Below are 57202 nucleotides of genomic sequence, written 5' to 3' on the forward strand. Positions count from 1 at the left end.
GCTCATAACCTGAAGGTCGCAGGTTCAAATCCTGCTCCCGCAACCAACTATAGCGAACCAGCCGCCGCAAGGCGGCTTTTGTCGTTCTGGGATGCCCCCAACGCAAGCAGACCCGCCAGTTCCCCAACAAGTTCAATCGTATATTCCCCGTCTTCCGGGACCAATCGAATCTCAGCCAGCAGGCCGCGAATGACGGATGTTGCCTCAGCTTGCGACGAGGGATCGCGCAGCGCCATGGTCAAGTTGGTGACTTGTTCTCGGTAAACATCGGACAAACCGGGGTGCAGCATAACTGGGGGGTCATCCGATGCCGAATTGATGGTGTCTTGGAGTTCGGATTTGCGTGCCTCTAACGCTGTCAGCTTTTCCTTCATGCTAGAGTGGAACATCCCGTCAGTGATGGCGTCGATGAGATTGGCGATCTTACTCTCTACCTGCGCCAGTTCGCGTTCGGCTTTACCCCTCTCCTGTTGAATGGACCTAGCAAGGCGGTTGTATTCCTCTTGATAGGCTTTGGCGAATTCTGCAATCAGATCGGGGTGCAGCAACTGTTCCTTGAGGCCGGAGAGAACACGGTCCTCCAATTCCGAACGTTTGATCGTCAACCGGTTGTCGCAGGTGCCTTTGTTCCGTTGGGTGGAACACCCGTAGTAGTGTTTGCCGACTTGGATGACACCGCCGCCACAACACCCACAGGTCAGCATGCCGGAAAACAGATACCGAGCCCGCTTGGTGCGGCCCAGCTTCCGGATGCCATCGCTGATTGCGGTATTGCGTGTTTGTTCCTGCCGTTTCTTTACGGCGTGCCACAGGTCATCAGTTACGATCCGAAGATCGGGCACGTCTTCTATGACCCATTCTTCGGGCGGGTTTGGGCGAGCTTGCCGTCTACCGGAGTTTGGGTCTTTCAAAAAGCGTTGTCGGTTCCAGACCAACCGCCCGACGTAGAGTTCGTTGTTCAAGATGCCGGTGCCCCGTTGGTGGTTGCCATAGATGGTTGATGCACCCCAAGTGCCGCGCGGTCCGGGAATGCCCTCTTCGTTCAGGTTGGCAGCGATGGCACGTGGGCTAAGACCATGGCTGTAGTCACGGAAGATGCGTCGGACGACCTCAGACTGACCCTCATTGATCCGGCGGTCCCCTGTGGTGATAGACCCGTTTGCGCCGATGTCTCGCACAACGTCATAGCCGTAGGTGATACCACCTGCTGACTTACCTTTGCGCACACGCCCCTCAAGTCCTCGATGGGTCTTTTGAGCCAGGTCTTTCAGGAACAGGCTGCTCATGGTCCCCTTGAGGCCGATATGCAGTTCTGAAATCTCCCCCTCTGCCACGGTCACAATCGGGATGCCTTGGAACCGCATCTGTTTGAAGAAGGCGGCGATGTGTTCCTGATCGCGGCTGATCCGGTCGAGACCTTCAGCCACAACAGCATCGAACTGGTTGAGACGTGCGTCTTCCAACAGTTGCTGGTAGCCGGGGCGGAGATGCGACGCGCCGCTGAGCCCCCGGTCGGAATAGGTTTGCGTCTCCTGCCAGCCGTTACCATCGATGAGGCGTAGACACAGTCGATGCTGGTCTTCTATGGAGGCGTCACTTTGAAGGTCGGTGGAATAGCGGGCGTAGATAGCGGCGCGCATAGGTCAGGCCTTTCGAACTGAGAAACAATTTGGCCCAACCCATTATAGGCATGGATTGGGCCGTGTCTGCCACTTTCGATTGCAACCCGTTGCAATGAAAAATGGCTTCATCACGGGAGGTTACCTGTGTCCGCTAGCGACGTTTGGGCGGGATTGCTGCGCGTTTGCCACCCAAGGTCTTCAATTTTGCTTCCAACAGAGATTGGTAATCGTCACAGGCCGACAATCCGGTGGCACGGTTGTAGTGTTTCTGGGACATGTCCAACGTCGCGTGCCCAAGGATATCCCGGATGATGTTGACATGTTCCGGGTCTGTCTCGGCGATGGTGGTTGCCGCAATGTGCCGAAACTTGTGCGTGCGCAACTCAACACCGAGAAGCCGCTGTGCCACTTTCGGCAACTCACGAGAGAGGCCATCTGGTGTGATCGGGTCTCCATATTGGCTGATCCAGAGCGCATTGGATGTCTTTGAGCCAAGGAGGGCCGGACGATGGATGTCCAAATAGGACACCATCGGCTGTACCAGAACCTTGGGTAGAGGAAACCAGCGCTCTTTTTTATCTTTGGTGTCCTCAGCCGAAAGATAAACCTCGAACCCTTCGGAGATTTTGCGCAGATGCCGATCCGTTGTCAGCGCCAGCAACGTGCGACGACGCACAGGTCGAGAGATCAAAAAGGCAATCGTCAGGCCTGCGCGAAAGTGGATTGCGCGCTTCAGATCGCTAAGGGACGGATCACCTTCAATCTCTTGGAGCCATTGCAAGCTTTTGGTCATAACGTCCCTCGCGGACACCGAGACCGGCTTAGGCAGGCTTTTGCGGTCGGCCAAATGTACCAAGCGGTTAGACAGCTTGTTCAGCCAGTCCCAATCTCCTGACGGGTCCATGACCTTTGCAAGCACATACAGATCACAAATCATGTTCTTGAGCGTCACAGCGTTCACGCGGGCTTCTGCCTCTTCCAGAAATCCTCGTACTGCGTCTTTGGTAACGCGATCTGTCGGGGGCTGATCCAAAAGGAAAGGCTGATGGCGCTTTATCCATGACAGCCAGTATCCGTAGCTCTGGCGTCGTTTGGTGCGGCTGCCTTCGGACCAACTCGTACAGAGGCCTGTACCGTCAAAGATGTCACCTTCCGCGAACAGGGCTTCCCAGGCGGCTTTATCCGCCTGGGGCCAATCTTGATAAAGAAGAACAAGAGGAACGGGATTAGTCATCGGACGTCCCCCGGAACTTCGAGAGAACCACCTCATCATAGTGATTGTGCGCCCACTGGTTGTTGAACGGTGCGTAGAAATCCATCGTGGTCTGGAGGCGTTTGTGCTTGAGCAGACGGCGCACGGTCTCGAAATCACCGGGGCGTTCTTCGAGGTACAGTTTGGCTGCGATGTGACGGAACAGATGCGGGTGAACCTTCAAACCCGTCTCCCGATAGACCCGCTGGGTCAGTTCACTACCAAAGTTGCTAGACGCGCGAGACTTCCCGTCGCCGCTGCGCGGGAACAGGGCACGGCCATTCGCTTGCGACACCTGTGATCGGAATTGCATGATGTAACGGTGCACCAGCTTAGAACCGCGGGCGTTCAGTTTGACCTCAATCGGCTCGCCATTCTTGACCTCAATCCCTTCGATACGAATGGAATAATAGGTGTGCGTGCCCGAGCGGGCAGGGATCAAATGTTTGTCCAAGTCAAGGCTTGCGAGGTTTTTGACGCGCATGGGACAGCTCAAGAGGATGGCCAGCGCTGCCGCGTGCATCGCCGCTAGAGCGCTGTCACGCCGGGTCGGATTGTCATCCGCCCGTGCCATCAACGTATCCGGAAGGCCTAGCAACAGAGCGACATTCTCCCAGTCGTTGAACTGAGCGAGGCGCTCGGCGTTTTTGGGGCTCATACCGCGAGGGCTGGATGCAACGCGTTTGTGAATGTCTTTGAGCGCTTTGATGGTATCCTCCGGCGCGTTGAGGTAGTGACGTGCAATGGTGATACAGGTTGCCGCGACATTGCTCAGTCCGGACGGCAGACCATTGGTCCCAAGCCGGTCTATGATCGTCCGGAAGGCTGTTTTGAGATTGTGCGCCGTAACCAGCACAGAAAGGCTGGTGAACTTTTCGGGGCGTTGCCCTGCGGTTACCAGCGAGTCCAGCAATTGGCGTAGATGCGCTTCGGTGTTGCGCAGGCTGGTCTGGCGCAACGGTTTGTCAGGACCGTCATCGCTGAACAGGTCACGCTGAGCCAAGCGGTCGATATAGGCCTTGATCTCTGCTTGAAGGCTTTCCGGGTACTCCGTCAGCGGACGTGCCACGTAGCGATCAGACGGCAAGCGATCCAAACGAGTAAGATCGAGACCGTGTTTGCCAATCACGTGGTTCCAAGTGTCGATCATGGACTGAGTGTATTTTGTAGGTTCATTCTTCAGCAGCACAGCGTCGAGGGTTGCCTGAAACGCCTGAACCACTTCGTGATCCACGTCTGTGGGCTGAATCGACTGGGCGCTGCAATAGCGCGCGAACCGCTTCAGCCCCCAAACTTGATGGCTGGACTGGACAGTCTTCAGAAGCGTATCCCATTCCGATGTCAGGTCAGACTTGGCTTCAAAATCCTGCAAAACCCCGACTGCACGCAACGCACTGGCGAGATCGCTTTTGGTGGTGCTAAGGGTTTTAGGCTTTACGCCGCAGGCGGCTGGATGCAGCGATTCCAGCAGTTTGCGCAGTTGCGGGATGTCGGTCGGAATATCCGACGTAGGACGGTTCATGTAAGTACTGATGCGAGAGATCGCCGACAGTTTGGACTGTTGGCGTTTCTTGTCGGTGTCTGGATTGGACGTCAAAATGTCCAATACTTCGGCCAGCGTTGTCGGTGGTTGGATATCTTGGTGATGGGTCATGATAAACCTCTTCGATTTTGAGATTGGGTACAAAAGGGGACATTTGGGGACATGCAGACCCATGGCGGCCCTCTCGCGGACATTCGGGAAATCAAGGGTGTGAATTTATAGCCAAAATCCATGACCCCGTTTTCCCGACCACCGGAAAAGCCGATGAATATGAGGGATTTAGAGAACATGGGCCGCTGCCTGATTGCCGCGTTGTTTGGCAAGGGCGTACAGGTCGCTGCGCGCAACGCGCCAATCGCGACCCAATCGGGTGGCAGGCAGGTCACCGGATTTGATCCAACGGCGAACGGTCTTGGTGCTGATGCAGAACAGAGCAGCGACATCGCGCACGCTGAGATAGGCGGCATCCCCCGTGATCGGCAGATCAACCATGATCCACCTCCGGATCTTCACCGATGCAACGGGTTGCAAAGTCAGTCCGTGCCGCCTCGCGCGCCAAAAGGCGTACGAGCGCAATCAGAGGTTCGGGGATATCAAGTTTGGGCAGGTTGCCCGTGGAATCGGTAGACGAACACGTCATCGATGCGTTCCTTTTTAAGGAACCGCTCGAAGCAATGATCGCAATGTTTTGGCTTAGGAGTGCACTCCAGACGACAAAACACTGACCTCAAATGAGATCAGGATCACTGCCATCGAGTGCGTCGAGAACGAAGAGCCGTTCTGTCCAATCCCAATAGTGGCGGCCCAGCTATCACGGCTGGTGGTTACAAGTTCGCATAGGATATGTGATGGTTCCGGACTGTCAAGCCGTATGGTGGTGTCGCAGGTCATGCTTGTATGTATACGGGTCAGGCAGCGCTCTACACGTGTAACATAATGAAAGATAGTGCATTTTTGAAAATTCGGCTTGGATGGTTGGATTAAGCATAATAACTTCGATCGTAAGGGTGCCGGGTGAGTGCCTGGATACCTCCTCTCTCTGACAAGCGACGAGGCCACTCCAGTCGGTAAACGCCGATATGTGTCAACCCGGTACCCGATCTCATCAGCGCAGATAGCAACGGGATCAGTCCCAACCCCGCTTGACCGCACCGGATAGAGTGATGGTAATCTTTTCGGCCATCATGTGATCCGGGTAGTTCTTGAACATGAAAATCTTGCTGAATCCGCACCGTGTTCCAAGACCTCGACTGTGCTGGATACGGTAGCCTTGGCTCACGCGTTCACGCACTTCTTGAACCATGTCATGGTCGTTGATCTTCAAGTCCCGGATCGCGTCTTCTTTCAACCGACGGTCTCCTAACCGGCCATCCAAGCTGGTTGGGCGATGAAAATACTCTGAAATCTGAAGCAGGATTTGGTTCGCGCGTGCTCGCAAATGCGATGGTAGGTGACCAACACAGTGTAGGTACGCAGCCCGGTTCCGAATGTCATCGCGTAGCTTCTGGCAATTGGCCAAATCGCCGAAGAACCGCCCATAGAGTTGAGGCTTGTCCACCGGTGGGGTCCGTTTGCGGGGTACAAAGTCGAAGGGAGGTTTTGGGGCGCGTGGGTCAAAGGTCATGTCAGTCTCCGTTCGTGCGACATCGCAAAATAATTGCGAATAATCATGGGTGTAGTACACATTGTGCACTTTGAATGTTTCGACATTACACGGGGTAAGGTAGCTGTCCACAGAAAAATGAGACTTATAAGTCGTGGTCGTATAGGACTCATTAGACGATCCATCGAAGCCGATGGATGTACGCAAACGCATAGGCTGGAACTTGAGAAGAATGCGGAAGGAAAAACGCATTACTCAAGAAGACTTTGCAACGGACAGCGGGTTTGATCGAGGGTATATTAGTGGAGTTGAAAGAGGCGTTCGGAACCCCTCAGCTCAAGTTCTAGAAAGGCTTGCGAATGCCCTACAAGTGGATGTCGCGGAATTCTTTGATTTAAGCAAAGCAGAGGAGTTTAAACGGTCAGTCTAGCCTTGATAAAAGGGCTTGTTTATACCTAACCCTTTCCATGTAAGTGTCACGCTAGAGAACGCAAAGAAATCCAGTGGCGGTACCCGCAGGTCCGTTTTGACGTCACGCTACTTAGGCCGTTAAAAGGTTGGCTTTGCACAGAAAGGCGACATTGACATAACTCGCTAACGACGTTGGGTGCCGAGTTTGGAATTCAGTTGTCCTCCGTTCAACGAAGTCTACAAATTGCTCGATATCGGCATCGTTGTACTACGAACCTATTGAGTTTCGTGGTGAAGGGGTTATCAGAGGGTAAGATCCGCAAGCAGATCCTTCCATCATGCATTGTGATGGCTATACAGAACGTCAGCGGGATTTCCCCTTACGTATCCTTAGATTACGGTTAATTACCGTGTAAACGAAAGAGTGCTTGCGGATCGCTTCATATGACGAAAATTTACAAACATGGGCTTGCTGAATTGAAGCAGTGCTCAAGCCTTTCAGACGTCGCGTACTTGCTTGACGTCGAACCTAGGTTCTTGTCGAAATCGATTTACAAGACCGTCGACGAGCACAAGTATCAAGTCTTCAAAATCAAGAAGAAAAATGGCACGGACCGAGAGATTTTTGCTCCTAATTCCGATTTGAAATTTATGCAATCTCGGCTGAGCCGGCTATTGTATCAGTGCTATTTTGATATCTACGGCGCTCCAAACAATCCCATGAGGATACTATCCCACGGTTTTCAAAAGAAGCGCGGCTTGTCGATTTATACGAATGCGTCGCGACACACTTCACGAAGATTCGTGTTCAACACTGATTTGGAAGACTTCTTCCCAAGCTTCAACTTTGGCCGAGTTCGCGGGTTCTTCATAAAGCACAACAAATTCGGAATTGGTGAAAAGGCCGCCACCGCAATTTCGCAATTGGCCTGCTTCAAAAATATCTTGCCTCAAGGAGCGCCTTCATCACCGATAATTTCGGAATTTTTGGCTCAACCCTTGGATGTTGCTCTGCAGAGGTTGGCCAAAGACCATCGATGCACATACTCTAGATATGCCGATGACATTACGTTTTCTACCAATCTTCGGGACTTTCCCAGCAAGATAGCATTTCCTTCTCCCGTCCCTAATAAATGGGTTGTAGGGCCGACCTTGGAGCGTGAGATCACTCGCTGCGGTTTCAATATCAACACCACAAAATCACGAATGCAGCATCGTACGCATTGGCAATCTGTAACCAACCTTACCGTAAATGAAGGGGTTAATATTAAAAAGCACTACTATAAGGGTGCTAGGTTCTGCGCCCATGCGATGATGACCACGGGCAAAGCCCACGCAAGCGATAAGCTGAATTTGCAGCATGATGAGCTGACGTCAAATCAAATCTGGGGAAAATTACGGCACATCTGCGATATCAAGGATCGATCTCGAGCTGTTCACCCTATTCGCCAATACTCAAACGCGAACCCAGCGCCCCACTACTTGAGACTTTCCGGTGACTTTTTCCACTACCATCGTATCTATACGTCGCCAAAACCGTTGGTAGTTTGCGAAGGGAAAACAGACTATACGTACTTGAAGGAGGCGATACACTGGCACAAGGCCGAAGCAAGAGTAGCTGCAAATCTTATTGATATCTCGAAATTTCCGACCAAAGGGAAAAAGGCAAAAGGCGACCATTGGGGCGTTGATTTTGTAAAGCACTCCACATCTGCGGATCGATTTCTTGATTTAAGCGGAGGCGGTGCAAACTTAGTAAAGTTTTGTTCCCGCCACCTTGAGCGTACAAAAAGGTATCACGCTCACGCTGAGCAGAAACCTGTGATAGTCATCGTCGACAATGACAAGCAAAGCGAAGGAATGTGGACTTTCATCAAAAGAGAAACCAATTCCACTGCAACGATAGACGGATCGAGTCCCTATTACAAAGTTGCGGACAGCCTTTACGTAGTTCCGATTCCAAAGCCCGCAGGTTCTCCTAAGGATTTCTATATTGAGATGCTCTTTCCTGAGAACTGGAGGAAACACGAGTTGGGTGGAAGAAAACCCAAGCTGGTACAAAAGAAAAATGAAAAGCTTAAGCCTAACGAATATGGAAAAAGTGATTTCGCGAGCAAAGTAGTCAGAGCCAACAGGGGGAAGGTTGATTGTAGTGCTTTCGGCCCGTTGCTTCAAACCGTGTGCGACATCATCGAGGGGAAAGCAAATTGACCCAACCGCACAAGTTTTCTTAATCCCTTGATGTCAACGATCGATCTGAAGGTGAGAAGCTACGGCTGATGCGTATGGAAAGTCCGCTCGGCAGACACCTGCTATCTGATAGTCGGATTTTCTGCTCGTTAGTGAAATTCGACTTTCATTTTCTGCTGTACAGTTAAGCAGATTCTTACGAAAAAACCGGACGATTTCGAAAAGCTCAGGACGCTATTAGCCTTAGCCAATCAAAGCTTCCCAACCGTCATTTGCCGTGGTGAAGTGATTGCAGGAAGGGATGGACTAAAGAGGTTGCTAACAATCATCTCACTTGTGTCCATCCGTTGTACAACACCAGCTCCAGCAGCTGAATACCGCATATCCACAGCGGTTCGCCCGGGGTGCGCACTATACATCTGGCGTGCTTCTGGACACTGGTCATATGAAAGTAGCCATCGACCCTCTAGATTTTTTAGTGTTTCGGCCAAACGTTTATGGTCCTGGCTCTCAAACCAGAACCGGTAGAGCTTATCCGCTTTATGAAAAAAAGGAGGGTCCAAGTACCAAAAATCATCAAAATCAATCTTCGTCTTACGAGACCGACCCGATCGAAAATAACCCATAAACCTTCGAAAATCGACGTTTCGAACGCGAACCCGTCCACTAAACTTCTGCAACCTGAAGATTCGCTCTGCTAAGGCCTCTTGGTTGTAGCGGCAACCAATATCGTATTGTGAGGCTTGGGATTGCCCCCCGATTGGTCCTGCCGCATTGTGTAGCGCGCCAGAAAAGCTGGTTCTGTTCAAGAAGAGGCACTTGAAGGCGATGTCTATCTGGCTTTCGTATTCCGATCCTTTGACTTCGTGCCATTTTTCCAAGCTGGCTGGTGTGTCATAGATCCGATCCACAAGATCAAATGCTTTATCTGAGAATACCACGTGCCAGAACGTGGCGACCAACGGGTCGATATCGTTAAGAACGGCTTCTTCGGCTAGGCCTGCTTCAAGAAATGCGATTGACACTGCCCCGCCACCTACAAATGGCTCAAGAATACGACCTAGCCGCTTAACGCCAGCATTGTCGAGCATGCGACCTATCTGGGCAACGAGTTTTCTTTTGCCGCCAGGGTAACGCAGCGGTGACAGGTATGGCCTCTTCGCTACAGTAGACAGGCCCAGTTCAAATCTTCCATACTCGTTTGCCATATTGCCTGTACTTTTCTTTCAGTTTTTTTGGAGGGGGCTGCAAATGCTGCGAAGTTCTGCTCTCAGTTCTTTTCAGTAAGTACAACATAGATTCCATGCTTGGTAAACGGCACCCGAGACTTGCCGATGTTCTAGTATTCTCTCCCCTTTAGTGCTCTACCGGAGTGCGTAAACTAAACCCTTGCACCTGACGCTGCCACTATACTCCGAAGAAAATCATCAAGGTTTTTACCTGTTGGGCGATGCGCAATGGATGCGTAGGAATTCGCTAAATGCTGCGCAATATTAGCATTCTCGTAAAGTGGTGTCTCGAGCATGTTGAGGACTGAAATGGCGCGGTCGACAAGAGGGCCATAACTGTTGATATCTGACTTCAAGGTTTGGAAATTTGCAATGCGCTTTGAGGAGAAAGGGTAGGCTATGCAAAGATGAAACATACGTCCGGCAGGAGAACTATAGAGGAAGTCCTGCCCGTAGTGGGTGCGCTCTCCGAAGTTTCGAGAGAGGTTTTTGGGACCTTTGTCGATATGCGTGTAACGATAAATATCATCCAAAGGCACTAAAAGAGCACGTTGGTCGTCTGGACCGGACCTAATTATCGACTTGATCGCTTCGCCGTGTTCTACAACAGGACCTGACTTAGCTACTCCTATTACAAGTGGGCGTTTCCAAGGATCACCGAATCTCTCTCCAACCGAGTGTACCAATTCCATGATTGGACGATGAAAAACTGCAGGTTCGCCGTTGATGGACAATGGTCCGTCCATCATAACAACTAGATCTGAAAGAGCGGAGCGATACTGTGAGTCACTGTCCAAAGCACGTAGAACATGCGCCAGCAAAATGTGTTCAATTGCGTTCATAGCTCTTTGGTAACAGCCAGTGTTATCGCCTTCGTCCACAAAGACATCGTGAAGCCTCAGTACATCAGTGATGAACAGGCGTTCGCCATCGCTGCCAGGAATCTCGACGTAACCCGGATCGACGGGGATAAGAATTTCTTCTTTAAACTTTTCCCCAGTAAGCGGGTTGTTCAGTTCTTGAACAAGGACATACTCTTTACCGCCTTTACTGCTAACCCGACCCAGCCGACGGATCAATTCTACGAAGGTGTCAATGAGCCGCGACCCCCATCCCTCGAAAATCTCGTTATGAAATGCGTCGAAGAGAAACTGTCGGAAAGTGGAGAGAGGCGAGAGGCCCGACAAACTCATCCCGGCACCGGTTAAAGCAATACCATAGGCATTAGAATCTCGAGTCACTCGAGCTGCACCGATCTGGCTGACAAATCCATCACTTTTACGGAGTTTGTGGAAAGCCTGGATCTCTATCATGACTTGGCTGAATTTTAGGAATCCGCACCGGATGGAGGGGAAATCATCCCTGGCACTGGCCTCATAACGGGATCCATCACAGGCGATAATGCGCCCCTGCTTCGGTTTGTATATCCGTTCTGTAACATTAATGACCTTGTCGCGAATTATAGCCCGGCAGGGTTCTGGGTCGGGAAAAGAGGCTTCGCACTGAGAGATTGCCTGCCTTACCGTTTCGTTCGCCAAGAAGGTTTCTCCGCCCAGAAATGAGGCGGATTCGCGCTTGAAGGGCATCTGTTTCTCCTATTGTGCCTCAGGGGTGAGCGGCTTGAACCAACCAGTATTGCCAGCGCTCGTAGCGTTTGCCTTGGCTGTGTCATAGCGGGATGAGACCTGTATAGGATCGAATTTCTTAATTTGTGTTGGCGTCACAAACTGCGCGCTGAGGGTCTTTATACGGGCAAAACCGACATCCTGCACTCGTTTGAGAGATTGCGCGAAATCGCCAAAATCATAATACCCAGACAGAGCCTTGATTTCTTTGTCGTTGTTCAAATGAGTTACAAAGAAATTCTCTGTCGCTGCCAAGATTGCTTCATGAACTGAACTTGGTTCTTGAGTTGCATAGACCAGCGATAGGCCAAACTTGGCACCTTCTTTCGCCAATCGTGGCCAGTCGTCAGTCAACTCATGGCTCTTGCCTATTAGATTGTGGGCCTCTTCCACGTAGACTACGATTCTCGGTGGTCGTTCGTTTCTGTTGAAGATTGCGCTTGAACGGTGAAAAAGGCCTGCAGCTAGTTTCTCAGCTAAACTGTCGCGTACCTTGGGAGAGCCCACCGAGAGATCAAGGATTACTATTCTGCCCTGCTTGAGTAATTCATAGACATCCCTAGCAAGATTGCTAGAACCATTAGCTCCGTGAAACTCTTGGCCAGCATTACGAATTGAGTTACCAGTCGTGATCGCTTGGTCCGTCTTGTTTCTTCCTACAAGGACGTTTAGCAAGGAGCGATCCTCAGTCGAAAGAACTGCATTCCCGGTGCTGGTTCTCAGGCCACGGTCATCGTCCTGATGTCCACCTAGTTCTCGATCCGAGGCGCGTACTCGCCGCCAAAACCTTGCTACATCCTCTAGGTTCCCGACCAATACCTTATTTCTAGTCCCGCGCTCTGTCAGGCCAAATGACCTTAAGACCAGCGATGCACGATCTTTCTGGGTCATTCCATCTAGCATCGCCACATTGCGGTCAATCTGAGCCTGCCGGGCTGCTCTTTGTTCCCTAGTCGCAGTATCAGCTGGCAGTGGCACTTCATCCACACCTTCTAGCGGTAGACCGGCCTGTATAGATCCCTGAGCTATTTGTGCCAAAACCCCTTGGCCAAGTCTTAGGGCTTGCTCTCTGTTGTTTCTATCGTCTGCTTTGTAATCCGCGGAGTGAAGGATGGACCGAAAGATCGATAGCTTGTTTGTGCGCCTATTGTTGTGGCTAAAGTCGCCAGCTATTTCTTCTGGGATTTCCAAGCTCAGGAAAGTTTGCATGTCGTGCGCTGAAGTGCTGATACCTTTGCTTGCAAAACCTTCTTTAATGACTTGTAGCGCGACCGGAGGGTCTTCGTAGAAGTTTACCCTTAGGTCGCGAAAGCCACGCGTTTCCATGGCGCGATACCTGACGGTGTTGTCACCAAACACATCGTTGATAGCGCTTCCGGCGTCTTGACCATTCGCGTTAGAGTATTCCCCGTTGATATCGAAAATTAACTGCCCTATGGGCTGAGATGTGATATGCGCCGTGATTGCTACTTCGCTAATCATAGTTTTGGTTGTGTTCGACTTACCGGTGCGTGTCATCCCAAAAACCGCGGTTCTCCTAGCTAGAAAGTCGGACGGGGAGATTTGGACTGGAACAAGCGCACTGGTCTCAAGGTGGGACATATGCCGTGTCGATGCATAGCGTACGTGTCCGATTTCGAACGAGCGCGGTTCGCCTACGCCGGCACTCGCGGCTTCTTCGCGCATCGTTCTCAACCGGATAGGGTCAACATAGTTGACGATTTTGGACAGCGCTTCCGCATCGGGCTTGTAAACCCGCATCCCGCGGGATGCGAAAACATCTTCTACATCTGCACCAAAAGTCAGCTGGGCTCCATCGCTGTCGGGGTCGATGTAAAATGTACCCAGAATCTTGCACTTCACGCCAGAGAGCTGCATGCGGGAAGCCGTGATATTATCGAGCCTTTCAAGGTGACCGGAGGCGGAATCCGGGTTCTCAGTAAAATATTGCTCCATAGCGCGCCGATGCTCAGCATCCTGCTGGATGTCAGAACGCCCCATGACTCGCATTAGCACGACTCGTTGGTCTACCGGATCAGCCTCAACAAACTTGGTTGGATCAAAAGTTGCAGCCACAAGGTTACTGCCGTTTGGGATACCATTGACTAAATTGCGCCACTCGTCCGAAATCATCACTAACGCTTCGTCATAGTCCAGCCGCAGTGTAAAGCCTACTCGCCTCGTATTGAAGTCTGCGTCGCCTTCAGCGCCTGATTGTAAATCGGGTTTGACAAGAGCCAAAAGTGGATTCGACGTTCCGACAATAGATTCTAAGTCGAGCATTTAGCGGCCTTTGGGTTGGAGTAGTGTATTGATTGCTGTAATGTCTCACCATGCTACTATATTTGGTGTCCGCTGCAAATGTTAAGCCCTATACGCTCGCCATTTTTTTGAGGTGGGGCAACACGAGTACAACTTGAGAATGGCTCACTACGACGAACTCAAATCAGTACTACACTTGGTGGGTCATTCTGCCGGAAGTTGTAAAGCGAGCAAAGAAGGTTGCCGGTCGTTTTTCTGGGCTCCGAAGTGGCTGCAATTTTCATGGAGATATTTTTCAATTGAAAAGCACTAATTACAGATCGACTTCGCCGGTGTTTCTCAGCCAGTTAGTATCAAAAAAGAGAGGTAGTGTTGTTATTCCACCACAACTCAAAAGTTCGAGTCTAGAACACTAGACGAGACAACGTAAAGTAATCCGACAACGCTGGTTGCGCCCTCCCGCAACCAAGAAAATACCGAAATAAAACAGAATGTTACACGCCGCCTCAGGGCGGTATTTCAATTTGTGCTATCCCCACTGGAAGCACTGTGGAAACAAGCGAGGCGAATTCACCCTGTGGTGAATGCGCAACAGAGGCTATTCGCACAAATAGCCGCGACTTGCGCGAAGGGCTCTAACTACCCGTCCCTCGGTCCAAGGCGCTCGCTCCCTTTGCTAACGCAACGCCACCGATCGCTGCGAACAACAAGTTTCCCTTCTCGCAGACGCCAACTCGACTACTAAAGGAAGTGAATTTAGCTAAACACCATAAAGAAATATCGTAATTATCATTTACAATCCGGATCTTCACCAGCGTACTCATCTGGGTAAGCCTGGTCACCGACACCCCAAAATTCAGAATTTTCATAGACAGAACAGAAGTATCTTGTCCCCCGCCAACCGGGGCCGAAACCAGCAGCAAGATCAGTAGCAATTGTCTGCCCTGCTACTACGCCTCTACTACTGATCATTTGATCTTCGGTATTTGTTTTAAAATACTCAGAGACCACAGCAACATAGATACTTTGTTCGCTTTCTACTGTGAAACATGAAACATGAACGCGGAAATCTTCAATGCGAGCGTCAGGAGGCAACAGCTGCCACCATCTTTCCGAAGTAATATCGTCGAGAGGGACGGTGTTTGTAGGTATCGATCCTTTGTTAGAAGAAAACGAATCGAAGCTGGACGTAAAAAGACCCGCAAAGGGATCTGCGAACAGTGTGTCGGGTAGGCCAGTAACCATCTCCGATATCATATTGAAACAAGATTCAATATCTGTAGTTCCGGCGTGGTTGTAATATTCGAAAACAGTGAACTCAACTTGTTCATATCGCGATGCAGGCATCGCAGGGCTTGCTATAAAAAATACCTGCATTAAAATAGAGAAAAATCTCATTGCCATTCTAACCCCTTCCCAGAATACCAGCGTAGTCGACAGTCGGATTTGAATACGCTTTTCGTACATCAAATGAGCCGTCTTTGTTTAAGGCCGGGATGTGGAATTCAAAGTTTGAAGGGGAAATGATCTGCTTATAAACTTGGCGAAATCTACTATTGGAGCACTCCAGTGCGATTGGGATTATGAATTGATCCCCTTCGTTGATGTCGCCGATTTGAATGGAGTGGTTTGGATTAGATGACGGCCCAACCAGATATCCAAATCTGCTATTCCAATTCCGCCCGTCAAAGTTCTCTTTCAATTCAAAGTTAAAAACTGCGCCTTCAAGCCTGAACAATCCAACATACTGGAAGTAGAAAACATGATGAAAACAATTAAACCCACCTCCGCGAATTTCAAAGTCAGGAAAATGAATTTTAAGATCTGAAACCGGTTCGGAAAACGGGATATAGTAGTCTGTATTCTTAGTTGTTATCTTCCTAGCGCTAACCAGCGGGTGCGAACCTTCGTCAGTGTTTGGTGACTTTATTAACGACGCCAAAGGATTTCCAAGATCCACTGAGTTGTACCTCACAACAAATCTTGGTTCGGATTTTTCAATCTCGTCAAAAGCTTTGATCCGCTTTAGTTGAACTTCCGGAAACAAATAGAGAGAAACTAGAAAGGAAAACACTCCAGAGACAACGCCTATAATAGCCGCTGCGAGTTTCACCTTTCCACTCGCCTCTGTAATAAAGCTCATCGAAACCCCTCGCAGTTGAAATCACTTTTCATTCAAATTTCTAATAAGTATAGCACGTTGCTTTCAAATTGTATACAAACGACGGTTTCCTTGGAGTGGTCGCAACCACACGGTCAACACAATCTCATTTCTTCAAATGGCTGTAACTTATTTTGTGCTTTCAAAGCACCGTGCGCGGTCAACTACCAGAAAGTGCAGTAAAGCGCCGGAAAGAATGGTACACTTGATTGGCGGCTTTTGTGCGCAAAGTCGCTTTCATCGACAGCCAATGCCGTAAGCCCATCGAATAAAGACTGTGAGGCCCTCAATACAACCGATACTTCCGGTGCGCCTTTGAAATCCGTTCTGCGAGTGGAACGTTGCTTTCTTCAACGAGTCGAACCAACACATCAGAGTGGCTTTCCACGAAATCAGAAAAACTGTCCGCAGAAACGTTTGAAATCGCCGCGCGTGTGACAAACAGCCCTGCAAGTTGTGCATCCAGCTCCCGCATCTTTGCGGCGCGGTTGGCTTCCATCACATCGCAGGGCAGAACGCCCGCACAATTCTGCAAAAGGTCATTGCCAATGACAGCCTCAAATTGCCGCCAAAGCTCATGCGTGGACCATCGGGCGCGGTTTCCGTCTGCGGTAGGCACGCAGTAGCGAATGCGTCCCAGCGCATCTGTAAAGGCATCTCCAATGACGTCTTGCACGTCCTGCCAGTTGCGCATCTCGAAGCGGTTGCGGAGTTGTTTGGAGCCAAGCCGCATCTCAAAGCGCCAAACCTGACTTGAGGCCCGGTCGGTCAGGTCAAGCGGCGGTTTTCCTATGGCCTCCAGAGCCCCGTTCCAGATGGTCAACCAGCCCATTTTGTTCTGTTGGATGACTTCGGTGCGCTTGTCATAGATTGCCAATTGCCGGTTGGCGACGGCTCCGGCACGCAAGCCCACAACGCGCGCGCCACTTGCAATCGTCGCGGTTTCATCAACGCCTGTATATTCCGTGACCTTGGTTCCGGGTGGTACAACTAAGGCTTCGCGGTCGGGTTCAAACCACGGGGCCAGCAGGTCAACGGCAAAGTCCGCCCGTGCGACACGCAATTGCGTTTCTACATGCTTGATCCCAAACGCTTCCATACAATCCCGAAAGTGTTGCTCGGCCCCTTCAAGGCCGCCCGTGGCCAACCCAAATGCGCGGAAGTCCACGGTGATGCCGGGATTGTTGGGAATACGGTCCTGCGGGTCTTGGAACAGCCACATGGCCCCATTGTCGCCAGTATGGGCGGTGAAGCCACGTGCGCCTTTGTTGGTCACGTTTAGCGACACGGAGCCAAATTGGAGGACACAATCGCTATAGGTCTCTTTGGCATGTTGTTTGGCAGATGCCAGCTCTTGGCGAAAGTCGTCTGGAATATCGGCTTGGATAGTGAATTTCAGCCCATCAAACCCGGAATGCAGGATGGTTGCTTCCATTTGCGCTGACCTTCGCTTTCGTATTCGTGGAGGGGGGTGTTACAAGACCCCCCCTATTGCGGCATGCCCTGCCGCTGGGTTGTGTGGCGATATGAGGAAAAGAGTGCGGGGGCTTACGCCCCCTGAGTGCCTCCGGCGGGGCAGCATTTGTTTTGGGGCCGGAGCGGGGTCGCTCCGGCGCTGCAATCACCGGGCATTGGTTTGGCGGCCAATCCAGATTTCGGCGCGCTCCGCGCATTTGGAGATATTCAGCAGGTCCGAATGGTGGAAGCTGTTTGAATTGCGCCATTCACCGGTATCGGTCTTGTAGGCGCGGGACATATCGACCGAGTAGAAGCCGTCATTGTCCCAGATGGTTGCGGTGATCAGGCCGATCTTGAATTTCTGTGCAGGCTGGTTTGCCATGGTTCAGGGTCTTTCTATTGATGATTTCAGAAAGGGGCGCGGGACCGTTTCGCCCGCGCCCCTATAGAGCCATTCCGGCCCCAAAATCCCGCACGGCGCTCCCAACCCCGTACGGGCAAAACTCAGGCTGCAGCGTAGCTGCTGGTGTTGCCGTGGCGGCGCGCTTCGGCCCATTCCAGCAGGTCACGGCGGCGATAACGGACAGAGCGGCCCGACTTATAGAACTTCGGGCCAAACCCCGTCACGCGCCACTTTTGGATGGTGCGCACGCTTTGACACAGGAAGTCGGCGGCAGTGCTTTCGTCAATAAAGCCGTCCAGATAATCCGTAGCGGGGCGGTTGTTGTCGTTTGCAGGGTCGTTCGTGAGCATCTGTTTACTCCGGTTTGAGTTGCTGATGCTCTAGACTTGGATTACCTGCCAACCACAAAAAATACCAATAAACTCCGACAGGATTTATTGTTTTTTGGATTCTTTTAACTCTTTGAAAAGGGGGGGTATAATTCTCCGAATAGTTTCGGAGCTGATTTTGTCTGCCGGTACCGGAAGGTTAGCGCCGTTCTTTTCGAGCCACTTTCTGACCTTGGGGTAATGAGACATTTGTGAAGCTGACAGATCAATTTCCTCGATCTTGTTGAGCGCATGAAAAGCCGCTTCGATGGCGGGCGCTACCGTCGGACGTCCGGCTTTCGCGACAGGTGCTTCAAACGGTTGTTTTAGGATTGGATCGACTTCCTCGCGCATCATGCGCACACGGACATCGACAAATTTCAGTGATTGATAAGCTAGTCTGTTGTCATCAAGCTTATTAACTCTTGCCCACGCCTCTCGTGGGATTTGCACGGGGTTCAAATCCAAGGTTCTCGGGCGGTCGAACCCGAATGCCCGATACTTACCTGATTTTAGCTTTTGTATGAGTTCGTGCGTGCACTTTTCCAAGAGCTCATGTTTTGGTTTAGCGAGGTCACCAACCTTTGCGGCGCTGTAGGCGAATAATTCAAAACCTTCATAGCCCTGCGACTTTCCTTCTTCTGCGGCATCTTTTAGGTCTTCGAGCCAATGCTGGCTACCTTCGTGTGCCTTCGCGGCTTCCCAGTCTTTTTTGTAGAAGTAAGCAGCGTACGTTCTCGGGCAATCTGAAAGCCAAAAAGACTGTTCCCAAAGCTCCATGTAATCGGTCACTGCAAGCCTCGTCTTGTTCGCGTGGTCAAAAAAAACCCTACTCTGGGTATACCCCCGGGTAGGGGTTAGGTTGAGTGCGTTCAACCCACATATTGCAGTGACGTGATCGGTATTCTTGTTGCTGAGCGAAGCAAGTGACGTAGCCAAGTTCCGGCGCACACGAAATGGCCGCTATGCGGACTTTGCTGCCATTTGCTTCCATGGAACGAAGGTCGGCGTTCGCGTCACAATACCGAAATTCGACCAGTTCAGACACATACCTTAACCGAGGTTATTCGCTAGCAACAAACAAGGGGTAACCAATCGTAAGAGTTTCGAATTTGTCCACATTGTCGGGCTTCCCATAGTCTAGCCCACAAGCTCTAACCCTGAATAAACTGCTAATGCTCTGCTCTGGGCCAAACTGAACACCAATTTCAGATAGGATTCCGCGCGGATCAATCGAAAACGCCGCGTGCACCTCTTGTGCGAAAGTATCCCGTAGAACCGCCTTGTTGTCAGCTTTGAAGTCTTCACTGATTGTTTGCATAAGGAGGTTTAGCCAACCGCAGGCGCTAAAGAGGGAAGGCGCGTTCGCGTCCACCAAATTGGTTTGTAACAACACGAGAGGTCCAGGCCTGGTCCTATCTAACTGGCTAGAATTGCGCGTATGTTTTGGGGTTGGTGAACGAGAAAACCAAATAGTTAGCGCCTTTACGCCATCATCAAGTAGCTCTTTTCGCTTTAGAATCCCCTTCTGTGCAGTCATTCTCTCTTCGCAGAATTGCACTGTCTTAGGTTCAAACGGGTCTATTGGTCGTCCACTAAGAACGACCCCTTTTTTTTCAGAGCCGTTTCGACGCTTTCCAAACGCGAGATCATTGAGGTGTCAGGACTGGGCGAGCCTGCCTCGATTTCGCCAACCCCAAATCCGAGCTTCACCTTCCAAGACGACCTAGCAGCATATCTACTAATCTTCTTCGGAAATTGAGCCTCGTAGTCTGCAACCTGATCCTCATCAATGTACAAATACCTACGCATAATGATATCCGCCCTGATTAAGAGTCTAGCGATGGTACTACCTGCTCCACAACGGGGGGCCATTGTTTAAGACAACACGCATCGAACAAAGGTAAAGCGCTGCTAGCTCATCCGAGATAAAATGTTGGGGAAGACTGACGATCTGCTCGCCATATTGCAAGGGCTAGTCGAGAATTAGGCTACCGAAGCAGACACACAAACAACCCGCAGCACTTGGTCAAAAGGGCTCAAAGCCGTCATTCGAGATTTCGGCATGGATCGTGGTTTTCTCTACCCGGGGTATACGCGGGGCCGGGTATACCCCGGGTAGGGAGAAAACTCCTATGTAATGTAACGTATCGTATACGTAGACGCCCTACCTTAGGTAGCCCGCGTATGTATACGTTTAGGGGGTGGTCGCGCTGAGCGCCTTACCTAACCAGACGCAGCTCATGTTTAGGTTCCTGCGCGCCCACGATTGTATTGAGCCGTGCGGCGTTTTCTTCTGCCGCTTGACGTACCGGATCATCGGCCAGATGCGCATACCGCATCGTGGTCTGAATCTGGCTGTGGCCCAGCAACCGCCCAACCATCTGAATGGGCATACCAGACGATACGGCATTTGATGCGTAGGAGTGGCGCAGGTCATGAATTCGAACATCATTTAGACCGGCCAGCTTACGTATGCGACGCCATGGCTTTTGCAGGTCGGTCGCGTAATGGCCGGGAACAGCCCCGGCGATTACATAAGGGTTGTCAGGAAGTCGTGGCAGGGCGCTCAGAACCGCCCGGGCTGCTTGGGGCAGGGGAATGCGCCGCGCGCCCGTCTTGGTATCTGGAAGCTCCATTCCCGCGTCTGTGATGAAAGACCACTGCAGAGTTTGGATTTCACCAAGGCGGCACCCGGTCAGGATCAGCAATCGGAAAGCGGCGATAACAAACGGCGTCTCCAATCCATCCCGTTCCGAGACTGTCAAAGCCTGCCCAAGCCGCTGCAACTCGTCTTGGCTCAGATACCGCTCCCGTTTTTTTTCGCGGCATTTCGGGACGTGGCGACAGGGGTTTGATCCGTCAGGCCGCAAGCCCCAGATTTCCGCGAGATTGAACATTTTGGACAGCACGCCCAATGTCCGATTGGCCTGATAGGGTTTGCCCCGGAACTTGTGGTGCAGTTCGGCAATGTCTTTTCGTTCAACGTCCACCACTTTGAAGCTGCCAATGGCTGGAACGATGAACAGGTCGATAGCCCTGCGGTACTCCCCTTGGGTGGACGGTTTGCAGCGTTCCTTAACGTGGGTGTCAAAGAACCGCTCACACAAGGCCGCAACCGTTGGTGCGCGGCGATGCTGGGCAATCTCTTCGGCTGGGTTCTCGCCCTTAGCCACTTGCCCCATGAGTTCCTTTGCCAGCTTCCGCGCTTCATCGACGGTAATCTTGCCATGTCGACCAATGGAAACGCGCCGCGTCCGTCCGCCTTTGCGATACTGCGCCTGATAGGTCTTGGCCCCGGACGGCATGACACGCACCCGAACCCGGCAATCTGACTGTCCCAGACAAAATAGTCTTTGGCCTCTGGCGGTAGAGCGTCCACGGCGCGTTTGGTCAGTTTCGGCATCCCTCATTCCTTTCCCTGTATTCGCACCGTGGAAGCATTGTGGAAGCAACTGGAAGCGGTTCATGGCGTAAGAGGTAGGAGCGGAGCGTGCCGGTCGTCAATAATAAAACAACAATTACAACAAGATATGGTAAGTCAGCGTTTTCCGGCGTAGTTGGTGCAAGTGAGCGTAAGCTATCTCATAACCTGAAGGTCGCAGGTTCAAATTCTGCTCCCGCAACCAATATTATCAGTCAGTCGTCGGAAACAATGCCCGCCTCAATGGCGGGCTTTGCTTTTTGAACATGGCTGTCAAGTTGCCCTGCATGTCGAGAATAACCACCACGGTCGAACAAAGTGTCGAACAAGCCGCCTCAGAGCGGCTTGTTCATTTTGATAAAACACGATCAGCAGAATGTCTTTGTCTCGTTCAGCGCTTTCAGTAGTGCCGACGGCCCAGAAATCTTTGTTTGAAAGTGACGCGCATGGCAGGACTATTGTGCTCGTTGCTGCTGCACTTACGTCGGTTGATCATTTGAATGACATCCTTCGCAATACATCATGGCCTTCGATGCGATGCTTCGCGACGGCTGCAATATGGCCAAAAACAACGACCAGCATGGTATAGGCAAGCCATCTGTGAACGGCCGAGGTGGTCGCTTCGAGATTGTAGCCCCAGAGCGTTTCCTGCGTCGGGAAAATCTTTGGCATGGCAAGGCCGAACAATGATGTGCCGTGTCCACCAAAATCCGACTCAGCCCACCCAATGAAGATGATCATCAATGGCAGAGCGTAAAGCGCCGCATGGCCTAAATGCGAGAGCAGTTTTTCCCAATTGGCCAGCGCCGCCAAAGGCGCAGGGGGCGGTGTGATGAATCGAACAGCAATGCGCAGCATGATCAAAAGAAGCAGCACTATGCCCATAGAGATGTGAAGGGAAAACAGGGTTTCTTGTAACGGAGAATCATCCGTCACCAGTTTGGTCATCGTGTACCCACAGACCCACATGAAGACGAAATAAATCGCCATTAACCAGTGAAGAACCCGCGCGGAAAAACTGTAGCGATCCATGTTAGCCGCCCTTTCTTTGAAGCATTTCCGCGAGATGCTGCAGAGAGAGGTGCGCATTCAAGGATGGATGCTGGAACGGTAATCCACCTGCGTCAAAGGTAGGGGTTCTTTCGCGAACGGTCGCGTCTCGACCATTCGCGATGGGGCCGCTAGATACTCTTTATGAAGTTGGATCAAGTTGCTTTCTCTGCTGGGCTATTCAGAAAGGTCCTGCTCGCCGCATTGATCGGCGCGGGCTTCATCTTGGTTCTCGAACCAAGCCATACGCAAAACGTGCCTCTACTGGCGGCATTTGCGCTATGGTTTACCCATCTACTATTGGCCGGGGCGCTCTTTCTGGCGGGCGTTATGCTGTTGCAACGGTTAAGATGTCCCGACCCGATACCAGCAATTGTCTCTGCAGTTCTGTTGCCAATTCCATTTGCCTTGGGATCACTCGGTTTAGACTTTGGCTTTGACAACGTAGATGATGATCTGGAGGCGGCTGGAACGGCCGTTTCAATTTTCCTGAATGAGGTCGTTACAGTTGCCCCGCTCGCATTGGCCGTGGCGCTGGCAATGACATTTCTTCTTCGCCGAAACCCTTCTGAAGAGGACGCGCCTCAGATGGATGAGCACATAGAAGAAGTTTCCCCCACATTGAAGCAACTCATTAACAGTGTCCCGCATTCTCTAGGCGATGATCTCATCCGCCTGCACGCGCAGGATCATTATGTGGAAATCGTTACATCTAATGGAAGCGCACTGCTTTCAGAGCAGTTCGGCGATTGTTTGGAAAAACTCGAAAGCCTAGACGGAATTCAATGCCACAGGTCTCACTGGATCAACCTGGCACATGTCGACAGTGTTGCACGCAAAGGTAGCGCATATTCGTGCACGATGAGTAATGGCGATCAGGTTCCGGTCAGTCGGAGACGATATTCAGAATTGCGCGATAAAGTGGGCGCTGCCATCAAAAATGCCCGAAAGCCATGACTCGGATTTTCTCCAATCCGCTTGACCACTAAGGCGCCATTCCCACCGTTCGACCGTGATCACCGTCGCGGCTGTGCCGCCTGCACTGAACAGACATTCGCTGCGATCGCAAAGCTAGAAAGTAGATGAAGACCTGGAGCAGGCTAAGAGCAGAGATGTAAAAGTAACGGTCGATGTTGCGGCTCAGCCCAACAAACCATGCCGTCCATGGATTGTGGATTCGTTAAGACCCAAGAGCGTACGGTGATTTGGATTACCTCTCTGTACTTCGAAATTATCGGGTTCAAACCATCATCACGGCTCGAACCTCAATTCAGTCGGACTTGGTGATCTCCTGTGCTTGTTCCCTCAACCAATTGACCGCTGGATTGAAGCGACTACGCTCGTGGCGGACCAAGTAATAAGGGAAACCGCAACTCGGCTGAAACGGAGATGAACAAAGTGATGTCAATTTCTGGACTTGCTTTGCCAACCGCTTGGGGACAGCTGCGACCGCATCCGTCCGCCCTACTAGGAATGGCAGCGTGGTGAAGTAGGGCTGCTGGAATACGGCATTCGAACCATCTCCTTCTTGGCGCATGATCGTATCCGGTTTCAAACCTGTCGTGCCCGGAAAACTGAACTCGATTAACCGGTAAGGGGACACGTCCTGAGGATTAAGAGCCAGCTTCGATGCCGCAACTTCCTCAAGAGGATGGCCCTGCCGGAAAAGAACTTCGTAGGTCTCATCAAATAGCTTTTGAATAAGCAAATCGTCCCTGGCATCCAAATCCGCGTATAGCAGCAGATCAATCGCTCCTTTTTCCAGGTCGTCAAAACTTTGCGGCACCAATGGCGAGACGTCGAATCTTAGTGTTGGTGCGGTAGCGGCAAAGACTTCCATCATGGGCCCGAGGACAGCCGCCACGCCGTAATCTGTTGAGGCGATGCGATAGCAATGGTTGGACTGTGCCGGGTCAAAGGCGGATGGCCTGAAGACGTCAGCTATCGCCGACAGTGCTGCATCTACTGGGTCATTCAAGCCCAGAGCATGATCCGTTAACTGGTATCCAGACTGCGTTCGGATCAGCACTGGATCTTCTATCAAGTCGCGCACCCGGGCGAGAATTCGACTGGCGGCGGGTTGGCTGATCCCCAGATGAATTGCCGTGCGAGTGACGCTGCCTGTGCGAAGCAGGAGCTGCAGGAACCGTAAAGTCCGCACATCCAGAGAAGTTAGGCCATCATTCATTTTGTGCATGTCCATCATGCTATTTGCGTCATCCAAATTATGCCGATCGCAAGTTAACTGACAAGTACAGCCAATCCGGCCCCCCCCTGATCTTTTGGTTGCGGAGGCCATCAAACAGAATACGAAAGGGCAGCAGCAATGATTACACGTCGCAAATTCAACTCAATTGCGATTGCTTCATCCATAAGCGGAGTTTTCGCTGCCCGGCCCAGCGCCGCGGCGCCGTCCGGCGACGTAGATCAATCGGCACTTGGCTCCTACGATGTCCAGACGGTGTCCTTTGACAGCTCTGGGGAAACCCTTGTTGGAAAGTTGCTGATGCCTGCTGCGGACGGGCCTCAGCCGGCAGTTGTGATTGTCGGACCTGTCGCTTTCGTCAAGGAACAATCACCGGTGCAATATGCAACCCGCTTGGCATCGCGTGGGCTCGCTGTTCTGATTTTCGACCCCCGCTATCACGGAGAAAGCACAGGCGCGCCCCGGCGCTACGAGTCTGGTGAAGCCAAGGTTGAAGACTGCCAAGCGGCCCTTGAGTTTCTCGCCAACCAGGAAGCTATTGACGCAAATCGACTTCATCTTCTCGGGATCTGCCAGGGCGTCAACTGGGCGATTGAAACAGCGGTGATAGATGATCGAGTGGCGTCTCTCGGGGTTGTTGCGGGCCACTATCTGACTGCGGAAACCGCCAGAATGTATCTTGGCAGTGATGCAGCAGTTAAAGCACGCATGGAACGCGCAACCAAAGCAGCCGCCGATTTCGCAAATACAGGGGAAGCAAGCTACATTCCAATCGTCGGTTCTGAGGACGCTCTTCTGACCGCAACGGCCATCGCTGACTGGTACCTGCCTTGGGACAACAGGGCCCCTTGGCTGACTTTCAAAGGAGGTTGGGAAAACCGCATCACCGCAATGAGCGAAGCTGGCATTTGGGGCTGGCGGATCGATGAAACAGCCCCTCAGCTGAACCTGCCCGTATTGATGATCCATGGTGATAGGGCTGCAAGCGGTCAGGACATTCCGCGCCGCATTTTTGAAGATATCGCGTCAGAGCAGAAAACGCTGCACTGGATCGACGGCGCCAACCAGCTTCAGTTTTACGAAGACCCTCTGATCATTGACACTGCCGTCAGTGCGCTGGCCCCACATTTTCTGGCTTTCGAACGAAGTCTTTGATTCAGAACGCTTGGTTCGTCACGGCTGCTCCGGAGCAATCATAGCAGGGAAAACGGGCGACAACATGGAAGCGCAACTACACAGGAGAAATGTTTGAGATGAAAGTTCTTTCGCTACTGGTTGCTTGCACCGTTGCTTGCCCCGCTGTCGCCCACCAGAAGCTGCCGCCCTTTACAGAAGCAGTTTTGCCAATGGGGAACGATATCTATGCCGTATCGATTGGACCAGGTGGGCCAGATGAAGAGTTCGGCTCTGACGCAACCAATGGCGGACTCTACAAGCTTACTCCCGACGGTGGGACCGAAGAAATCAATCTCTCGGATGGGCAAGGCCTGCGCAACCCGACAGGTATGGTGCGTTCTGGCAACCAGATTGTCATTGTGGATGGCAATGAGGTCATCTCTGCCGCTTCCGATGGTACGGTAAACTGGCGGCAAGCTCTCGATGACGAAGGTGTCTTTCTCTATGATATCGAAACGCTCGACGAGAACACCCTACTCGTGAGTGACTTTGGGCGGGGCATATTCCTATCGGTCGCAACCCAAACCGGACAAATTCAACCTTACCTCGACGATTTGCGTATCAGTGGGCTTGCCCGATTTGCAATCGCAGAGACAGGAATTTACGCTGTGTCCTGGGGCAGCGACGAGGCATGGGACAGCGCTTTGTATTGGGTTCCGCAGTCCGGTAACGGGGATACTGCTGCAAGACTTGCGAACGGCTTCGGTAATTTGGAATCTGTTGAAATCGTCAACGGCACAGTTGTTGTCGGAGGTTATCGGGGTCACGAGACGTACCCGGATGCGAGGCTCATGCGCGTTGAAACTGACGGGAACATTTTTCCGCTGAGCGCCGGGTCTCATTCGCGTGGGATTTCTGATATTCTCTTCGATGGGTCGTCAATTTGGCTGACTTATTTCTATGACGCATCCTATGCGGAATTGCCGTCTCAGGCGGCACAAGATTTCAACCAATAGACGCACGTAATCTGGTTTCCATGGCGCCAAGCTTCCGCGTGTAGATGCCCACAGTTAGTCGAAAACGGGTTTTGGGCTGCATTCGACGTCGTCAACTATTGGCTCCGCTGAGTTTTCGGAAGGTTAGCGGTAGAAATCAATTCGTCTTCAGAAGATAGGTTCGGACCACTTCGGACTTGCCCTTTAACGAGATTTCACCAGCTTGGAAGTCGGGCGTTCGAGAGCTTAGTTTGTTGTATACAGTTTCTGAGAGAAGGATTTCATTTTCCGAAGCTTGGCTTTGGAGACGGGCGGCCGTGTTAACAACATCACCGACGGCAGTAAAACTTCTGGATGAGCCGGTAGCCATTTCCCCAACTTGCGCGACGCCCATGTTTATCCCAATCCCTACGCCTAGCATGCTGGGTTCAGATCTTATGCTGTCCAATAGGCGTTGCGCTGCCCGAAGCATTACATCTGCCGTTCGTTCCCTTAGCGACGCCATCTGAACTGGATAAATCGCCATGACCTGATCTCCGACAAATTCGATCAAAGCATCGTCACGGGCAATTTCTTTTTCCGCTATGCCATAGAACCGGGTTAGCATTTCGGCAGCTTCAGCTGGCGAATGCTGTTCGGACCAAGGCGTAAAGCCTCTCATGTCGGCAAATAGCATTCCCACCTCGGCATCGAGTGTTTTCGTTGGCAATCCTTCAAAACAACTTCTACAGAAGTTCGGGTTTTCTGATGCGGGCTTGATGCCCAAAATTCTGCCAAAACCTCGAAATGGCACAAGACATAGGCGACACCTGGGGGAAGCGGGAAGTAATCGAGTGAATCTCCGAACTCGACCCACGAAGCCGCTCTGACATAGGCTAAATGCAAGCGGCTGCTTTTCCGATGTCAGCTTTTTGATCAACCAAGCGTCATGATTGTAAATCAAAACTGTAAAACCAAGAACCAAACCGAAAAACAAAAGGACTCCTGCGAGGATCGAAAATTTAAGCGCCACGTATGTCGCCGCAGCTATAAACGCGATCTGAAAGGTTAAAACACCTGCTTCGATGAGCCGGGCATTTCTCATCGTCAATCCTATTTGTAGATGCCGCGCAGACTACCATTTTTTGCGATTCGCAAAAATATGAACAACCTCGTCTGCGCTCGATAGAAATTGACTTCGCTTTGGTTCTGGTTGTGCCCCAACGTCCGCTTTGTTGCTCATATTGGGTGTTTCGTTGAGGGAGACACCGATATGTGTGGTGGATAAGCTCCTAATAGGCTTCCGGCCAAGATGCTAAGAACAGCAATAACTCAGAGGCAAAACGCTTGTTTTACTTTAGTTCTGCGGTTGTTCGGCAAAGGTCAAATCCTGCTGACACAATCAGGTCGAATAATCTCTACACAGCCCGTTCGGACTACCATCGATCCAATGGATCAACCGCTTAACGTCTGCGCCTCGTCCCTTGCTTGGCAAAGTGTCGCAACATTCTGCAGTTAGTGAACCCACCTCAGGTTTTTGTGCAACATAGGGAAATTCCTATATATTTTTAGACTGCGCATTCAAGCAACAACAAAGGGCGGGCACGGTCCGGACTCTGTTTCAAGTCGCGCTGGAAAATAGCGATGGCGAGGAACTATCTGAGGAAGCGTTACAATTGATGCTGCCTGTATCACTGCTTTTGAACTGATTTGGACAGGTAAATTTCGAAATTGACACTGACTGTCGCGTAGTAGGTATCCAACATGAATAAAAGTACTGCAAAATTGCAAAAACTGGCAAGCTGCCTGATCATCCGTACACTCCGGTACTCGTATCCAAAAACTGCGGTTCCGCTGCTATTGGCTGTTGGGCTTCTCGGAGCATGTAAGCCGGATGAAATTTCGATCACCCACACAGGTTCAGTGCCGGTCAGTAAAGAAGTTATGGGTGTTATTCTTGCAGGGTGCGATATTTTTTTTGAGGTGGATAACGCAAACTCTGAAAAAATCGACCATCTCGGCTTCGAAATTACCATTGCAGACCCCGAGGCTTCGGAAGAGCGACTCTATGACATGCATACCGGCAAGTGGTCCGGTGGGCCGTTTGACACTGACAAGCTTCGTTATCGCAATCTGCCGAGTGGAATTAGTAAAGTGGCTGCGCGCATGTCCAAGGGCGCTTGCGACACTTCTTTCGTTGTCAAAATTTCCAACGTTAGTTGTCGTATGGGCGAGGATGACTGCGCTGAATCCGTCGCAATAAGCCAGTGAAGGTTACGTCTGAACTAAAGAGAAGGAAGAGTATGAAAAGAGTTTTGGCGAGTGCGTCCATCGCCCTGGCAGTGTCAGGGTGTTGGGGTGATCGGGACAAATCTGCATTTGTCGATCACTGTGTCGGTATGGGTGCGGGTTCAGAAGGGTTTTGTTCATGTCAGTACGAGTTGGCGAAAACCGAGCTGGACGAAGAGGTTTTTGCGATCGTAATGGCGGGTGCAAAAGGGGACCAGGCTGAAGCAGCCAGGCTTCGAAAGCAAGCCGGGTTTGACGGGATGCTGACTATGGCTGGTCTGGCTGTGATCTTGATGAATTTTGAGAGCGAAACAAAACAGCAATGTGGTGGCTAAGGTCGACGGACGAACCCGGTTGATCGAAACAGGGCTGCAAAGGCGGTGCCATTGCGGTGCTGCAATCAAGCCAGTGTAAGTCCGTTTTCTGACATCATGGACAGCTGTTTTGAGGCACCCCGCAAAATTGACCACCACATGATTGTTGTGGGTTGACTGCATGAACAGAGCAAAGCGAAGATGACGACGTATAGGGGTGACCAGTGTTAAGTTTATGAAATGAATAGAATTACTTTTATCGATAAGGAGAGGACAAACCGTCTTCTGGATTTCTCGGAAAAGCTGACTAACGCTGCGACAGTCGATTTGGCCTGGTCGCTTTACTCGGACGCATTGGCAAAACTTGGGGCCAAAAGCGCCGTTTATGGGTTTTTCCCAAAGACAGTAGGCCGTTCGATCGCATCCGAAGTCGTGGCAATGTCGTCCCATCGTGAGGAGTTCAATGAGCTGTATCTGGATGAGGGATACATCGATCACGATCCTTTTGCCCAATATGCGATGACTGAAGACCATCGCCCAATCTCTTGGCGGGACCCGCGGGCGAAACAATTCCAGACCGAAAAATCTGAGTTCTTTCAAAACGCGATGATTGATTTTGGAATGAACTACGGCATCACCATTCCAGTTCGGGACGCATCTAACTGGAAGCTGGGTGGAACTGGTGTCTGTTTTGAGGCGGGTAGCGACAAAGAGGGGGACGAAATTGTCGCGCGCGTAACTCCATTGGTAGAAAGCGCCGCAATGCTGTTTCATTCCCGCGTTCAAGAAGGCGACATGATGCGGCAATTCTTCCCGCTTTCAGTCCGTGAAAAAGAATGTCTGCATTGGGTGGCTGCCGGACTGACGAACAAGGAGATAGCTTTCAGGTTGTCCCTGTCCGACAAAACTGTTGAGTTGCACGTAAAGAATGCGGCCAAACGCCTGAATGCACGAAACAGGACCCACGCTGTTTCAAGAGCCCTGATATACGGTATCATTACGCCATAGATGTCACCGCAGCGGACCAAGAATAGTAAGAATATCTTGTCCCGGACCGTACGACGGGCTGTGGGCACGTTCACTTTGTTGCGCATCGCAGATGTCTGAGTGACAAATTGCGTACGTCCCGACAGTAGGGGAACAGACCGACCTTAAAATGCGGCCTTTTATTGTGCCCGGCAGGTTTCCGGATCGCCTTTGGCACCGCCAATCAGGCGTTAGCACCCATTTTGGTGTCCATATTGGACGCCGCAAGTTTGATTTCGACAGAGGGCTTCAATCAAGACCGTCTTTGCTCTGCAGTACTCAGGCAAAGGTACTTCAGCTCCAGATAGTCATCCATGCCGTATTTTGATCCCTCACGGCCCAGACCAGACTGCTTGACGCCGCCAAACGGGGCCAGTTCGGTGGAAATCAACCCGGTATTGGTGCCGACCATGCCGGTTTCCAGACCCTCGGCCACGCGCCAGACCCGTGCCGGATCGTTGGCATAGAAGTAACCGGCCAGACCGAATTCGCTGTCATTGGCAAGTGCAATCACCTCTTCTTCGGTTTCAAACCTGATCAGCGGCGCAATCGGACCAAAAGTTTCTTCATGCGAGACTTTGACGGTGACCGGGCGTCAGCAATCAGGGTCGGTTCAAAGAAGTTACCTTCCAGACGGTTGCCACCGGTCATCACACGGGCGCCTTTGGCTACCGCGTCGGACAAGTGTTCCTCGACCTTCGCGACGGCGGCTTCATCGATAAGCGGGCCTGTAGTTATCCCTTCTTCCATGCCGTTGCCGGGCTTAAGGGCGGAAACAGCGGCGGCAAGCTTGTTGGCAAATGCGTCATAGACGCCTGCCCGTACATAGATGCGGTTGGCGCAAACGCATGTCTGACCGTTGTTGCGAAACTTCGCAATCATTGCGCCTTCAACGGCGGCGTCCAGGTCGGCATCGTCAAAGACCAGAAACGGCGCGTTGCCCCCCAGTTCAAGCGACATCTTCTTGATAGTGTCCGCGCCCTGACGCATCAGAATCCGGCCGACGCGTGTTGATCCGGTAAACGTGATTTTGGCCACTCTCGGGTTAGCGCACATTTCCTGCCCGGTTTCCGCAGCTTTTGAGTTGGTCACGACGCTGAAGACACCGGCAGGCACCCCGGCGCGTTCGGCAAGCACCGCCATGGCAATTGCCGAGAGTGGCGTCAGCTCTGCCGGCCGTGCCACAAAGGAACAGCCTGCCGCCAATGCGGGGGCCACTTTGCGCGCAATCATCGCATTTGGGAAGTTCCATGGGGTGATGGCGCCGACCACACCCACCGGCTGCTTCAAAACGACAATGCGCTTGTCGGGCTGGTGACCGGGGATGGTGTCGCCATAGACACGCTTGGCCTCTTCACCGAACCATTCGATAAAGCTGGCGCCATAGGCGATCTCGCCCTTGGCTTCCGCCAGCGGCTTGCCCATTTCGACGCAGAGGATCGTGGCCAGATCGTCCTGCGCCTCGATCATCAGCTCATACCATCTGCGCAGGATTGCCGCGCGCTCTTTGCCGGTTTTGGCGGCCCACGCTTTCTGCGCCGTATAGGCCCCGTCGATCGCTTCCCGCACGTCGGCGACCGAACAGTCGGCCACGTTGGCGATCACCTCGCCCGTGGCCGGGTTGGTTACGGCAAAGGTCTCACTCCCTTCGCGCCAGTCCCCGTTGATATAGGCCCGGGTTTCCAGAAGGCTGCTGTCTTTCAGATCCATGGTTATGCTTCCTTCGCCGCTTTGATTGACGCTTCAAGGATGTTCATCGCCTCTGCCATGACGTCATCCTGAATGGTGATTGGCGCAAGAAAGCGCACCACATTTCCATAGGTACCGCAGGTAAGGAGGATCAGGTTCCGTTTCAGGGATTCGGCCCTTACAGCATTGGCAAATTCTGCGTTTGGAGTGCTGCCGTCCGCGGTATTGAACTCACAGGCCACCATGAAGTCGGGGCCGCGAATGTCTGCGATTTCAGGCACATCTGCGCGGATCACCGCGAGGCGCTGCTTGAGACGCGAGCCCAGTTCGTTTGCCCGCGCGCAGAGGTCTTCGTCCGCGATCACGTCCAGCACCGCATTTGCGGCCGCGATGCCCAGCGGGTTGCCGCCATAGGTGCCGCCCAGACCGCCGGGGTTTGAGGCATCCATGATCTCGGCGCGGCCAGTCACAGCTGCCAGCGGCAGGCCGCCTGCCAACCCCTTGGCCATGGTCGTGAGGTCCGCAGCAACGTCATATTGCTCCATAGCAAAAAGATGCCCGGTGCGGGCAAATCCCGTCTGTACTTCGTCAGCAATCAAGACGATCCCGTGTTTGTCACACAGCGATCGCAGCGCATTCATCAATCCGGCGGGTGCGGGATAGAAAATCGCCTTCGCCCTGAACGGGTTCAAGGATGATCGCAGCCACACGGCCGGGATCGAGGTCGGACTTGAATAGGCCGTTGATCGCCTCAAGTGACCCCTCGACCGACGCACCATGAAGGTCAATCGGAAATGGCACGTGGTAGACATCGGGCATCATCGTGCCAAAACCAGCCTTGTAGGGCTGCACTTTGCCGGTCAGAGCCATGCCCATGAACGTACGACCATGAAAGCCACCGCCAAAGGCGATCACTGCCTGACGCCCTGTTGCCGCGCGGGCGATTTTAACTGCATTTTCCACCGCTTCCGCGCCGGTTGTTACAAAGATCGTTACCGGTCTTAGATACCAATGACGGCACTCAGGTATTCGATGAAATTGAGCTCAAGGTGATCAGTCCAAGCCTGTCAGCATGTGAAGCACACTCGTCATTGCATTTTGCAAGTCAGGATGCGTTTCGCTGCATTTCGGCAATTCGTTTCTGCACCAGTTCCAGATGCAGTCGCGCATCATATTGCCCCTGCCGATATGCGGCAGGCAACCGCAGTCCGGCCAGCCGCTCATCCAGCTCAGCCAGATGTAGTCGCATTTCCTCAAGCTCAGCCGTGCTTGGATTGCTGCCCAGATCATCCTCGATCTGACGAATCTCGGGATAGTGCTGCCAGACCCGCCACCGCATCAGATAGGCATACGCCAGCGGCAGCAGCCGGAGCAGTGGCACCACGATGAAGAAAAACGGCAGGAACAGCAGGAGGACCCGGTTGATCTGCGCGGCGATCCAGTAGGGCAACCAGTTGTGCCAGGTCGATGGTCCTTCGAGCACAAGCTGTCGTGCCGTGTTGTTCATGTGAAGCCCCGTTCCTTCAATCGAAGGGAAGATGCCGGGATCGGTAATGATACCCCGAGACCGGTGCAATTCGATTGCGGCCATGGTCAGGCGGTTGACCAGCGCGGGGTGAAGGCCGGGACGCACGGCCAGGCGTGCCTCAAGCGCAATAAATTCGATCGGGCGAGGGGGTCGTACGGGGTCCAGCGACATACCGCCAGGTGGAACGGTGACGACGCTTGCATATTCAAGCCGGCGGGAAATGGCTTCGACGTGTTCAAGATCCAGCAATGCCAGCCCGGGCCGGTCATAAGCGGACATGAGATAGGGCGCGTCAATCGGCGCGACAAAAACGGCTATATCAACCTGATCTGACAGCAAGGCGTCGACCGCCTTGTCGTAGGGGATCGAAAGGTGGGTGTTGTCGTCAATCGACAGTCCCACTGCCTGTTCGAAATCACGGAAGGCTGCTGCTGTGCCCGATCCGTCTGCGCCGCTGTTTATGCGCAATCCATTCCAATGGGCAGGGTTGCGCGGTATCGCGTCGCCCCTTCGCGTCAGAAAGATGACCGGTTCAAAGAAGATTGCGCCTACCGCCTCGGCGTATTGAGAAGGGACGTCTATGCCACCCTGAAGAATCGCGGCATCCACTATTTTCTCTTCCAGTAACCGTGCGTTTTCAACTGATCCAGCTGTTTCGATAATGTCGAGGTGGATATCATCTCGGGCCAGAACGCGGGCATAGTCATCGGCGACGGATACGTAAGCACCACCAGCTGGACCCGACGCCAGGCTCAGGCTGCCCGGAGGGTGCAGGCGAATGAGAATTGCGGTCAGAATCGTAAGAACAACGCAAACGCAGATCAGAATCCAGACGCGCATCATCCCCTCACCGTGCAACCATTTGCGGGACGCTATTCTTCCCGGAATGCTCTGGCAAGGGACTTAACGATTGCGCTTTGGTAATTCTTCATCTTCTGTCCAGTCCCAGGTGCCCTGATCCCGTTCGGTCACGGCCTGTTTCCAGCCGACCTGTTCCGCACGGGTCTTGAAATTGATGCCTTCGGGAGAGTGCCGCGTAATGCCGTCAAAGATTGTGGCAAGACGCTGTGTTTGCATCATCCCGGTCTGTTCGATTGCCTGATTGATGACCATCTTTTGCATGGCCAACTGATTGATCGGAACCGTCGCCATGCGCGCGGCCATTTCCTCGACCGCATCGTCCAGCTGATCCGCAGGCACCGCCTTGAGTACCAGACCCATATCCGCTGCTTCGCGCCCGGTGATCTTGTCGCCGGTAAAGAGCATCCGTTTGGCTTTTTCGGCGCCCAGACGATAGACCCACATGGCCGTGGTCGGACAGCCCCAAACGCGGGCGGGCATGTACCCGATCTGCGCGTCCTCGGCCATGATGGTCATATCCGCACACAATGCGATGTCGGATCCTCCGGCCACGGCAAACCCATGAACTTTGCAGACCACGGGTTTCATTGCCCGCCAGAGGGACATGAAATGCTGCGTGTTGCGCCACATGAAACTGTAATCTTTTATCGGATCCCAAGGCATGGGCTGCGTTGCCTCTCCGCTGCCATTGCCTTCGGCGTAAAAGGTCAGATCGTATCCGGCGCAAAAGGCGGGGCCGTTGCCGGATAGGATCATGACGTGAACGCCCGGATCGGCATCAGCCCGCGCGACGGCTTCGGATAATTCTACCGGCAGTTCGTCATTGATCGCATTCATGACGTCCGGTCTGTTCAGAGTGATCCGCGCGATGCGCCCATCTTTTTCGTAGGAAACGACTGACATGAGCTCCTCCTTCTCCAGCGGCAGGAAATCACTCGTATTCGTAACTGCCTAGTCACCATGAAAAAGACGTCACGTCGCGGCGGTCGGGCCTTGCAATCCGTCGGTTTGGCCGGAACGTTGGCGCAGAGGGAGGAGCAGACATGCTGACAGGTATCCGCATCATCGAGATTGAGGGGCTTGGGCCCGGCCCGTTTGCCGCCATGATGTTGTCTGATCTTGGCGCTGACGTCGTTACCGTGCATCGCAAAAGTGGTCCTACAGCGCCCGGCGGTGCAGTAAAGTCTGTTCTGGACCGGGGAAAGCGGTCGATTGAGCTTGATTTGAAGGATGCGACCGATCTGGAAACCGCGAAACGGCTGATTGCCTCGGCGGACGGATTGATCGAGGGGTTTCGCCCGGGTGTGATGGAAAAACTGGGGCTGGGGCCGGAGGTTTGCCACGAACTGAATCCCGGTCTGGTTTACGGGCGCATGACGGGTTGGGGGCAGGGCGGTCCGCTGGCGCATGCTTCGGGCCATGATCTGAATTACATCTCACTGTCAGGTGCACTTTGGTACGGATCGGCGCCCGGCGATGCGCCGCAAACGCCTGCCACACTGGTCGGAGATATCGGTGGCGGCGCGATGTATCTGGTGGCTGGAATGCTGGCAGGTATTATCAATGCCCGTTCGACCGGTCAGGGGACCGTAGTTGACGCCGCAATATATGATGGATCGGCAAATATGATGAATTTGCTTATGGGGTTGCGACAGACAGGCAACCTGTCGGATGCACGGGGTCACAGCCTGCTTGACGGCCCGCACTGGAGCCGCACTTACGTTTGCGCGGATGGCGGGTATGTGTCCGTTCAGTGTCTTGAGGCCAAGTTTTATGCCGAGTTTCTGGAGCTCTTGGATCTGACGGATGATCCGGGTTTTCAACAGCAATACAATCCGGGAATGTGGCCTGAGCTGACCAAACGCCTTGCGTCGATTTTTGCCGGAAAGCCCCGCGACCATTGGGCCGATCTGTTTCTGGGAACGGATGCCTGTGTCGCCCCGGTCCTCAGCCCAGAGGAGGCCCGCGATCACGAAATGAACGCCGCGCGCTGCACTTGGCGGGATGTTGATGGCGATCTGCAGGCAGCCGCTGCACCGCGGTTTTCAACACAGGAATGGGAACCCAAACCCAGCCCGACACGCGGAGAGCACACGCAAGAGATTCTTGCAGAACTCGATAACCGATAAATCTGCTGACTTATCTGCCGCGCACCGTATCAATCATCAGCTGTACGTTTTCGGGGTCGGCGTCCGGTGTGATCCCGTGACCCAGATTGAAGATGTGCGGCCCGCCCGAAAATGCCTCGACAATGCGGCGGGTTTCATCCACCAGCGGCTGCCCGCCCGTCACCATGTGCGATGAGGCCAGATTGCCCTGAACGCAGCCATCCACCTGAACATGTTCAGCACCCCATTCGGGCGAAACCGAGTTGTCCAGCGCCACGCAATCAACCCCGGTTGCGTTGGCAAACCCGATATAGCCATCACCTGCTTCGCGGGGGAAGCCGATCACCGGAATACCGGGATGGCGTTCCTTGATCGCCTGCGTGATCACGCGGCAGGGCTCCACTGCGTATTTTGCAAATGCTTCCCCTTTCAGGGATCCGGCCCAGCTGTCGAAGATCTTGACCACTTCCGCACCGGCTTCAATCTGGGCGGAAAGATATTCGATGGTTGCCGCGGTGATCCGTTCGATCAGCGCCTCGAACAGGGCGGTATCGCCATCTTTCAGGGCGTGCGCGGGTCCCTGATCAGGTGTTCCACGCCCGGCGATCATGTATGTGGCGACCGTCCAAGGCGCGCCTGCAAATCCGATCAGCGTCGTTTCGGAAGGCAGTTCGCGCGACAGGATGCGAACGGTTTCGTAGACGGGCGCAAGGGTCTCGTGAATGTCATCGACGGGTTTCAGCGCGTCGAATTCCGTTTTCTGCGTGATTGTGGACAGGCGGGGCCCTTCGCCGGTCACGAACCACAAATCCGCGCCCAGGGCCTGTGGCACCAGCAGAATATCGGCAAACAGGATCGCCGCATCAAAGCCATAGCGGCGGATCGGCTGCAACGTCACCTCGGCGGCCAGTTCCGGGTTGTAGCAAAGCGACAGGAAATCCCCGGCCTGCGCGCGCGTCGCACGGTACTCGGGCAGATACCGCCCTGCCTGCCGCATCATCCAGATAGGCGGCACGTCCTGCACTTCACCCGCCAGCGCCCGCAGCAGTTTCTTTTTCTCGGCCATGCTCGTCCCCAATATTCCGGTTTGCGATACCGGTCTGCCTTCGGCGTCAATTTGTCAAGCTCTGCCCCCATTGTCAGGGCAATGTGACGCGACTAAAGCTTGCGTCATGACTTTGATCCTACCCTCCCCCGCATCGCCGCTGAAGATCGGCACCCGTGGCTCTCCACTGGCGCTGGCTCAGGCCCATGAGACCCGCCACCGACTGGGTGAGGCTTTCGATCTGCCGGAAGACGCGTTCGAGATCGTGGTGATCAAGACGACAGGCGACAACCGCGCCATGATCGACGCGGATCGTCCGCTGAAAGAGATCGGCAACAAAGGCCTGTTCACCAAAGAAATCGAAGAGGCGATGCTGAAAGGCGAAATCGATATCGCCGTGCACTCGACCAAGGATATGCCGGTCGAGCAGCCCGAGGGGCTGGTTCTGGACACCTTCCTGCCGCGCGAGGACGTGCGCGACGCGTTCATTTCCCCGCGGCTTGGTTCGATTCATGACCTGCCGGACGGCGCGGTCGTGGGCACGTCATCATTGCGGCGGCGCGCCCAACTGTTGCACCGGCGCCCGGACCTGAAGGTCGTGGAGTTCCGCGGAAACGTGCAGACCCGGCTTAAGAAGCTGGCAGATGGTGTTGCTGAATGCACATTCCTTGCGATGGCCGGTCTCCGGCGGCTGCAGATGGAAGACGTGCCGGCAACCGCCATTTCGCCGGATGACATGCTGCCTGCCATTGCGCAGGGGACCATCGGCATCGAACGGCGCAGCGATGATCATCGGGCCGCTGAAATGCTAGAAGCCATTCACAGCCGGGACACCGGTTTGCGCTTGGCGGCGGAACGGGCGTTGCTGGCGGCGCTTGACGGATCCTGTGAAACCCCGATCGCCGGTCTGGCGGAACTGGAGGGTAGCGCTCTGCGCCTACGCGGAGAGGTACTGCGCCCGGACGGCTCCGAATCCATCGCTGATGACGTGACCGGAAGCGCAGAAGATGGCGCTGAAATGGGCCGATCAATGGCGGCAGGGCTGCTTTCCCGGGCAGGTGACGGCTTTTTTGATTGGCGGTAGGGCAATTTTTTTCTTGAATGTGAACTAGTTCACTGTCGTCCCGTGAGATTTGCTTCAAAACGTACTCATCCCGGTTGGGTATGAGGATCAGTCCCGTATACATCGAAAATTTTGTGTGAGTTTTTCTTTTGGTGGTATTCGAGGGGGTGGGATTGATCCTCTGTCCTAGTCCGATAGGCCCTTCCCCAAATCGCTGGTAGCGCAAAAACATCCATCCGGATTAATCCCCGGAGGGTTTGTTCCCGATCATGCTTTGTTGAAAGTGACGCCGCGGTTTCTTTGACGGGGGGCCGGGTGTTTGAGACAATGTTGGTCGAGGAGACCACCATGACCCCAGGCAAAGCATACCTTGGCACCGACGAAATCCGGCCCTTGGCAAGGCGTTCCAATATCATGGGCGCGTGGTTGGTAGTGCACTGCTGGGGTTTGATTGCAATTGCCGTCGCCTTGTTTGGCTTTTTTCCAAACCCGATTACCTTTCTGATCGCGGTAATCGTGATCGGTTCACGTCAGTTAGGCTTGGCCATTCTGATGCACGAGGCTGCACACAATGCACTGTTTTCGTCTCAGCGTGTGAATGATTTTGTCGGTGAATGGCTGTGCGGCCGCCCGATTCTGGCCGAATTGGCGGCCTATCGTCATTATCACCTGACCCATCATCGCTTTACCCAGACGGATAAAGACCCGGATCTGGTGCTGTCGGCCAAATTCCCTACGTCTCATGCATCGCTGAAACGTAAATTCACCCGGGATCTGACAGGTCAGACCGGCGTGAAGCAGTTGTTTGGGCAGATATTGATGTCTTTCCGTCTGGCCGGGGACGAGGATGCCATCAAGGCCGCCGCATCTGATTTTGCCCAAAGCTTCAAAGCCCCCCAGCTATGGAAATCCCTTCCGGTTTTTCTGTTTGTCATAGTCCTGATGGGCCTTTTAGGCAGCTGGTGGTGGGGGCTGGCCTTTTGGCTTTTGCCCTACCTCACCTGGTTTCAGTTCGTTTTGCGCGTCCGCAACATTGCCGAGCATGGCGCGACCGAACAATCAGACAATCCTTTGCAAAACGTGCGGACCACTTATGCCGGACCTCTGGCGCGCCTTCTTGTTGCGCCGTACTGGGTCAACTACCACCTGGAGCATCACATGATCATGCATGTGCCCTGCTTCAATCTGCCCAAACTGCACAAGTCCCTGCTGAAAAAGGGGCTGGGGCCGCAGATGCGTAATGCCCCGAGTTACGCGCATGCCCTGCGCGAAGCAGGTTGGCGGTCAGCCGCAAAAGCAACACCGACCCCGTGAACGCTTGGGCTAGCCACGTCCGGTTCAGGGCGGTAAGGCTGTTCTGATACCTTTTCAGCAGGAAATTGGGGGCAGTCCAACATGCAGATGAGCGACACAAGGGAAATTCAGGCGGAACCTGCGGCAGTTTTTGCGGCATTGCTGGACCCGGAAGTGCTTAAGGTATGTGTGTCGGGAACGCAGGAGATTTCCGGCAACCCGACCGACGGGTATGAAGCAACGGTTGTGCAAAAAGTCGGGCCGGTGAAGGCGACCTTCAAGGGGACCGTCACCATGTCGGATATGGTGGAAAACGAGCGCCTCACCATCGCGGGTGAAGGAAAGGGGGGCGCAGCTGGCTTCGCGAAGGGCAGCGCCAGCGTCACATTGAGCGCGAGTGAAAGCGGCGGGACACTGCTGTCTTATGATGTTGACGCAAAGGTTGGCGGAAAGCTGGCCCAGCTGGGCAGTCGCTTGATTGACGGCTTTGCCAAGAAAATGGCGGATCAGTTCTTTTCGAACCTGCAGGAGCATCTGGAAGGACCGGCAGAAGAAGTTGCGGCTGAGGGCGACGATCAGAGCGAAGGAAAAAAAGGCTGGCTTGGACGTCTGACCGGACGCGACTGACACCTGCGCAAACGCGCAGCGCTTTGTGCGCATTTGACCTGTTCCGGAGCTGACCGGCGCGATAGGGTCACCGCCAGAACGGGGGAAATGCATGGCAACAATTCTGTCGATCAAGGATTTGCGCAAATCCTACGCCGATGGGTTCGAGGCGCTCAAAGGCGTTTCATTGGATATTGAAGAGGGCGAGATTCTCGCTCTGCTCGGCCCGAACGGGGCCGGGAAGACGACTCTGATTTCAACGGTTTGCGGGATAACGACGCCAACATCCGGATCGGTGACTGTTGGTGGGCATGACATACAGGCCGATTTTCGGGCCGCCCGCCGGATGATCGGTCTGGTACCTCAGGAAATCGCGCTTGAGCCGTTTGAAAAGGTCTGGAACACGGTGCGGTTCTCGCGCGGGCTTTTTGGCCATGGTCAGGATAGCGCCCGGATCGAGGAAATTCTTCGCAAGCTGTCTCTATGGGACAAACGCAAGAATGCGATCAAGGAGTTGTCCGGCGGCATGAAACGCCGCGTATTGATCGCCAAGGCCCTGGCGCACGAGCCGCGCATTCTGTTCCTTGATGAGCCCACCGCCGGTGTCGACGTCGAATTGCGTAAAGACATGTGGGACATCGTTGGCGAGTTGAAGAAAAGCGGCGTGACGATCATCCTGACCACGCACTACATAGAAGAGGCCGAGGCCATCGCGGATAGGGTGGGCGTTATCAACAAGGGCGAATTGCTGCTGGTTCAGGACAAGGACACGCTGATGGCGCAGATGGGCAAGAAGCAGCTTGAGGTCATGCTGACCGAAGCCATCAGCGCAATTCCCGACTGTCTCTCCGAGCACAATCTGACCTTGAACGGGGAAGGCGACTCGCTGATCTACACCTATGATACCCATGCCGACCGAACAGGTATCACCACTCTGCTAAATGACGTGTCGCAGGCTGGGCTGATATTGCGCGACGTGCAAACCCGGCAGTCCAGCCTTGAGGAGATATTCGTCAATCTCGTTTCGGGAGAGGCCGCATGAACTGGTCCGCGATTGCCGCAATCTATCGTTTCGAGATGAACCGCTTTTTCAGAACGCTGGCGCAGAGCTTTCTGTCACCGGTCCTGTCCACCTCGCTTTATTTCGTGGTTTTCGGCACGGCCATCGGCAGCCGCATTCAGGAGGTTGAGGGCGTCTCGTACGGTGCATTCATCGTGCCCGGGCTGATCATGTTGTCGGTTGTTATGCTATCGATTTCGAACGCGTCGTTCGGCATCTACTTTCCCAAGTTTCTTGGCACGATCTACGAATTGTTGTCGGCCCCGATCAACTTTATCGAAATCGTGATCGGCTATGTTGGCGCGGCTGCAACCAAGGCCCTGTTCGTCGGTGTGGTGATACTCGTTACGGCAACCTTCTTTGTTGAAATCCGCATCGAGCATCCTTTTGCGATGGTGGCATTTCTGGTTCTGTCCTGTCTCAGTTTTTCGTTGCTGGGCTTCATCGTCGGTATCTGGGCCAGCAATTTCGAACAGATGTCGCTGATCCCGCAACTTGTAGTGACGCCGCTTATTTTTCTGGGCGGGACCTTTTATTCCATATCGATGCTGCCGCCGATCTGGCAGACGATTACGTTGTTCAACCCAGTTTTGTACCTGATCTCGGGGTTCCGCTGGTCCTTCTACGGTCTAGCGGATGTGCCGATCCTGCTCAGCCTTCTGGCCATCTTGGCGTTTACGGGTCTGTGTCTTGGAATCATCTGGTGGATCTTCAAAACCGGCTGGCGCATTCGCAGCTAGCGAAGCGTCAGCAGGCGTTGCATTTTTGCCCATCGGCTGTGCCAATTTCGTTCACGTAGCGTCTCTGCTATCCCGGGCGTCTTGTTTACCGGGTGGCGGCACTCTACATCGGCACCCATGAAACTTAGCCTTCCGTTTCTCAAGAAGCAGCCTGTCGTGGCGGTGGTCCGGATGTCCGGAGCCATCGGAATGGCAGGTCGTGCGTCACTGAATGACAACACTCTGGCGCCGGTACTGGAAAAGGCGTTTCGCAAGGGTAAGCCGGCGGCGGTTGCGCTTGAGCTCAATTCGCCCGGCGGTTCCCCGGTGCAAAGCTCACTGATCGGCGCGCGAATCCGGCGGCTGTCGGACGAGCTGGACGTTCCGGTTTTTGCCTTTGTCGAGGATGTGGCCGCGTCGGGAGGATATTGGTTGGCTGCGGCGGCAGATGAAATCTGGGCCGACGACAGTTCTGTTCTGGGATCGATCGGAGTTATTTCCTCCAGCTTCGGCGCGCATGTGTTTCTTGCCCGGCAGGGGCTTGAGCGGCGGGTTCATACAGCGGGGAAATCAAAATCCATGCTGGATCCGTTTTCACCGGAAAAGGAAGAAGACGTCGAGCGGCTCAAGCATATCCTTGGCGATATCCATGAGAACTTTATTGATCACGTCAAAGACAGGCGCGGCAGCAAGCTGGACGACAAGACCGATTTGTTCACGGGCGAAATCTGGCTGGCGAAGCGCGCCGAGAAACTTGGCCTGATTGACGGAATTGCGCATCTCAAGCCCAAGATGCAGGAGAAATTCGGAGACAAGGTCAAGTTCCGCCGCTACGGCGTTCGCAAACCGCTTTGGTCGCGGTTTGGTGCCGAACTGGCGCAGGATGCGGTTGCCGGGATAGAGGAGCGGGCGGCCTACGCGCGCTTTGGTCTCTGACGTGATCATAAAGGTGGTCACCCTTTTTCTTGTCGCCATGGCCGTTCTGGCGATGTTCGGAAGACTTCGCTTTCCGGGGCAACGTCGGCTGCAATCGTCCAAATGCCCCCGCTGCGGGCGATATCGGATCGGTAAAGGCCCCTGCGCCTGCGAGCGGGGGGACCGCACATGACGGCATGGCTGTTTTCGGGGCTTGGGCTGTTGATCCTGCTGCTGGGGGGCGACGCGCTGGTGCGTGGCGCCGTAAATCTCAGCCTGCGCCTTGGTGTTCCTGCGCTGATCGTCAGCCTGACAATCGTCGCTTTCGGGACATCGGCACCGGAACTGCTGATCGCCATCAGCGCGGTGAAGGAAAACGCGCCGGGCATCGCCCTGGGTAACGTCGTCGGTTCGAACACGGCCAACATTCTTCTTGTGCTGGGACTTCCCGCCCTGCTTGCCACGCTTCACACCAGTGAATGCAACAGCCGCCGAAACTATGTTTTCATGCTGATTGCATCCGTTCTGTTCATTGCACTAGCCTTTTGTGGGGTCTTTACGGTCGTAAGCGGGGCGATCCTGCTTGCGGCGCTTGCGCTTGTTTTGGGGAATGCGTTCCGGCAGGCGCGCGCGCATCGCAAGGCCTGCGGTGCAGCATGCGAGGAAGAAGACGAATTGGAAGGGTTGGAGGAAGCCGACCCGGATATGCCGTACTGGAAAGTCGCGATGTACCTGATCCTGGGTCTGATCGGCCTGCCCATCGGGGCGCATCTGCTGGTCGAAAACGCGACAGTTATCGCGCGGACCTACGGCGTCAGCGAAACCGTCATAGGTTTGACGCTGGTGGCGGTTGGCACATCGTTGCCGGAACTGGCGACCACCGTCATGGCCGCATTGCGGCGGCAGGCCGATGTCGCGCTGGGCAATGTGATCGGCTCGAACATGTTCAACCTGCTGGCCATTGTCGGTATCGCCACGCTGTTCGGCAAAATACCCGTCGACCCGGAGTTCCTGTATTTTGACCTTTGGGTCATGCTGGGCGCATCTCTTTTGCTGGTTCCGTTCGTGTTCTTCAAACAGGATATCACCCGTGCGTGGGGCTTTGTCTTGACCTTGCTCTACGCAGTCTATGTGATCATTTTGCTGGCATAATTTCTTTAAGGGAGCCTCGTCATGACCCGAGCACTCGTAACCGGTGCGGGCATTCGTCTGGGCCGCGCGATGGCGCTGTATCTGGCCGAGCGCGGAATGGACGTGGCGGTCCACTATGCCACGTCAGCAGAAGCCGCAGAAGATACCGTCGCGGCCATCCGTTCAATGGGGCGCAAATCGGTCGCTCTGCAAGCCGATTTGCTGGACGAATCTCGAGTCGAGGCGCTTTTGCCGGATGCGGTCGAGGCTTTGGGTGGGCCAATCACCTGCCTGATCAACAATGCGTCGGTTTTCGAATACGACAATATCCACACGGCAACCCGGCAAAGCTGGGATCGGCATATGGACAGCAACCTGCGCGCGCCGTTCCTTCTGACGCAGCAGATGGCCGAGCAAGGTTTGCAGGCGGAAATCGATGCAAATGGTGAACCGATAGCGTCGGGTCTGATCGTCAATATGGTCGATATGCGTGTCCGCAAACTGACGCCCGAGTTCATGTCATACACGATTGCAAAAATGGGGCTGTGGGCGTTGACGAGGACCGCAGCGCAGGCTTTGACACCGGCCATTCGCGTGAACGCAATCGGCCCGGGTCCGACATTGCAAGGGCACCGTCAGAGCGATGCTCATTTCGCCGCTCAAAGGGCCAACACGATTCTGGAGCGGGGTGCGAATCCGTCGGATATCACGGCCGCGCTGGGCTATTTTTTGGACGCACATGCTGTCACGGGACAGCTGTTGTGTGTGGATGGAGGCCAGCATCTTGGCTGGCGAACACCTGATATTCTTGGGGTTGAATAGGCGGAATCGATGCAAGTTTTGCACCGCTCGCGTTTCCGTTACTTTGACGTTACAAAAATGTCTTATTTTTCATATACTTGACAGGTGATACTGTTTTTTGTGTTTAATTTCAATATCTTAATATTGTGCCTATTTTTTGTGCAACTCAAGGAATGCCCAACGTTTCATGGGGAATCTGCAAGTTCACAAAAGTTATATGCATAGTTATCCACAGAAACCGTGGATTTGTTTCCTCTTGATTTGAGATGCTCAAGATTGCAGCCGACGCCAGAGAATCATATTTCAGTGCAATGACTCCCGAGAGCGAATCGACCTCAACCGAAAACCTTACTGGCTATGCCTGTATCCAGAGCTATCTGAAGTCACTGGACAGTTCGCCCGGTGTCTACCGAATGCTGGATCTGGATAGCCGTGTTCTCTATGTCGGCAAGGCCCGCAATCTGCGGGCCCGGGTTTCGAACTATGCGCGGCCGGGCCATTCCGGGCGGATCGAGCGGATGATTGCCGCGACCGCTTCGATGATGTTTCTAACGACGCGAACCGAGACCGAGGCGTTGCTGCTGGAACAGAACCTGATCAAGCAGCTCAAGCCGAAATACAACGTGTTGCTGAGGGACGACAAAAGCTTTCCCAACATTCTGGTCGCCAAGGACCACGCCTTTCCTCAGATCAAGAAACATCGTGGCGCCAAGAAGGAAAAGGGAACTTACTTTGGCCCATTTGCCAGCGCCGGTGCGGTGAACCGTACACTGAACCAGCTGCAAAAGGCATTTCTGCTGCGCAATTGCTCGGATTCCATGTTCGAAAGCCGAACGCGCCCCTGTCTTCTGTTTCAGATCAAGCGGTGTTCGGGCCCTTGTGTGGGCCTAATCTCGGAGGAGGGGTATGCCGAAAGCGTCAAGGATGCAGAACGTTTTCTGTCTGGCCGCTCAACCAGAGTGCAGGAAGATCTGGCGCTACAGATGCAGGAAGCGTCTGACGCTATGGAGTTCGAACGCGCTGCCGGTCTGCGCGATCGCATACGCGCGTTGACACAGGTTCAGACCTCGCAAGGTATCAATCCGCGTAGCGTGGCCGAGGCGGATGTGATCGCCATGCATATGGAAGGTGGACAGGCGTGCGTGCAGGTTTTCTTTGTCCGCGCCAACCAGAATTGGGGCAACAAGGATTTTTATCCACGCGTAGGCCCGGATGTATCCGCGGCCGAGGCGATGGAGGCCTTCCTCGGCCAGTTCTACGATAACAAGGAGCCGCCCCGGCAACTGATCCTTTCGGATGCCATCGAAAACGCGGATCTGATGCAGCAGGCGCTTTCGGAAAAGGCCGGGCGCAAGGTTGAAATTCTTGTCCCCCAACGCGGGGAAAAGACCGAACTGGTATCCGGGGCCCTGCGAAACGCCCGCGAGTCGCTGGCCCGGCGTATGTCAGAAAGTGCCACGCAGGCCAAGCTGTTGCGCGGTGTGGCCGAAGCGTTCGACCTGGATGGCCCGCCGGGTCGGATCGAGGTCTACGACAACTCGCACATTCAGGGCACCAACGCCGTGGGCGGTATGATTGTGGCTGGCCCGGAAGGCTTTGTGAAAAACGCTTATCGCAAGTTCAACATTCGCGGCGACGACCTGACGCCCGGTGATGATTTCGGCATGATGAAAGAAGTTCTTTCCCGGCGTTTCACCCGCCTTCTCAAAGAAGATCCCGACCGCGACAAGGGGCTGTGGCCTGATCTGCTGCTGATCGATGGCGGCGCCGGGCAGGTCAGCGCGGTGCATGAGATCATGCTGGTCCATGGGGTCGCGGATATTCCAATGGTCGGCGTCGCCAAAGGCATCGACCGCGACCACGGCAAAGAGGAATTCCACCGTATCGGACAGCGCCCCTTTGCGCTGAAACGCAACGATCCTGTTTTGTACTTCATTCAGCGACTGCGGGACGAGGCGCACCGCTTTGCCATTGGCACACACCGCGCCAAACGCGCCAAAGCAGTCGGCGCGACGCCTCTGGATGAAATCCCTGGGGTAGGTGCCGCCCGCAAACGCGCTCTGCTTGCTCATTTTGGCAGCGCCAAGGCTGTCAGTCGTGCGAACCTTGCAGACCTGAAAGCGGTTGACGGTATCTCGGCGGGGTTGGCGCAAAAGGTCTATGACTTCTTCCACGACAAGGGTTAGCAAAGCCTTCGTATTTTCTTCTGCGCAAAAATACCTTAATCGGCAGCACCGTGCACTGCACGGTTTTTCAACGCCGTGCCTTCCCTGTCCCGCATGACCGATATAGTGTCCGCCGCATGAAGTGGAATTTGCCCAACATTCTGACCTTGCTCCGCCTGCTGGCCGCGCCTGGTCTTGCCGTGATGTTTCTGTATTTTACGCGGCCGTACGCCGATTGGTTCGCGCTGATCCTGTTCCTGTCCGCCGCCATTACCGACTGGTTCGACGGATACCTTGCCCGGGCATGGAAGCAGGAAACCAAGATGGGGGCGATGCTGGATCCCATCGCCGACAAGGCGATGGTTGTCATCGCGCTGATGATCCTTGTGGGATATTCAACCGAACACTGGACGCCGTGGCTGGTGCTTCCGGCAACCGTGATCCTGTTTCGTGAGGTGTTTGTCTCCGGCCTGCGTGAATACCTTGGCGATGTTGCAGGGACCCTGAAGGTGACCAAACTGGCCAAGTGGAAAACGACTGCACAAATGGTTGCCATTGCCGTCCTGTTCTCGCAGGGGATATTCGAACACTATCTCGTCATGTCGTCCTTTGGCATGGACGATGCGCTGATATCGCAAATCCTTAATGGCGAGGTAGAGGATGTGCTCGGCCTGCGATGGAAACTCGAAGGCATGTTCTGGTCTGGTCGGATCGGCCTGTGGCTTTTGTGGATTGCCGCGACCCTGACGTTGATCACCGGCTATGACTACCTACGTAAAGCCATGCCCCATCTGAAGGAGTCCTAAGGTATGGATGTGCTTTATTTTGCCTGGGTCCGCGAACGGATCGGCCTGCCGAAAGAGCGCGTTGAAACGACCGCGTCCACGGTATCCGAACTAGTGGCCGAACTGCGCGAACGCGAACCCCGGTACGAGGCCGCCTTTGCCGATCTTTCCGCATTGCGCGTTGCGCTGGATCAGGAGCTTTCCGATTTCGATGCCCCGCTGAACGGTGTGCGCGAAGTTGCGTTTTTTCCACCGATGACAGGTGGCTGAGCCTATGCGGATCGTCGTGCAGCAGGATGCGTTTGATCTGGGGGCCGAGGCCAACGCCTTTGCCGCCGGGGATACCACCAGTGGCGCCGTGGTGACCTTTACCGGTGTTGTCCGGGATCTGGCCAGCGGCGACCTAGATGTGATGGAGATCGAGCACTATCCGGGGATGACCGAAAAGGCGCTGGAAAAGATTGCTCAAGAAGCCAAAAAACGTTGGTCGCTGGGTAATGTGTTGGTCATTCATCGCCACGGCCGACTTGCGCCCGGGGATCGGATCATGATGGTTGCAACCTCTGCCCGTCACCGCAAGGATGCTTTCGAGGCGGCAGAATACCTGATGGATTACCTCAAATCGCGCGCGCCGTTCTGGAAAAAGGAAATTACCACATCCGGATCGGATTGGGTCGCGGCCAGAGATGAAGACGAGGATGCGCTGACTCGCTGGTAGGCCGGATGCCGACACCCGCGTCAGGGATGTCGGCGAGGGCAGAATCAAATCAGCCGGATTGTTCCGTATTGCACTCACGGGCCGCTTCGATGGCCTTGAAGGTGCCGTCCAGATTTACCCCAAATGCAAATTCTTTCTCGGGGAACACGATCATCTCGTGTTTCTTCATGACGTCATCGACGAATTGCGGGTTATTCGCCAGTATGTATCCACCGGTGTAACCCTCTGCCAGATGCTTGGTCTTTTTGTGGGCTTCCGCCGAATACAGATTTCCGTCGAGGGACAGGATGATTTCTTCCTTTTTCCCTTTCAGCCCGATGTCGTTTTTGGTGAATACGCCCAGATACCCCATTTCATGATCTGCGGTCAGGCCCATCTGTACGACGTTGGCGTTTTCGTCCATGCGCTCGATAAGGCAGGACTTGCGGTTGTCATCCACAAAGATGGTCCATCCCGATTCTTCACCCCACTTTGTGAAGGTGTCGTTTTCTGACGGAATTACATCGTCCGACGCCAAGGCCGAAGTGGCAGCGAAAACGCTCAGGATGGTTGCGGTTTTGAAAGTTGTCTTGAAATTCATGGCACGCTCCATTGTGCTGGATGGTGTTTCCAAGTGGTGCAGGCAAAAATGCACCCATGCAGTATGTTGAATTTATTGGACAAGTCAAAGTTGTATCGCGGGTACCGGCCAATTTACGCCGACGCAAAAACGTACCCGCGATTTCATTGGCGAGGTTGGCTGAATCCGTCTCTGAAAATCCCGGGCTAACCGACGGCGAAACAGGTTGCGTAGCTTTCAGTCAGCGTTGTTGATCCTGCCGCGCAACTCCTCGGCTTCTTGCCGGGCGGCGCGCAAACCCTCCATAGCGGCAGAAAGTTCTGCTTCGGTTTGCGTCAGCTGATTGGTCAGCTCCGCCTCGCGCTGCTGCAAATAGGTGATCGCCTGATCGCGGGTTTCTTCTGCTTCATGCAGCTCCTGGCTCATTCGGTCCAGATCCGCCACATCGCTTTGCCGGACGCGCGACAGACGATGCGCCAGCCAGTTGGCGAACCAACCCATGCAGAAGGCCACAAAAAGGATGATCGCGGTTGCGATGATGAATTCCGTTCTGTTCATGTCACTGCTCCTGCGCCTCTACTTCCGGGCTGTCCTCGGCCTGCTCGACTTCCTGCTCTTGTTGGGATGCTTCCAGAGCATCAAGGCCTGTTTCCGTATCCTCCACCGGTTCGGGGCGGATCAGCCGGAACTCGATTCGGCGGTTCTCTTCGCGGCCTTCTTCGGTATCGTTGTCGGCGATCGGCTGTGTTTCCCCATATCCCACGGCAAGGTAGCTGGATGTGGGAACCCGACGGGCGCGCAACTCGTTCAGGATGGATTGAGCCCGCGACTGGCTGAGTTGCTGGTTCATTTCTTCGCGGCCCTGACTGTCGGTGTGGCCCTGAATTTCCATTCGGATCGGCCCGCATTCCCGCAGGATGTCGGCGATCTGGTTCAGGGTCTCCAGTGCGTCCGAAGCCACCGTTGCCGAACCGGGTTCAAATGCGATCTTCCGGCTTTCCTGCACTTCGGCGATGCGTGCTTCACAGGTTTCCGGGTCTGGTAACGTATCTTCGGGTTCGGGTGGTGGCTGATAGGTTATGGACAGGGTGAAATCCTGCGCCTCGCCCAGCTTGTCCGACAGTATGCGCGCGATTTCGGCTTTGGCGTCTTCTTCGTGGCTCATGCCGCTCAGGACAACCGCGTCCGGGGTTACGGTGAGGGCGCCGTTGTTCAGGTAGGATAACGCCTCAAGACCAGCCAGCACGCGAACTGGCCAGTCCGCCGGAAGTCCGGATACCATACGGGTTGCGATATGAACCCTGCCGGACCCAAAGGCCGCCTGCGCGTAGCTGTCCACCATATCACGCAAAGTTTCGTCATTCACCCGCCCGCGCAGTTGAACCAATCCTTCGGGGCTGCGGGTTGCCGTAAACTCGGGCGGGCCGCCTGTTTCTGCAATCTCAGGCTCGGGCAGCACTGCATGCAGGGCAAAAACATCGGGCAGTGCGTTTTCAAGCTCACCCACAACTCTGTCGAACAGGGACTGGTCGGTACCCTGTGCAGCGATCAGCGTGATATCCGCGTCCGACATGGTGACCGAGCCCTGACCCAGTGCGGCCACCGACTGGATGCCCAGTTCCGCGGCTCTTGCCCATCTCGGGGAGGGCACACCAAGACCGATCGTACAGCTTGCCCGGCCGCTCAACCCAGACCGCTGCGCAGCAGCGATTATGCTGTCGCGCGCGGCGTCATCCTGAGCCGAACAGGCATCGAAACGCCCGCCGTTTTCGTCAATCAGGTAGCGCAGGGTGAATGGTGTGATGACCGGGCGAGGGGCCGTGATGGACAAACCGATCCGCAGACTTGGCGGCGCGGAACGTGTCAGGTCCTGTTCCAGTTTTTCTTTTTCCTGCTGACTATCGGCAATCGCTGTTATCTTTACGAGGCCCGGGCTGGCCGAAATCTTGGCGCGCGGCAGACGTGTTAGCGCCTGCACGGCATAGGACATCGCGTCGTCCCACCCCTTGGGTTTGGGATAGTCGGCACTTTCCATCAAATCCGAGACGTTGGCATTGCCATCAATATTGCGCAGCGTCTGCACGAACGCTTCGCGGTCTTCGCTGGCCGGTATCAGGCCAATGACCGAAATACCGCTGTCATTGCGCAGGATTTCGGCGGAAAACCGGGGCGGCGCAAGATCTGCGGTCGGAGCAACGTCCATTTCGTCGATCACGCGTGAGGCGTCGACTTCCGTTCCCGCAACGGTCAGAGCATTGAACCGGGTCGCTTCGTCCTTGGCCGTGCCTGTCAGGACAACCCGAAGTCCGTCCGACTGAACCTCGGCCCATTCATGCGCTTCCAGTGACAGCGCACGACGCACCGCCCTTTCCGATTCCGCCTCGACCCGCGAAACAGCAAAGATCGCTCCGGTCAGGGCAAGTCCCGCTGCCACGGCAAAAGTCAGAAGAACGACGATGGAATAGGAAAGGCGCATGAACGGACAGTCACTCTTCGAACGGTTGGTGCGAAGTCATATAGGCCATAATCCCGAGGTGCAATCAGGCCAGCAGGGCGGCGCAGAAGAAGATCAGCGGAATAAGGCCGGTATCCCGATTGGACCGGAACAACTGTATCAGCTTGGAATTATCCTCGATGTCCAGTCCGCGCAGTTGCCAGGCCATGTGCCAGCCCATGGCCCATGGCCCGGCAATGGCAAGCACCAGTGCCAGAACGGATGCGTCTGGCAAAGCGGCCTCGATCACGGCAAGGCCCATCAAGCCGATGGTCGCTACAAGAAAGTACTTCAGCCAGCGCGCAGTGTCCGTGCCAAACAACCGAGCGGTGGACTTGATCCCGATCAGGGCGTCATCTTCAGTGTCCTGATGGGCATAGATCGTGTCATAGAACAACGTCCAAGAAATACCGGCGGCATACAAAATTACCGCTGGCCATCCGACTGAACCGCTGTGGGCAGTCCATGCCAGCAAGGCCCCCCAGTTGAAGGCAAGGCCCAGAAAAACCTGAGGCCACCATGTAAAGCGTTTGGCATAAGGATAGATTGCAACCGGCAGCAGCGACAAAACACCCATGGCGATGGCGGCCCGGTTGAACGTCAGCAGGATCAGCAGCGCCAAAAGACTTTGCAGAACCATCCAGGCGACGGCCTGTCTGACGGACACCTGACCCGATGGAATCGGCCGGGACCGTGTTCGTTCGACCTGGCCATCGAAATTGCGGTCGGTGATGTCATTCCAGGTGCACCCCGCGCCTCGCATCAGAAATGCCCCCAAGGCACAGCCGATGGCGATCCAGGCGTCCTCCCAGCGTGGGTTGCCATCGTCCAGAATCGCCAGTGCCAGACCCCACCAGCAGGGAATCAACAGCAACCACGTTCCAATCGGACGGTCCGCGCGCGACAGCCGCAAATATGGCCGGCTGAACGCGGGTGCGTAACTATCTACCCAATTGCCGGAAACGGCATCAGCGACTTGTCCATCTGGCGTTGGGACATTGCCTTGCATATGTAGGCTCTCATGAGTGCAAAGATCAGACTGTATGTAGAGCACCCTTTGGGTGAGGGGCAATCGGTTCCTTTGACGCGGGATCAGGCGCATTATCTGTTCGGCGTCATGCGTCTGGCTGTTGGGGCATCGGTTGCGTTGTTCAACGGAAAGGATGGCGAGTGGCTGGCTGAAGTTGTCGAGGCGGGAAAACGCGGCGGCGCGTTGCTTGGCGTCAGTCAGACAAAGCCGCTTCAGATGCCGCCCGATCTGTGGCTGCTCTTTGCCCCTATCAAAAAGGCGCGCACCGATTTCATTGTCGAGAAAGCCGCCGAGATGGGGGCTGCGAGAATCATCCCCGTGCAGACTGAGTTCACGAATTCGGAACGCATCCGGCAGGATCGTCTGCAGGCGCATGCTGTTGAGGCTGCTGAGCAATGCGGCGGAACCTTCGTGCCGCAAGTGGGCGATCTGCAAAAACTTGATCGGATGCTGGACGACTGGCCCGAAGGGCGCCAGTTGATGTTTTGCGATGAGGCCGAGGTCGGCTCGGCCCTGCGGTTGTCGGAAAACGAAGCCGGGTGCCCATGGGCCATCCTGATCGGTCCCGAAGGCGGGTTTTCCGAACGGGAACGTAAGCGACTATCATCCCTGCCTTTTGCGCATGTGGTCAGCCTTGGACCCCGTATCCTGCGGGCTGATACGGCAGCGGTTGCAGCTATGACAATGTGGCAACAGGCACTGGGCGACTGGGTGTAACCCTTGAAGACGGCGCCGGTTCATCCAATTTCCTGTTGAGAGGACGAGGAATACGATACCGGTCGTCCCGACGACAAGAGAGGAGCCAACTCAATGAGTTTCATCCGACCAGAAGCCAAGCTGGCCCTATGGCGCTGGCGTGAAGTTCTTGCCGCGGTCTTTGTTCTGGTTCTCGGCCTGAGCTGGATTGGCGGCCCGGGTGGATTATTGGGCTGGCTGGGCTGGGTGCTGGTTCTTGTATCGCTGGCGCTGGCCGTCATCGGTGTGCAGCGGGCGCGATTTCGGAAAGGGGCAGGCGGCCCCGGCGTCGTGACCGTGGACGAAGGGCAAATCACCTATCTTGGTCCTCTTGCCGGTGGCATCGTCGCCGCGCGGGAAATCGAGCGGCTGGCACTCGACCCGACCTCGCGTCCGGCGCATTGGGTGTTGGAACAGCCCGGGCAGCCGTCCCTTCACATTCCGGTGAATGCGGAAGGGGCCGAAATGCTGTTTGACGTGTTCTCCAGCCTTCCGGGACTACGAACCGAACATATGTTGTCAGAACTCAACGGTGATTCCCTTCATCCCGTCGTAATATGGGAGCGCACACCATCGCGCCCACCCCACATAAGGCTGCATTGACACCCGGGCCGTTTGCGCCCACGACTGGCCTTCAAGTCAAGACACAGCAGGATCGGAGCTTCCTCCATGTCCATCCCTCAGTCCGGCGGCGGACCGATTGAACGCCACGAACAACTGGCCGAATATCTGGAATCGGGCTGCAAGCCCAAACAGGATTGGCGCATCGGCACCGAGCATGAGAAATTCGGCTATTGCAAAGATACGCTGAAGCCGCTGCCTTATGAAGGTGAACGCTCGATTGTCGCTGTACTTAAGGGGCTGCGCGATCTGCATGGTTGGGCGCCGATCGAAGAAGGCGGCAAGCTGATCGGGCTGGAAAAGGACGGTGCCAATGTATCGCTCGAACCGGGCGGGCAGTTGGAGCTGTCGGGCGCACCGCTGGAAACGATTCACGAGACCTGCGATGAGGTGAACGCGCATCTGCGCGACGTGAAGGATATCGCCGACAAGATCGGCGTCGGATTCATCGGTCTGGGTGCCGCGCCGATCTGGACGCACGAGGATATGCCGCTGATGCCCAAAGGGCGTTATGTGCTGATGAACGACTACATGGAAAAGGTCGGCAGTCTGGGCCGCGCGATGATGCGGCGCACCTGCACGGTTCAGGTCAATATCGACTTTGGATCCGAGGCCGACATGGTCAAAAAGCTGCGTGTCGCTTTGGCGCTGCAGCCGGTGGCCACGGCTCTTTTTGCCAACTCGCCCTTTTTCGAAGGCAAACCCAACGGCCACAAAAGCTGGCGTAGCTATATCTGGCGGCATCTTGATGATGCGCGTACCGGCATGCTGCCATTTGTCTTCGAAGACGGTTTCGGCTTTGAGCGCTACGTTCAATACGCGCTGGATGTGCCGATGTACTTTGTCTATCGCGATGGAAAGTACATCGACGCGCTGGGCATGTCTTTCCGTGACTTCCTGAATGGTAAGCTGCCCGCCCTGCCGGGCGAGACGCCAACACTCAGCGACTGGGCGGATCACCTGACTACGGCCTTCCCAGAGGCGCGAATCAAGAAATTTATGGAAATGCGCGGGGCGGATGGTGGTCCGTGGCGGCGTTTGTGCGCGCTGCCTGCATTCTGGGTTGGCCTGACCTACGACCAGTCCTCTCTGGATGCCGCGTGGGATCTGGTCAAAGGCTGGGACGCCGAAACCCGTGAAGCCCTGCGTGTCGAAGCCTCGACCAAAGGACTGCAGGCACAGGTCGGCAACATCAACATGCACGATCTGGCCCGCGAGGTTGTATCCATCGCCGAATCCGGTCTGAAAGCCCGCGCATATCCCGGTGCGGGCGGTCTGGTCCCGGACGAGACGCATTTCCTCAGTGCCCTTAAGGACAGCATCGATACCGGCAAGGTTCCGGCGGACGAGTTGCTGGACTGTTATGAGGGCGACTGGAACGGCGATCTGACGCGGATTTACCCCGAATACAGCTATTGACCTGATTGCCACGCCGGGTTCAGGGCAGGAATGCAACCGAGTTGCGCCAGTTGTGCCAAACTGGCGCGGCCTGCCTTGCATTCGCCGGGTTAGGCCGATAGCAGGTCAGCAACAGAATTCAGGGGACCGTCATGGACGATCTTAAGGCAAAATATCTGGGGCAGATCGCCGATGCGGGCGACGAAAACACGCTCGAGTCGATTCGTGTCGCCGCCGTTGGCAAAAAGGGCGAAGTGGCGCTGAAAATGCGCGAGCTGGGCAAGATGACGCCCGAGGAACGTCAGGTCGCAGGCCCCGCGCTGAATGCGCTCAAGGATGAGATCAACTCGGCGCTGGTCGCAAAGAAAGCAGCCCTTGCCGATGCCGCGCTGGATGAACGCCTGCGCACCGAATGGCTGGATGTAACCCTGCCGACCCGCCCGCGCCGTCAGGGCACGCTGCATCCGGTCAGCCAGGCCAGCGAAGAATTGACCGCGATTTTTGCCGAACTGGGCTTCTCCGTCGCTGAAGGGCCGCGGATCGAGACCGATTGGCACAACTTTGACGCCCTGAACATTCCCGGCCACCATCCCGCGCGGGCCGAGATGGACACGTTCTATATGCGCCGCGCCGAGGGTGACAATCGCCCGCCACACGTGCTGCGTACTCATACGTCTCCGGTGCAAATCCGTTCGATGGAACTGCAGGGCGCGCCGATCCGCGTGATCTGCCCGGGCGGCGTGTACCGCGCCGATTATGACCAGACCCACACGCCGATGTTCCATCAGGTCGAGGGGCTGGCCATCGACAAGGACATCTCGATGGCGAACCTGAAATGGGTTTTGGAAGAGTTCGTGAAGGCGTTCTTTGAGGTCGACGATGTCGAACTGCGCTTCCGCGCCTCGCACTTCCCCTTCACCGAGCCGTCGGCCGAGGTCGATATCCGCTGTTCCTGGGATAACGGCCAGCTGAAGATCGGCGAAGGCGACGACTGGATGGAGATCTTGGGCTCCGGCATGGTCCACCCCAAGGTGATCGCCGCTGGTGGCATCGACCCCGAGGTCTATCAGGGCTTTGCCTTTGGCATCGGCATCGACCGTCTGGCGATGCTGAAATACGGCATCCCTGACCTGCGGGCGTTCTTTGATAGCGATCTGCGCTGGCTGCGCCACTATGGGTTCGCGGCGCTGGATATGCCGAACCTGCATGGTGGCTTGAGCCGTTAATTGTACCTGCTTGGGGTATATCTCTCCAAGTATTACGACTGGTGTTTTGCGTTTTCGGGACGCAATCGCCGGTGGGTGGGGACAGTGCTGCTATTTGGATGGTTCGTGGTCTTTTGTGGCCTCGCG

The 57202-nt window shown here is 54.5% G+C and carries 52 protein-coding genes and 3 pseudogenes; 26 read left to right on the top strand and 29 right to left on the bottom strand.

Annotated elements, in window-relative coordinates; translation table 11 throughout:
- Positions 1–47 precede the first annotated feature (47 nt).
- The 6 genes from ACR0NA_RS12145 to ACR0NA_RS12170 all read right to left on the bottom strand — a co-directional run bounded on the left by ACR0NA_RS12145 (position 48) and on the right by ACR0NA_RS12170 (position 6272).
- Positions 48–1640, bottom strand: coding sequence for a recombinase family protein (locus ACR0NA_RS12145; protein ID WP_480729227.1), 1593 nt, complete (start codon positions 1638–1640; stop codon positions 48–50).
- Positions 1641–1773: 133 nt separating this feature from the next.
- Positions 1774–2856: a tyrosine-type recombinase/integrase gene (locus ACR0NA_RS12150; RefSeq protein ID WP_480729229.1), complete on the bottom strand. Its 1083-nt coding sequence runs from the start codon at positions 2854–2856 to the stop codon at positions 1774–1776.
- Positions 2849–4528 carry a tyrosine-type recombinase/integrase gene (locus ACR0NA_RS12155; protein ID WP_480729232.1) on the bottom strand — a complete coding sequence of 560 codons (1680 nt, stop codon included), beginning with the start codon at positions 4526–4528 and terminating at the stop codon, positions 2849–2851. Before ACR0NA_RS12155 ends, ACR0NA_RS12150 begins: the two co-directional genes overlap by 8 nt.
- A gap of 168 nt (positions 4529–4696) precedes the next feature.
- Positions 4697–4909: a helix-turn-helix domain-containing protein gene (locus ACR0NA_RS12160; RefSeq protein WP_480729236.1), complete on the bottom strand. Its 213-nt coding sequence runs from the start codon at positions 4907–4909 to the stop codon at positions 4697–4699.
- Complete coding sequence (locus ACR0NA_RS12165; protein ID WP_480729238.1) at positions 4902–5057, bottom strand: hypothetical protein; 156 nt, start codon at positions 5055–5057, stop codon at positions 4902–4904. The genes ACR0NA_RS12160 and ACR0NA_RS12165 overlap by 8 nt, the downstream gene beginning before the upstream one ends.
- Positions 5058–5543: 486 nt before the next feature.
- The gene (locus tag ACR0NA_RS12170; protein ID WP_480729564.1) at positions 5544–6272 is read right to left on the bottom strand and encodes a hypothetical protein; all 729 of its coding nucleotides are present in this window, start codon (positions 6270–6272) and stop codon (positions 5544–5546) included.
- Here ACR0NA_RS12170 and ACR0NA_RS12175 point away from each other — a divergent pair.
- Entirely contained in the window at positions 6253–6450 is a 198-nt protein-coding gene (locus tag ACR0NA_RS12175; RefSeq protein WP_480729535.1) for a helix-turn-helix domain-containing protein, read from the top strand. The two genes, ACR0NA_RS12170 and ACR0NA_RS12175, sit on opposite strands and share 20 nt — an antisense overlap.
- Before the next feature lie 425 nt (positions 6451–6875).
- A complete protein-coding gene (locus ACR0NA_RS12180) occupies positions 6876–8642 on the top strand; it encodes a retron Ec67 family RNA-directed DNA polymerase/endonuclease (RefSeq protein WP_480729240.1) in 1767 nt (588 codons plus the stop codon).
- 230 nt (positions 8643–8872) lie between these two features.
- Here the strand turns inward: ACR0NA_RS12180 and ACR0NA_RS12185 are convergent, their stop codons facing one another.
- The 11 genes and pseudogenes from ACR0NA_RS12185 to ACR0NA_RS12235 form a co-directional block, all read right to left on the bottom strand.
- The gene (locus ACR0NA_RS12185; RefSeq protein WP_480729242.1) at positions 8873–9829 is read right to left on the bottom strand and encodes a DNA adenine methylase; all 957 of its coding nucleotides are present in this window, start codon (positions 9827–9829) and stop codon (positions 8873–8875) included.
- Between the two features lie 173 nt (positions 9830–10002).
- Positions 10003–11436, bottom strand: coding sequence for a hypothetical protein (locus tag ACR0NA_RS12190; protein ID WP_480729244.1), 1434 nt, complete (start codon positions 11434–11436; stop codon positions 10003–10005).
- Positions 11437–11445: 9 nt separating this feature from the next.
- Positions 11446–13758 (bottom strand): ATP-binding protein, encoded by a 2313-nt coding sequence (locus ACR0NA_RS12195; RefSeq protein WP_480729246.1) that lies wholly within the window; start codon positions 13756–13758, stop codon positions 11446–11448.
- Positions 13759–14526: 768 nt separating this feature from the next.
- Positions 14527–15141 carry a hypothetical protein gene (locus ACR0NA_RS12200; RefSeq protein ID WP_480729248.1) on the bottom strand — a complete coding sequence of 205 codons (615 nt, stop codon included), beginning with the start codon at positions 15139–15141 and terminating at the stop codon, positions 14527–14529.
- A gap of 1 nt (position 15142) precedes the next feature.
- The gene (locus tag ACR0NA_RS12205) at positions 15143–15880 is read right to left on the bottom strand and encodes a hypothetical protein (RefSeq protein ID WP_480729250.1); all 738 of its coding nucleotides are present in this window, start codon (positions 15878–15880) and stop codon (positions 15143–15145) included.
- A 304-nt stretch (positions 15881–16184) separates the two neighbouring features.
- The gene (locus tag ACR0NA_RS12210) at positions 16185–17333 is read right to left on the bottom strand and encodes a hypothetical protein (RefSeq protein WP_480729251.1); all 1149 of its coding nucleotides are present in this window, start codon (positions 17331–17333) and stop codon (positions 16185–16187) included.
- A 186-nt stretch (positions 17334–17519) separates the two neighbouring features.
- On the bottom strand, positions 17520–17738 hold the full coding sequence (locus ACR0NA_RS12215) for a hypothetical protein (RefSeq protein ID WP_480729255.1): 219 nt from the start codon (positions 17736–17738) through the stop codon (positions 17520–17522).
- Positions 17739–17860: 122 nt separating this feature from the next.
- Complete coding sequence (locus ACR0NA_RS12220) at positions 17861–18109, bottom strand: helix-turn-helix transcriptional regulator (RefSeq protein ID WP_480729257.1); 249 nt, start codon at positions 18107–18109, stop codon at positions 17861–17863.
- Between the two features lie 84 nt (positions 18110–18193).
- Positions 18194–18919: a hypothetical protein gene (locus tag ACR0NA_RS12225; RefSeq protein WP_480729259.1), complete on the bottom strand. Its 726-nt coding sequence runs from the start codon at positions 18917–18919 to the stop codon at positions 18194–18196.
- Positions 18920–19190: 271 nt separating this feature from the next.
- Entirely contained in the window at positions 19191–19667 is a 477-nt protein-coding gene (locus tag ACR0NA_RS12230) for a hypothetical protein (RefSeq protein ID WP_480729261.1), read from the bottom strand.
- Positions 19668–20349: 682 nt separating this feature from the next.
- Positions 20350–21533 (bottom strand): annotated as a pseudogene (locus ACR0NA_RS12235) (tyrosine-type recombinase/integrase).
- 87 nt (positions 21534–21620) lie between these two features.
- Here ACR0NA_RS12235 and ACR0NA_RS12240 point away from each other — a divergent pair.
- A complete protein-coding gene (locus tag ACR0NA_RS12240) occupies positions 21621–21815 on the top strand; it encodes a hypothetical protein (protein ID WP_480729264.1) in 195 nt (64 codons plus the stop codon).
- A 228-nt stretch (positions 21816–22043) separates the two neighbouring features.
- On the opposite strand, the gene ACR0NA_RS12245 is transcribed toward ACR0NA_RS12240, so the two are convergent.
- A complete protein-coding gene (locus ACR0NA_RS12245) occupies positions 22044–22583 on the bottom strand; it encodes a cytochrome b (RefSeq protein ID WP_480729266.1) in 540 nt (179 codons plus the stop codon).
- A 162-nt stretch (positions 22584–22745) separates the two neighbouring features.
- Between ACR0NA_RS12245 and ACR0NA_RS12250 the strand changes: the two genes are divergently transcribed.
- On the top strand, positions 22746–23558 hold the full coding sequence (locus ACR0NA_RS12250) for a LytTR family DNA-binding domain-containing protein (RefSeq protein WP_480729268.1): 813 nt from the start codon (positions 22746–22748) through the stop codon (positions 23556–23558).
- A gap of 313 nt (positions 23559–23871) precedes the next feature.
- Here the strand turns inward: ACR0NA_RS12250 and ACR0NA_RS12255 are convergent, their stop codons facing one another.
- A complete protein-coding gene (locus tag ACR0NA_RS12255) occupies positions 23872–24807 on the bottom strand; it encodes a LysR family transcriptional regulator (protein ID WP_480729269.1) in 936 nt (311 codons plus the stop codon).
- A 120-nt stretch (positions 24808–24927) separates the two neighbouring features.
- Between ACR0NA_RS12255 and ACR0NA_RS12260 the strand changes: the two genes are divergently transcribed.
- On the top strand, positions 24928–25962 hold the full coding sequence (locus tag ACR0NA_RS12260) for an alpha/beta hydrolase (RefSeq protein ID WP_480729271.1): 1035 nt from the start codon (positions 24928–24930) through the stop codon (positions 25960–25962).
- 98 nt (positions 25963–26060) lie between these two features.
- A complete protein-coding gene (locus ACR0NA_RS12265; protein ID WP_480729273.1) occupies positions 26061–26939 on the top strand; it encodes a hypothetical protein in 879 nt (292 codons plus the stop codon).
- A 136-nt stretch (positions 26940–27075) separates the two neighbouring features.
- Here the strand turns inward: ACR0NA_RS12265 and ACR0NA_RS12270 are convergent, their stop codons facing one another.
- Positions 27076–28002, bottom strand: a complete 927-nt coding sequence (locus ACR0NA_RS12270) for an adenylate/guanylate cyclase domain-containing protein (protein WP_480729275.1) — start codon at positions 28000–28002, stop codon at positions 27076–27078.
- Positions 28003–28661: 659 nt separating this feature from the next.
- On the opposite strand from ACR0NA_RS12270, the gene ACR0NA_RS12275 reads away from it, so the two are divergent.
- From ACR0NA_RS12275 to ACR0NA_RS12285, 3 genes are all read left to right on the top strand, one after another.
- A complete protein-coding gene (locus tag ACR0NA_RS12275; RefSeq protein WP_480729277.1) occupies positions 28662–29168 on the top strand; it encodes a hypothetical protein in 507 nt (168 codons plus the stop codon).
- Between the two features lie 32 nt (positions 29169–29200).
- Entirely contained in the window at positions 29201–29521 is a 321-nt protein-coding gene (locus ACR0NA_RS12280) for a hypothetical protein (RefSeq protein WP_480729279.1), read from the top strand.
- A gap of 219 nt (positions 29522–29740) precedes the next feature.
- Positions 29741–30508 (top strand): LuxR family transcriptional regulator, encoded by a 768-nt coding sequence (locus tag ACR0NA_RS12285; protein WP_170654460.1) that lies wholly within the window; start codon positions 29741–29743, stop codon positions 30506–30508.
- A gap of 271 nt (positions 30509–30779) precedes the next feature.
- On the opposite strand, the pseudogene ACR0NA_RS12290 reads toward ACR0NA_RS12285, so the two are convergent.
- From ACR0NA_RS12290 to ACR0NA_RS12305, 4 genes and pseudogenes are all read right to left on the bottom strand, one after another.
- Positions 30780–32236, bottom strand: a pseudogene (locus ACR0NA_RS12290) (NAD-dependent succinate-semialdehyde dehydrogenase).
- A gap of 2 nt (positions 32237–32238) precedes the next feature.
- Positions 32239–33208: pseudogene (locus tag ACR0NA_RS12295) on the bottom strand (aminotransferase class III-fold pyridoxal phosphate-dependent enzyme); the annotation flags it as partial.
- Between the two features lie 112 nt (positions 33209–33320).
- On the bottom strand, positions 33321–34583 hold the full coding sequence (locus ACR0NA_RS12300) for a TAXI family TRAP transporter solute-binding subunit (RefSeq protein WP_480729281.1): 1263 nt from the start codon (positions 34581–34583) through the stop codon (positions 33321–33323).
- Positions 34584–34646: 63 nt separating this feature from the next.
- Positions 34647–35507 carry a crotonase/enoyl-CoA hydratase family protein gene (locus tag ACR0NA_RS12305; RefSeq protein ID WP_170654471.1) on the bottom strand — a complete coding sequence of 287 codons (861 nt, stop codon included), beginning with the start codon at positions 35505–35507 and terminating at the stop codon, positions 34647–34649.
- A gap of 140 nt (positions 35508–35647) precedes the next feature.
- Between ACR0NA_RS12305 and ACR0NA_RS12310 the strand changes: the two genes are divergently transcribed.
- Positions 35648–36733 (top strand): CaiB/BaiF CoA transferase family protein, encoded by a 1086-nt coding sequence (locus ACR0NA_RS12310; protein ID WP_480729283.1) that lies wholly within the window; start codon positions 35648–35650, stop codon positions 36731–36733.
- Between the two features lie 10 nt (positions 36734–36743).
- Here ACR0NA_RS12310 and hemE read toward each other — a convergent pair whose 3' ends face one another.
- On the bottom strand, positions 36744–37778 hold the full coding sequence (gene hemE, locus ACR0NA_RS12315) for a uroporphyrinogen decarboxylase (RefSeq protein ID WP_480729285.1): 1035 nt from the start codon (positions 37776–37778) through the stop codon (positions 36744–36746).
- A gap of 106 nt (positions 37779–37884) precedes the next feature.
- Between hemE and hemC the strand changes: the two genes are divergently transcribed.
- The 12 genes from hemC to ACR0NA_RS12375 all read left to right on the top strand — a co-directional run bounded on the left by hemC (position 37885) and on the right by ACR0NA_RS12375 (position 49013).
- Positions 37885–38841, top strand: coding sequence for a hydroxymethylbilane synthase (hemC, locus tag ACR0NA_RS12320; protein ID WP_480729286.1), 957 nt, complete (start codon positions 37885–37887; stop codon positions 38839–38841).
- A 327-nt stretch (positions 38842–39168) separates the two neighbouring features.
- Entirely contained in the window at positions 39169–40134 is a 966-nt protein-coding gene (locus ACR0NA_RS12325) for a fatty acid desaturase family protein (RefSeq protein ID WP_480729289.1), read from the top strand.
- Between the two features lie 81 nt (positions 40135–40215).
- Positions 40216–40740, top strand: a complete 525-nt coding sequence (locus ACR0NA_RS12330) for an SRPBCC family protein (RefSeq protein WP_480729291.1) — start codon at positions 40216–40218, stop codon at positions 40738–40740.
- Between the two features lie 91 nt (positions 40741–40831).
- Positions 40832–41761, top strand: coding sequence for an ABC transporter ATP-binding protein (locus ACR0NA_RS12335; RefSeq protein ID WP_480729292.1), 930 nt, complete (start codon positions 40832–40834; stop codon positions 41759–41761).
- On the top strand, positions 41758–42519 hold the full coding sequence (locus ACR0NA_RS12340; protein ID WP_480729294.1) for an ABC transporter permease: 762 nt from the start codon (positions 41758–41760) through the stop codon (positions 42517–42519). The genes ACR0NA_RS12335 and ACR0NA_RS12340 overlap by 4 nt, the downstream gene beginning before the upstream one ends.
- A gap of 117 nt (positions 42520–42636) precedes the next feature.
- A complete protein-coding gene (locus tag ACR0NA_RS12345) occupies positions 42637–43434 on the top strand; it encodes a S49 family peptidase (RefSeq protein WP_480729297.1) in 798 nt (265 codons plus the stop codon).
- 168 nt (positions 43435–43602) lie between these two features.
- Positions 43603–44565, top strand: a complete 963-nt coding sequence (locus ACR0NA_RS12350) for a calcium/sodium antiporter (protein ID WP_480729300.1) — start codon at positions 43603–43605, stop codon at positions 44563–44565.
- 21 nt (positions 44566–44586) lie between these two features.
- Positions 44587–45366: an SDR family oxidoreductase gene (locus ACR0NA_RS12355; protein ID WP_480729301.1), complete on the top strand. Its 780-nt coding sequence runs from the start codon at positions 44587–44589 to the stop codon at positions 45364–45366.
- A gap of 290 nt (positions 45367–45656) precedes the next feature.
- On the top strand, positions 45657–47531 hold the full coding sequence (gene uvrC, locus ACR0NA_RS12360) for an excinuclease ABC subunit UvrC (RefSeq protein ID WP_480729303.1): 1875 nt from the start codon (positions 45657–45659) through the stop codon (positions 47529–47531).
- Between the two features lie 116 nt (positions 47532–47647).
- The gene (gene pgsA, locus ACR0NA_RS12365; protein WP_480729305.1) at positions 47648–48316 is read left to right on the top strand and encodes a CDP-diacylglycerol--glycerol-3-phosphate 3-phosphatidyltransferase; all 669 of its coding nucleotides are present in this window, start codon (positions 47648–47650) and stop codon (positions 48314–48316) included.
- Positions 48317–48319: 3 nt separating this feature from the next.
- Positions 48320–48565, top strand: a complete 246-nt coding sequence (gene moaD, locus ACR0NA_RS12370) for a molybdopterin converting factor subunit 1 (RefSeq protein ID WP_480729307.1) — start codon at positions 48320–48322, stop codon at positions 48563–48565.
- 4 nt (positions 48566–48569) lie between these two features.
- Positions 48570–49013, top strand: a complete 444-nt coding sequence (locus tag ACR0NA_RS12375) for a molybdenum cofactor biosynthesis protein MoaE (protein WP_480729309.1) — start codon at positions 48570–48572, stop codon at positions 49011–49013.
- 49 nt (positions 49014–49062) lie between these two features.
- Here ACR0NA_RS12375 and ACR0NA_RS12380 read toward each other — a convergent pair whose 3' ends face one another.
- The 4 genes from ACR0NA_RS12380 to ubiA all read right to left on the bottom strand — a co-directional run bounded on the left by ACR0NA_RS12380 (position 49063) and on the right by ubiA (position 53075).
- Positions 49063–49593 (bottom strand): hypothetical protein, encoded by a 531-nt coding sequence (locus ACR0NA_RS12380; RefSeq protein WP_480451621.1) that lies wholly within the window; start codon positions 49591–49593, stop codon positions 49063–49065.
- 216 nt (positions 49594–49809) lie between these two features.
- The gene (locus ACR0NA_RS12385; RefSeq protein ID WP_170654504.1) at positions 49810–50130 is read right to left on the bottom strand and encodes a hypothetical protein; all 321 of its coding nucleotides are present in this window, start codon (positions 50128–50130) and stop codon (positions 49810–49812) included.
- A gap of 1 nt (position 50131) precedes the next feature.
- Positions 50132–52048: an OmpA family protein gene (locus tag ACR0NA_RS12390; protein ID WP_480729312.1), complete on the bottom strand. Its 1917-nt coding sequence runs from the start codon at positions 52046–52048 to the stop codon at positions 50132–50134.
- 64 nt (positions 52049–52112) lie between these two features.
- On the bottom strand, positions 52113–53075 hold the full coding sequence (ubiA, locus tag ACR0NA_RS12395) for a 4-hydroxybenzoate octaprenyltransferase (RefSeq protein ID WP_480729314.1): 963 nt from the start codon (positions 53073–53075) through the stop codon (positions 52113–52115).
- A gap of 12 nt (positions 53076–53087) precedes the next feature.
- Between ubiA and ACR0NA_RS12400 the strand changes: the two genes are divergently transcribed.
- The 4 genes from ACR0NA_RS12400 to pheS all read left to right on the top strand — a co-directional run bounded on the left by ACR0NA_RS12400 (position 53088) and on the right by pheS (position 57076).
- Complete coding sequence (locus ACR0NA_RS12400) at positions 53088–53813, top strand: 16S rRNA (uracil(1498)-N(3))-methyltransferase (protein ID WP_480729316.1); 726 nt, start codon at positions 53088–53090, stop codon at positions 53811–53813.
- Between the two features lie 93 nt (positions 53814–53906).
- Positions 53907–54434 carry a hypothetical protein gene (locus ACR0NA_RS12405; protein WP_170654512.1) on the top strand — a complete coding sequence of 176 codons (528 nt, stop codon included), beginning with the start codon at positions 53907–53909 and terminating at the stop codon, positions 54432–54434.
- A 66-nt stretch (positions 54435–54500) separates the two neighbouring features.
- Positions 54501–55871 carry a glutamate--cysteine ligase gene (locus ACR0NA_RS12410; RefSeq protein ID WP_480729318.1) on the top strand — a complete coding sequence of 457 codons (1371 nt, stop codon included), beginning with the start codon at positions 54501–54503 and terminating at the stop codon, positions 55869–55871.
- Between the two features lie 131 nt (positions 55872–56002).
- Positions 56003–57076 (top strand): phenylalanine--tRNA ligase subunit alpha, encoded by a 1074-nt coding sequence (pheS, locus tag ACR0NA_RS12415; RefSeq protein WP_480729321.1) that lies wholly within the window; start codon positions 56003–56005, stop codon positions 57074–57076.
- Positions 57077–57202 lie beyond the last annotated feature (126 nt).

The sequence above is a fragment of the Ruegeria sp. C11 genome, assembly GCF_056537725.1.

Bases quoted from the DNA above. Each gene is read 5' to 3' on its own strand.
- ACR0NA_RS12145 (WP_480729227.1), bottom strand. From the start codon at position 1,640: ATGCGCGCCGCTATCTACGCCCGCTATTCCACCGACCTTCAAAGTGAC.
- ACR0NA_RS12150 (WP_480729229.1), bottom strand. From the start codon at position 2,856: ATGACTAATCCCGTTCCTCTTGTTCTTCTTTATCAAGATTGGCCCCAG.
- ACR0NA_RS12155 (WP_480729232.1), bottom strand. From the start codon at position 4,528: ATGACCCATCACCAAGATATCCAACCACCGACAACGCTGGCCGAAGTA.
- ACR0NA_RS12160 (WP_480729236.1), bottom strand. From the start codon at position 4,909: ATGGTTGATCTGCCGATCACGGGGGATGCCGCCTATCTCAGCGTGCGC.
- ACR0NA_RS12165 (WP_480729238.1), bottom strand. From the start codon at position 5,057: ATGACGTGTTCGTCTACCGATTCCACGGGCAACCTGCCCAAACTTGAT.
- ACR0NA_RS12175 (WP_480729535.1), top strand. From the start codon at position 6,253: ATGCGGAAGGAAAAACGCATTACTCAAGAAGACTTTGCAACGGACAGC.
- ACR0NA_RS12170 (WP_480729564.1), bottom strand. From the start codon at position 6,272: ATGCGTTTTTCCTTCCGCATTCTTCTCAAGTTCCAGCCTATGCGTTTG.
- ACR0NA_RS12180 (WP_480729240.1), top strand. From the start codon at position 6,876: ATGACGAAAATTTACAAACATGGGCTTGCTGAATTGAAGCAGTGCTCA.
- ACR0NA_RS12185 (WP_480729242.1), bottom strand. From the start codon at position 9,829: ATGGCAAACGAGTATGGAAGATTTGAACTGGGCCTGTCTACTGTAGCG.
- ACR0NA_RS12190 (WP_480729244.1), bottom strand. From the start codon at position 11,436: ATGCCCTTCAAGCGCGAATCCGCCTCATTTCTGGGCGGAGAAACCTTC.
- ACR0NA_RS12195 (WP_480729246.1), bottom strand. From the start codon at position 13,758: ATGCTCGACTTAGAATCTATTGTCGGAACGTCGAATCCACTTTTGGCT.
- ACR0NA_RS12200 (WP_480729248.1), bottom strand. From the start codon at position 15,141: ATGGCAATGAGATTTTTCTCTATTTTAATGCAGGTATTTTTTATAGCA.
- ACR0NA_RS12205 (WP_480729250.1), bottom strand. From the start codon at position 15,880: ATGAGCTTTATTACAGAGGCGAGTGGAAAGGTGAAACTCGCAGCGGCT.
- ACR0NA_RS12210 (WP_480729251.1), bottom strand. From the start codon at position 17,333: ATGGAAGCAACCATCCTGCATTCCGGGTTTGATGGGCTGAAATTCACT.
- ACR0NA_RS12215 (WP_480729255.1), bottom strand. From the start codon at position 17,738: ATGGCAAACCAGCCTGCACAGAAATTCAAGATCGGCCTGATCACCGCA.
- ACR0NA_RS12220 (WP_480729257.1), bottom strand. From the start codon at position 18,109: ATGCTCACGAACGACCCTGCAAACGACAACAACCGCCCCGCTACGGAT.
- ACR0NA_RS12230 (WP_480729261.1), bottom strand. From the start codon at position 19,667: ATGACTGCACAGAAGGGGATTCTAAAGCGAAAAGAGCTACTTGATGAT.
- ACR0NA_RS12245 (WP_480729266.1), bottom strand. From the start codon at position 22,583: ATGGATCGCTACAGTTTTTCCGCGCGGGTTCTTCACTGGTTAATGGCG.
- ACR0NA_RS12250 (WP_480729268.1), top strand. From the start codon at position 22,746: ATGAAGTTGGATCAAGTTGCTTTCTCTGCTGGGCTATTCAGAAAGGTC.
- ACR0NA_RS12255 (WP_480729269.1), bottom strand. From the start codon at position 24,807: ATGATGGACATGCACAAAATGAATGATGGCCTAACTTCTCTGGATGTG.
- ACR0NA_RS12260 (WP_480729271.1), top strand. From the start codon at position 24,928: ATGATTACACGTCGCAAATTCAACTCAATTGCGATTGCTTCATCCATA.
- ACR0NA_RS12265 (WP_480729273.1), top strand. From the start codon at position 26,061: ATGAAAGTTCTTTCGCTACTGGTTGCTTGCACCGTTGCTTGCCCCGCT.
- ACR0NA_RS12270 (WP_480729275.1), bottom strand. From the start codon at position 28,002: ATGAGAAATGCCCGGCTCATCGAAGCAGGTGTTTTAACCTTTCAGATC.
- ACR0NA_RS12275 (WP_480729277.1), top strand. From the start codon at position 28,662: ATGAATAAAAGTACTGCAAAATTGCAAAAACTGGCAAGCTGCCTGATC.
- ACR0NA_RS12280 (WP_480729279.1), top strand. From the start codon at position 29,201: ATGAAAAGAGTTTTGGCGAGTGCGTCCATCGCCCTGGCAGTGTCAGGG.
- ACR0NA_RS12285 (WP_170654460.1), top strand. From the start codon at position 29,741: ATGAATAGAATTACTTTTATCGATAAGGAGAGGACAAACCGTCTTCTG.
- ACR0NA_RS12300 (WP_480729281.1), bottom strand. From the start codon at position 34,583: ATGCGCGTCTGGATTCTGATCTGCGTTTGCGTTGTTCTTACGATTCTG.
- ACR0NA_RS12305 (WP_170654471.1), bottom strand. From the start codon at position 35,507: ATGTCAGTCGTTTCCTACGAAAAAGATGGGCGCATCGCGCGGATCACT.
- ACR0NA_RS12310 (WP_480729283.1), top strand. From the start codon at position 35,648: ATGCTGACAGGTATCCGCATCATCGAGATTGAGGGGCTTGGGCCCGGC.
- hemE (WP_480729285.1), bottom strand. From the start codon at position 37,778: ATGGCCGAGAAAAAGAAACTGCTGCGGGCGCTGGCGGGTGAAGTGCAG.
- hemC (WP_480729286.1), top strand. From the start codon at position 37,885: ATGACTTTGATCCTACCCTCCCCCGCATCGCCGCTGAAGATCGGCACC.
- ACR0NA_RS12325 (WP_480729289.1), top strand. From the start codon at position 39,169: ATGACCCCAGGCAAAGCATACCTTGGCACCGACGAAATCCGGCCCTTG.
- ACR0NA_RS12330 (WP_480729291.1), top strand. From the start codon at position 40,216: ATGCAGATGAGCGACACAAGGGAAATTCAGGCGGAACCTGCGGCAGTT.
- ACR0NA_RS12335 (WP_480729292.1), top strand. From the start codon at position 40,832: ATGGCAACAATTCTGTCGATCAAGGATTTGCGCAAATCCTACGCCGAT.
- ACR0NA_RS12340 (WP_480729294.1), top strand. From the start codon at position 41,758: ATGAACTGGTCCGCGATTGCCGCAATCTATCGTTTCGAGATGAACCGC.
- ACR0NA_RS12345 (WP_480729297.1), top strand. From the start codon at position 42,637: ATGAAACTTAGCCTTCCGTTTCTCAAGAAGCAGCCTGTCGTGGCGGTG.
- ACR0NA_RS12350 (WP_480729300.1), top strand. From the start codon at position 43,603: ATGACGGCATGGCTGTTTTCGGGGCTTGGGCTGTTGATCCTGCTGCTG.
- ACR0NA_RS12355 (WP_480729301.1), top strand. From the start codon at position 44,587: ATGACCCGAGCACTCGTAACCGGTGCGGGCATTCGTCTGGGCCGCGCG.
- uvrC (WP_480729303.1), top strand. From the start codon at position 45,657: ATGACTCCCGAGAGCGAATCGACCTCAACCGAAAACCTTACTGGCTAT.
- pgsA (WP_480729305.1), top strand. From the start codon at position 47,648: ATGAAGTGGAATTTGCCCAACATTCTGACCTTGCTCCGCCTGCTGGCC.
- moaD (WP_480729307.1), top strand. From the start codon at position 48,320: ATGGATGTGCTTTATTTTGCCTGGGTCCGCGAACGGATCGGCCTGCCG.
- ACR0NA_RS12375 (WP_480729309.1), top strand. From the start codon at position 48,570: ATGCGGATCGTCGTGCAGCAGGATGCGTTTGATCTGGGGGCCGAGGCC.
- ACR0NA_RS12380 (WP_480451621.1), bottom strand. From the start codon at position 49,593: ATGAATTTCAAGACAACTTTCAAAACCGCAACCATCCTGAGCGTTTTC.
- ACR0NA_RS12385 (WP_170654504.1), bottom strand. From the start codon at position 50,130: ATGAACAGAACGGAATTCATCATCGCAACCGCGATCATCCTTTTTGTG.
- ACR0NA_RS12390 (WP_480729312.1), bottom strand. From the start codon at position 52,048: ATGCGCCTTTCCTATTCCATCGTCGTTCTTCTGACTTTTGCCGTGGCA.
- ubiA (WP_480729314.1), bottom strand. From the start codon at position 53,075: ATGCAAGGCAATGTCCCAACGCCAGATGGACAAGTCGCTGATGCCGTT.
- ACR0NA_RS12400 (WP_480729316.1), top strand. From the start codon at position 53,088: ATGAGTGCAAAGATCAGACTGTATGTAGAGCACCCTTTGGGTGAGGGG.
- ACR0NA_RS12405 (WP_170654512.1), top strand. From the start codon at position 53,907: ATGAGTTTCATCCGACCAGAAGCCAAGCTGGCCCTATGGCGCTGGCGT.
- ACR0NA_RS12410 (WP_480729318.1), top strand. From the start codon at position 54,501: ATGTCCATCCCTCAGTCCGGCGGCGGACCGATTGAACGCCACGAACAA.
- pheS (WP_480729321.1), top strand. From the start codon at position 56,003: ATGGACGATCTTAAGGCAAAATATCTGGGGCAGATCGCCGATGCGGGC.